Origin of the sequence: Actinomadura sp. NBRC 104425 (assembly GCF_030269545.1) — a bacterium.
GTDB classification, from domain to species: Bacteria; Actinomycetota; Actinomycetes; order Streptosporangiales; family Streptosporangiaceae; genus Spirillospora; species Spirillospora keratinilytica.
The window spans coordinates 1-57,671 of record NZ_BSTN01000025.1 but is presented as its reverse complement, the minus strand read 5'-3'; the positions used below and the strand labels follow the sequence as shown (position 1 = coordinate 57,671).

The following is a 57,671-nucleotide window of genomic DNA, read 5'->3' as shown; positions in this document are numbered from 1 at the left end:
TGGCCGCCCGGGCCTCGGCCAGCAGCTCCTGCGCGGCCTCGGGGTTCTGCTTCATCAGCTCCTCGGCCAGGCCGATGTTCATGCTGAGCGCCACCAGCCGGGCCTGCGCCCCGTCGTGCAGGTCGCGTTCGATGCGGCGCAGTTCGGCGGCCGAGGCGTCCACGGTCTGCGCGCGCGTCTCGGTGAGCCGACGCACCCGCTCCTGCAGGGCGCCGCGGGTGGGCGCGAGCAGCGACTGGACGAACAGCGCGTGCCCCTTGAGGATGTGCGGCCCCCACCGTAGCCCGGCCAGCGCGAGCGGAGCGCCGAGCAGGACGCATCCGGCGGCGCCGACGAAGCCCCAGTCGCTCAGCGGCCAGAACGGGCCCCACCCGTACCAGCCGAAGTGCCCCAGCCACGACGCCAGGGCGACGCCCTCCAGCCCGTAGACGACCATCGCCGCGGGCAGCAGGTTCAGCACCAGCCCGATGGGCGCGTTCAGCAGCGTCCACAAAAGGTCGCGCCACGTCGCGGGGTCGGCCAGCATGGCGAACAGCCGCCGCACCGGCCCGCCTTCGGGCAGAGCCCGGTACGGGCGGGCGACCGTCACGCCCGACCATTCGGCCGCCCACACCCGCTGCAGATCGGCGAACAGGCGCACGCCGTTGAGCGCCAGCGGGGCCAGGAGCAACCCCACCCCCACGGGGATCAACGCGATGGACACCACGCTCAGGACGAACAACGGGATGCCAGCCGCGGGCGACAAGACCGTCTGGACGAGCCCCCGCAGGCAGGACAGCAGCCCCCGTTGCGCTGTTTTCCAGAAGCGGTCGCCGGACGTCTGGTTCACCGCTTCCCCTCTCTATGTGACGCGACCCGCCCATTGTGTTCGGCCACCGGCGGCCGCGGCAGGGGCCTAACCCCACCTGCGGGCACCGGAAGGGGTAGGACAAACCCCACCATCCGCGCGCCGGGCGATCGACGTGCGGCCCCGCCGATCTGCGCGGCCCGCGCGAGTCGATCTGCGCGGCCCGCGCGAGTCGATCTGCGCGGCCCGCGCGAGTCGATCTGCGCGGCCCGCGCGACAAGCGGCCCGATTCCCAGGACAATGCACAGGCGAACCCAGCGGAGAAAGCGAATCCAAGAACGTGACAGCGTCCAACACGCAGACAGCGAACCCCGCCCAGGCGGCCGACGGCCGCGCCGTCCCCGGCGCCGTGCCGGTCGCCCAGCGCATCGCCGAGGAGCTCGGCGTGCGCGAAGGGCAGGTCCGCGTCGCCATCGAGCTGCTCGACGGCGGCGCCACCGTGCCGTTCATCGCCCGCTACCGCAAGGAGGCCACCGGCGCTCTCGACGACGGGCAGCTGCGCGCCCTGGAAGAGCGCCTGCGCTACCTGCGGGAGCTGGACGAGCGGCGCGCCGCGATCCTGGAGTCCGTCGAGTCGCAGGGCAAGCTCACCGACGAGCTGCGCGCGCAGATCATGGCCGCCGACTCCAAGGCGCGGCTGGAGGACATCTACCTGCCCTACAAGCCCAAGCGCCGCACCAAGGCGCAGATCGCCCGCGAGGCCGGCCTGGAGCCGCTGGCCGACCTGCTGCTCGGCGACCCGTCCAACGCCCCGCAGGAGGCGGCCGCCGGCTACGTCGACCCGGACAAGGGCGTCGCCGACACCGCCGCGGCGCTGGAGGGGGCCCGCGCGATCCTCGTCGAGCGGTTCGCCGAGGACGCCGACCTGATCGGCGAGCTGCGCGAGCGCATGTGGTCGCGCGGCCGCCTGGTGTCGAAGGTGCGCGAGGGCAAGGAGGAGAGCGGCGCCAAGTTCGCCGACTACTTCGACTTCGCCGAGCCGCTGGACGAGCTGCCCTCGCACCGCGTCCTGGCGCTGTTCCGCGGCGAGAAGGAGGAGGTCCTCGACCTCGACCTGGAGCCGGAGGAGCCCGCCGAGGAGCCGGCCGCCCGCAGCTCCTATGAAGCGGAGATCGCCCGGCGCTTCGGCATCGCCGACCAGGGCCGGCCCGCCGACCGCTGGCTGGGCGACGTGGTGCGCTGGGCCTGGCGCACCCGCATCCAGGTCCACCTGGGCATCGACCTGCGCACCCGGCTGCGCCAGCAGGCCGAGGACGAGGCGGTGCGGGTGTTCGCCGCCAACCTGCGCGACCTGCTGCTGGCCGCGCCCGCCGGCACCCGCGCCACCATGGGCCTGGACCCGGGCCTGCGCACCGGCGTGAAGGTCGCCGTCGTGGACGCCACCGGCAAGGTCGTCGCCACCGACACCATCTACCCGCACGAGCCGCGCCGCCGCTGGGACGAGTCGATCGAGACCCTGGCCCGGCTCGCCCGCGCGCACCGGGTCGAGCTGGTGGCGATCGGCAACGGCACCGCGTCCCGCGAGACCGACAAGCTCGCCGCCGACCTCATCGCCCGCCACCCCGACCTGAAGCTCACCAAGATCATGGTGTCGGAGGCGGGCGCGTCGGTGTACTCGGCGTCCGCCTACGCCGCGCGCGAGCTGCCCGACCTGGACGTGTCGCTGCGCGGCGCGGTGTCGATCGCCCGCCGGCTGCAGGACCCGCTGGCCGAGCTCGTCAAGATCGACCCCAAGTCGATCGGGGTCGGGCAGTACCAGCACGACGTGTCCGAGGTGAAGCTGTCGCGCTCGCTGGACGCCGTCGTCGAGGACTGCGTGAACGCCGTCGGCGTCGACGTCAACACCGCCTCGGTGCCGCTGCTGACCCGCGTGTCCGGCATCGGCGAGACGCTGGCGGAGAACATCGTCGCCCACCGCGACGCCCACGGGCCCTTCCGCACCCGCGCCGGGCTCAAGGAGGTGCCCCGGCTCGGCCCCAAGGCGTTCGAGCAGTGCGCGGGCTTCCTGCGCATCCCCGGCGGCGACGACCCGCTCGACGCGTCCAGCGTGCACCCGGAGGCCTACCCGGTGGTGCGCCGCATCCTCGACGCCGCCGGCACCGACATCAAGGGACTCATCGGCAACACCGCCCTGCTGCGCTCGCTCAAGCCCGAGAAGTTCGTCGACGACACCTTCGGCCTGCCGACCGTCACCGACATCCTCGCCGAGCTGGAGAAGCCCGGCCGCGACCCGCGTCCGGCGTTCCGCATGGCCGAGTTCAAGGAGGGCGTCGACACCCTCGACGACCTCAAGCCGGGCATGGTCCTGGAGGGCGTGGTCACCAACGTCGCGGCGTTCGGGGCGTTCGTCGACGTCGGCGTGCACCAGGACGGCCTCGTGCACATCTCCGCCATGTCCGACAGGTATGTGGAGGACCCGCGCGACGTCGTCAAGCCCGGCGACATCGTCCGCGTCAAGGTGCTGGACGTCGACCTGCAGCGCAAGCGGATCTCGCTGACCCTGCGCCTGGACGATGAGCTCCCCGGCCCCGGGGGCGGCGCGGGCGGCCGGCGCGGCGGCCAGGGGGACCGCCAGCGCCGCCAGGGCGGCCGCGGCAACGGCCAGGGGCGCGGCGGCCGCCGGGGCGGCCCCTCGGTCGGCGGCGGCGCCATGGCCGACGCGCTGCGCCGCGCCGGTCTCGACAAGGGGCTCCCCGGCATGGGAGGCCAAGGCAAAGGTCGCCGCTGACCGCCGTAAAAAGAACGCCCCGGTGCCGCGCGCGGTGCCGGGGCGTTCCCTAGCCCGAGTGCTCTTCTTCCGAGGGGCTCGGCCGGTCGGGGGCCTGCCCCGGGGGCTCGTCCGCGGAGGGGCCGCGCGCGGGCGGCGCCTCCTTGGGCGGCTGCTCCAGGTACGGCGCGGCGAGGTGGGCCTGGCCGAACGGGTCACGCGACAGCGGATCGCGCGACGGCGGGATCTGGCCGAACGGATCGCGCGCGGGCGGCTGCGGCTCCTCGTGCGCTGCGGCGGGCTCTGCGGCGGGATGGTGCCGGGGGAACTGCGCCACCGCGATCGCCGCCAGCGCCAGCGCCGCCAGCCGCATCGCCGAGTGACCCGTGTCCCGCGGCCACGGCTCCCCGTACAGCAGCGTGCCCATGAGCAGCAGGTAGGTCTTGGCGGCCACGGTCATCACCGTCGCCACGATCGACACCCGGCACCGCTGGAACGCCGCGACCATGATCCCGAAGCCGATCGCCGCCGCCACCACCGTCACATACGGGTACGGGGTCGCCAGCACCTGCGGGTCGGCGCCGCCCGCGTCGCTCCACCCCTTGATCGCCAGCTCGGCGGTGCCCACCGGGAACCCGGACGCCAGCCCGTAGGCGATGCCGGTCACCGGGCGCGCGTGCCGCCCGTCCGGCCGCACGTCCTCCAGCACCAGGATGACCACCGGCACCAGCAGCGGCGGGACGACGACCGCCGCCAGCCGCCACGGCGGCACGTCCGCCTCGCCGATCGGCGGGGCCTCGCGCATCGACAGCACCAGCAGCGCGACCGCGCCGCCGACCAGCAGCAGGCTCAGCCACTCGCGCGCGGTCAGCCGCTCGCCGAAGAACACCAGCGCGATGGCCAGCAGCGGAAGCAGCCCGGACATGAAGATCGGGATGGCCACGCCCAGCGCCAGCTCGCCCATGGCGATGATCTGCAGCACCAGCCCGCCCAGCGCCGGCACCAGCCCGGCCAGGAAGACCCAGTCGGTCAGCACCACCCACGCCATGCGCGGAATGCGGTTGCCGCGCAGGGGCTCAACCCGGGCAGCGGCCAGCCGGAACACGGCGAAGCTGACATAATAGAGCGCAGTCGCTCCAAAGGCCGCGGTTATCCCGTTCATCCCGCACGAGTATGGATGTTCGGGGTGCGCCATGTCACACCCCCCAGGTGATCGTCGACCGGTCCGGCCCTGCCGCGGGTATGCCATCCGGTATGCGACAAGTCGATGACCTCGGCGTACGCGCTCGGGGCGTCCGGCCGCCGAAAGTGGCCGTCCGATGTCGGCAGACGCCGCCGCGACCCCATAGACTTGGCGGCGCGAAGGCGCGGAGTCCTCTTCGGCGTGCCCGCGCCTGCCTGAGATACCGGCTGGCTGAGTACGCGTCGAACGCCGCGGCCGAGACAGCGCCCGATCAAGGAGACCAACCCCAGTGAAGACCGATGTCGAGGAGCTGACCCCGACCCGGGTCAAGCTCACCGTCGAGGTTCCGTTCGACGAGCTCAAGCCGAACCTCGACAAGGCGTACAAGGAGATCTCGCGCCAGGTGCGGATCAAGGGCTTCCGGCCCGGCAAGGTCCCCGCCCCGCTGATCGACAAGTACGTCGGCCGGGGCGCGGTCCTGCAGGAGGCGGTCAACGACGCGCTTCCGCAGCTGTACGGCCGCGCCGTCGAGGAGTCGGAGATCTTCGTTCTCGGCCAGCCCGACGTCGAGGTGACCGAGCTCGACGACGGCAAGCAGTTCGCCTTCACCGCCGAGGTCGACATCCGGCCCAAGTTCGAGGTGCCGGACTACGACGGCCTGGAGGTCGTGGTCGACGACGCGGTCGTCACCGACGAGCGCGTCGAGGAGACCATCGGCAACCTGCGCGAGCGGTTCGCCTCGCTGACCACCGTCGACCGCGCCGCCGAGGCGGGCGACTTCGCCGTCGTCGACCTCGTCGCCGAGATCGACGGCGAGCCCGTCGAGGACGCCTCCACCACCGGCCTGTCCTACGAGATCGGCAGCGGCTCGTCGGTGGAGGGCCTGGACGACGCCCTCACCGGCCTGAAGGCGGGCGAGAGCGCCACCTTCACCGCCCCGCTCAAGGGCGGCGAGCGCGCCGGCGAGGAGGCCGAGATCACGGCCACCGTGCAGAGCGTCAAGGTCAAGAACCTGCCCGACCTCGACGACGAGTTCGCCCAGCTCGCCAGCGAGTTCGACACGCTGGAGGAGCTGCGCGCCGACGTGCGCACCCGGCTGGAGCGGCAGCTGCGCGCCCAGCAGCTGTCCCAGGCCCGCGACCGCGCCCTGGAGGCCCTGCTCGAGAAGATCGACATCCCGCTGCCCGAGAAGGTGGTCGAGGAGGAGATCAACCGCCGCAACCAGCAGCTGGAGCAGCAGCTGCAGATGGCGGGCATGACCAAGGCCGACTACCTGGAGAGCGAGGAGAAGTCCGAGGAGGACTTCGACGCCGAGATCGCCGAGGCGGCCCGCCAGGCGGTCAAGGGCGGCTTCGTGCTCGACCAGCTCGCCGTGCAGGAGGAGCTGGGCGTCGAGAACGAGGAGCTCAGCGAGTACGTCGTCACGCAGGCCATGCAGATGGGCGTGCCGCCGCAGCAGCTCGCCCAGTACCTCACCGAGAACAACCAGCTGCCCGCGATCGTCGCCGAGGTGCTGCGCAACAAGGCCCTCAACCTGGTCGTCGAGCACGTCTCGCTCAAGGACGAGTCCGGCAACCAGCTCGACGTCGCGGCGATCCAGCGCGAACTGAGCGGCGAGACCGTCCAGGCCGAGTCCGAGGACGCGCAGGAGGACTCCGCGGCCGAGGAGCCCTCCGCCGAGACCGACAAGCCCGCCGAGTCCGACGAGCCAGCCGAGTCCGACGAGCCAGCCGAGTCCGACAAGAAGGACTCCTGACGGAGATGTGACGAGTCCGCCTGCCCGGCCCACCGGGCAGGCGGACTCGGCTGCGCGCCGCCGACCGCCCACAGCGGTCGCGGCGTCGCCTCACGCGCACCACGCGACCACCCGCACCAACGCCCGCCGACGCGCCACACGGGCGTCCCAGCCCCGGCCTGCCCAGACAGCGCCAGCCAACCGCGCTGCGCCTTCGAGAGCCTTGCGGGCGCGCCGCCCGCGGAGGACGCGTCGGCGAGGCGTACCCCGGCCGAAGGGGCTGGCCGAGGGCGTGCGGACGCTCAGCTGGACTTCGCATGCGCCGATTTAGACGTACCGCTGATGCTGCCCGCCCCGGCCCCCGGGATCACCCGACACCCGCCGGCCACCGCCCCTTTCAGGCCCTCACGTATGCCCTGCAGCGCCCCGCGTGCGCACCGATCGGGCCGGGACGGTGCTTTGGACGACGGCAATGGCGACCGGCCTTCGGCCCTGAGCGGGGTGAGGTACGCGCCGACGACGACGGTGGCGGCCGGCACGGCCAGGGCAACGGACGCGGCGCCGCGGCCGCAGCGCGTACACGTGCGTCCCGCCGCTCGGGCGGGCTGACCGGGGGTTGCGGCCACGCGGCGGATGCGTTGTGGCTTGTCAGAGCGCAACGGGGGAACCGGGAAGAGAGGGCCGCGCGCCCCGCGACATGCATGGGGTACCTGGCACCGGCAGAGCTACAGAGCGTGCCCGCAATGAGGTGGGGATGAAACATGCCTGTGCGTCCGGGCGCCGGGGGTACGCCCCCAGCGAAAAGGCAGCCCTCCCGGCGTGATCGGTCGCCGCCGCGCGTTAATGTCCAATCATCCGAACCGATAAAAGGACCGGAGGAACCCACCGGTGAGCATGCCTCCGACGAACGACCAGTCGCCGATCCAGTCGAGGGTCGCCGAAGCGCCCCTGCTGCCGCTCAGCGAGCAGCTGTTCCAGCGCCTGCTGCGGGAGCGCATCGTGGTCCTCGGCCAGCAGGTCGACGACGACATCGCCAACCGCATCTGCGCCGAGCTGCTGCTGCTGTCGGCCGAGGACGGGCGCCGCGACATCACCCTGTACATCAACTCGCCCGGCGGTTCGGTCACCGCGGGCATGGCGATCTACGACGTCATGCAGTACGTGCCGAACGACATCGTCACCGTCGCCATGGGCCTGGCCGCGTCGATGGGGCAGTTCCTGCTGTGCGCGGGCACCCGCGGCAAGCGCTACGCCCTGCCGCACGCGCGCATCATGATGCACCAGCCGTCCGGCGGCATCGGCGGTACCGCCTCGGACATCAAGATCCAGGCCGAGCAGATGCTCTACGTCAAGAAGACGCTGGCCGAGCGGATCGCCTCGCACACCGGCCAGACGGTCGAGCAGATCGAGAAGGACTCCGACCGCGACCGCTGGTTCACCGCCGAGGAGGCCCGCGACTACGGCTTCGTCGACCACGTGGTGCTCAGCGCCACCCAGGTGCCCTCCGAGGGCCCCGTCTCCTGACCACCCGCACGAAAAGCGGAGGCACTTTCGTGAGTGAGCTCATCCGGCCCGGCGCGTACGACCCGATCCAGGCGGGCCGTGCGCCGATGCCCGTGGACAACCGCTACATCATCCCCTCCTTCGTCGAGCGCACCACGTACGGGGTCAAGGAGATGAACCCGTACAACAAGCTCTTCGAGGAGCGGATCATCTTTCTCGGGGTGCAGATCGACGACGCGTCGGCCAACGACGTCATGGCCCAGCTGATCACCCTGGAGTCGATCGACCCGGACCGCGACATCAGCATCTACATCAACTCGCCCGGCGGCTCGTTCACGGCCATGACGGCGATCTACGACACGATGCAGTTCGTCAAGCCGGACATCCAGACGGTCTGCATCGGCCAGGCGGCCTCCGCCGCGGCGGTGCTGCTGGCGGCCGGCAGCCCGGGCAAGCGCGCCGCGCTGCCCAACTCCCGGATCTTCATCCACCAGCCGGCCACCGAGGGCACCTACGGCCAGGCCAGCGACATCGAGATCCAGGCCCGCGAGATCATGCGGATCCGCGAGCAGCTGGAGGAGATCCTGGCCCGGCACAGCGGCAAGAGCGTCGAAGAGGTCCGGCGGGACATCGAGCGGGACAAGATCCTTACCGCCGAGGAGGCCAAGGAGTACGGTCTGATCGACGACGTCTTCGTCAGCAGGAAGCGCAAGGCCGAGGTAGTGTCGTCCTGAGACGGCACCCGGACCTGGGAGACCCCCAGCCCGGTCGTCATTCTTCCGGGCGAGGGGCTTACCAAGTCCGTTGGAGACGGTAACGTCGAATCCAACGTCGAGAGCCTTCGGGACACGCAACCGAGCTGCGCCGCATCCTCCATGGGCGGGCGGCCCCACGAAAAGGAGACAGTTGGGTGGCACGCATCGGCGACGGTGGTGACCTGCTCAAGTGCTCGTTCTGCGGAAAGAGCCAAAAGCAGGTCAAGAAGCTCATCGCGGGTCCGGGCGTGTACATCTGCGACGAGTGCATCGATCTCTGCAACGAGATCATCGAGGAGGAGCTCGCCGAGACCTCCGACCTCAAGTGGGACAGCCTGCCCAAGCCGCGGGAGATCTACGAATTCTTGGACTCCTACGTCATCGGGCAGGAGGCGGCCAAGAAGGCGCTGTCGGTGGCCGTCTACAACCACTACAAGCGCATCCAGTCCGGCGACAGCGGGCGGGACGACGCGGTCGAGCTGGCCAAGTCGAACATCCTGCTGCTGGGGCCGACCGGGTCGGGCAAGACGCTGCTCGCGCAGACGCTCGCCAAGCTCCTGAACGTGCCGTTCGCGATCGCCGACGCGACGGCGCTGACGGAGGCCGGTTACGTCGGCGAGGACGTCGAGAACATCCTGCTCAAGCTGATCCAGGCGGCCGACTACGACGTCAAGAAGGCCGAGACCGGGATCATCTACATCGACGAGGTCGACAAGATCGCCCGCAAGAGCGAGAACCCGTCGATCACCCGCGACGTGTCCGGCGAGGGCGTCCAGCAGGCGCTGCTGAAGATCCTGGAGGGGACCACCGCGAGCGTCCCGCCGCAGGGCGGCCGCAAGCACCCGCACCAGGAGTTCATCCAGATCGACACCACCAACGTGCTGTTCATCTGCGGCGGCGCCTTCGCCGGGCTGGAGAAGATCGTCGAGTCCCGGGTGGGCAAGCAGGGCATGGGCTTCGGCGCGGTCATCCGCTCCAAGGACGACTTCGCCGAATCCAGCAACGTGCTGGCCGACGTGATGCCCGAGGATCTGCTGAAGTTCGGCATGATCCCCGAGTTCGTCGGCCGCCTCCCGATCATCACCAGCGTGCACAACCTGGACCGGGAGGCGCTGATCAACATCCTCACCGAGCCGAAGAACGCGCTGGTCAAGCAGTACCACCGGCTGTTCGAGCTGGACGGTGTGGACCTGGAGTTCACCTCCGACGCGCTGGAGGCCATCGCCGACCAGGCCATCCTGCGCGGCACCGGCGCCCGCGGCCTGCGCGCCATCATGGAGGAGGTCCTCCTGTCGGTGATGTACGAGGTCCCCAGCCGCCAGGACGTCGCCCGCGTCGTCATCACGCGCGAGGCCGTGCTGGAGCACGTCAACCCCACCCTCGTCCCGCGCGAACGCACCAAACGCGAACCCCGCGAAAAGTCCGCCTGAGAAGGGACGGGGCGGGTCCCCCGCTCGGTGACCCCCGCTCACCTCCGCCACGCCCCGCCCTCGGCGTCTCCCAGCGCGCCCCCGGACCTGGCTGCGTCCCGCGCAGAACGCCCACCACGTCGCCCCCCGCTCGGTGAGCCGCACTCACGGGGCTGGTCCTTGCGTTCACTGGGCAGTGCTCACCTTCCCCAGGCTTCGCCTTCGACGTCTTTCGGGGCCTCGGAGGCCTTCGGTTGCGTTGGGCCGTGGGATGCCTGTGGCGCGGTTCTTGCTTGCCGGGCAGCGTTCGTTTCCGCTGGTGGCTTGCGGAGGGCTCCGGTCGCCGCTGGTTGTGGGGTGCGTTGTGTTCGCGCGGTGTTGGGCGGTTTGTGGTGTACCCGGTCAGCGGGGGCCGGGGGGACGGGTGGGGTCGCCCAGGCCGGCTTCCCGGGCCAGGACGATGGCCTGGGCGCGGTCGGCGACGTGGAGCTTCAAAAAGATGTTCGAGACGTGGTTGCGGACGGTCTTCTGGCTGAGGAAGAGGGTGGCGGCGATCTCGGCGTTGCTGCGGCCCTGCGCGATCAGCTCGAGGACCTCGCGTTCGCGTTCGGTGAGCTGGGGGAAGGCGGCCTGGCGCGGGTCGGGCATCTCGGTGAAGTAGGCCAGCACCCGGCGGGCGATCTCGGGGCCGTAGATGGCCTCGCCGGCGGCGACCGCGCGGACGGCGCGGGCGATCTCCTCGGCGCCGGACTCCTTGAGCAGGTAGCCGCGGGCCCCGGCGCGCATGGCGGCGAACACCGAGTCGTCGTCGCGGAACATCGTCAGCACCAGCACGCCGATGCGGGGGCTGGTGCGGGTGATGGTGCGGGTGGCCTCGATGCCGTTGCCGCCGGGCATCTGCAGGTCCATCACGACGACGTCGGGCTGCAGTTCCGCGGCGAGCCGGACGGCCTTCGGGCCGCTCTCGGCCTCGCCGACCACCTCGACGCCGAGGGCCTGCAGCAGTCCGCGCAGGCCCTGCCGGTAGACGGGGTGGTCGTCGGTGATCAGGACCCGGATGGGCTCGCCGGTCCGCTCCGGCTCGGTCATGGTCGCGCTCCGCTCGCCTTCACTCGGGGCAAGCCCGATGGTAGTCCGGGACGGTCAGGGGCAACCGGGCCGAGACGATGGTGCCCGCGCCGGGCCGCGAGGTGATCAGGCAGGTGCCGCCGACCTCGGCGGCCCACTCGCGCATCGACTCCAGGCCGCCGCGGCGGCGGGGGCGGCGGCGGTCGTCGGCGGCGCCGCGGGCGGGGTCGGGGAGCCCCACGCCCGAGTCGGCGATCATGAGGTGCAGGGCGGCGTCCCGGTTCAGCAGCACCAGCACCGTGCCGGACCGGGAGTGGGCGCGGACGTTGGCCAGCGCCTCGCGCGCGATGCGGTACGCGGCGACCTCCACGGCCGCGGGCAGCTCCCCGGCGTCCTCGCCCAGGCCGCCGACGCGCACGTCGACGCGCTCGCAGCAGTCCGCCGCCATCGCCTCGATCGCCCCGGCCAGGCCCAGGTCGTCCAGGGCGGGCGGGCGCAGGCCGTGCGCCAGGTCGCGGATCTGCCCGACGGTGGTGGCCAGCCGGTCGCGCAGCTCCGACAGCAGCGGCGCGACCCGTTCGGGCTCGCCGGGGAGGGTGAGGCGGACGGCGTCCAGCGACATGGCCAGACTGGCGAGGGTGGGGCCGAGCCCGTCGTGCAGGTCGTGCCGCAGGCGGCGCCGCTCCTCCTCGCGGGCGGCCAGGATCCGCTGCCGCGAGTGCTGCAGGTCGTCGGTGAGCCGGTGCAGGCGGGGGATGCTCGCCAGGTGCGCGACGACCGCGCCGGCGGCGAACGCCGCGGCCAGACCGGCGACGCGCCCCACTACCGCCGCCATCGCACCTCCTGCCGTCGTGCCCGTCGTCGCGGCGCCCGCGGACCGCGGAGGGAGTACCTCCGCGGCCAGCCTTTCCGGTCGGACGGCCCGGCGTCAGGTGACCGGTGTCCCGTCCTCGGCGGGATTCCGGGGTCAGTTCTCGACGTCCTTGCGCAGGCGGCGCATCTGGTCGGCGACGACGCTGTAGGTGTAGGTGCGGGTGCTGCCCAGCGAGCCGCTCGTCTGCGGGGCGGGGGCGATCAGTCCGAAGGTCTTCTCCGTCATCCACACGCAGGTGGCCGTCTGGTACGACAGGCTGCTGCCGAGGACGCTGGCGCGGATGGACGCGCAGGCCGCCTCGCCGTCGCCGCCCGGGTCGGCCAGCGGGATCGTGACGACCGACAGACTGCTGCTGCTGGTGTTGTCCATGCTGCGCCGGAACTCGCTGTACAGCTGGTCGGGGTCGAAGTCGCCGGTGCCCCCGACGAACAGGTAGCGGTCGGAGCCCGAGCTGTAGACGGCGGTCTTGACGTCGTCGATGTCCGAGCCGCCCAGGTTGCGCAGCGTCGACTGCTGGCTGCTGAGCTGGGTGCCCAGCTCGCGTTCGGCGGAGTAGTCCCGGGTCAGCCCGCCCGCCGTCGCCGGGGTGTCGATGGAGCTGGGCCCGCCGCCGACCACCACGACGGCCACCACCAGCACGGCGACCACCGCCGCGGCCAGCACGGCGAGCAGGCCGATGATCAGCGGGGCGGACGAGGAGCGGCGCGGCGGCGGGGGGACGTAGCCGCCGCCCGGGCCGTACGGCCCCGGCGGGTAGCCCGGCGGTTGCGGACCGTGGCCGTAGGGGACGCCGCCGCCCGGAGGACCGCCGGGCGCAGAAGGGGGGTTCCAACCGCTCATCTCACTCCTCAGGGGGTCGGACGGGCGCCGCGGACGGCGGCGTCCGGCCGTGGGGGGTCTGATAGTCGGGACGTGTGCCCGGGGCCGCGCGTTCTACCGTCTCGGGGCCCGTAGAATCTGGGCCCGTGACAACGCCCAGCACTGAGCGCGGCCAGACGGCCGCCCACGTCGATCTGCCCACCAAGTACCAACCGGCTGACGTCGAGGGCAGGCTGTACGAGCGCTGGGTATCGGCAGGGTACTTCGCCGCCGATCCGGCGCGGAACCCCGGCGGACCGGCCTATTCGATCGTCATCCCGCCGCCCAACGTGACCGGCTCGCTGCACATGGGCCACGCGCTGGACCACTCGATCCAGGACGCACTCGTGCGGCGCCGCCGCATGCAGGGGTACGAGGCGGTGTGGGTGCCCGGTATGGACCACGCCGGGATCGCCACCCAGAACGTGGTGGAGCGGGAACTGGCCAAGGAGGGCAAGTCCCGCCACGACCTGGGCCGCGAGGCGTTCGTCGAGCGGGTCTGGGCCTGGAAGGCCGAGTCCGGCGGGCGCATCCTCGGCCAGATGCGCCGCCTGGGCGACAGCGTCGACTGGAGCCGCGAGGCGTTCACCATGGACGAGCGCCGCGCCCGCGCCGTCCGCACGATCTTCAAGCGGCTGTTCGACGACGGCCTGATCTACCGGGCCGAGCGCATCATCAACTGGTGCCCGCGCTGCCTGACCGCCCTGTCGGACATCGAGGTCGAGCACGCCGACCGCGAGGGCGAGCTGGTGTCGATCCGGTACGGGTCGGGCGACGACGAGATCGTCGTGGCGACCACCCGGGCCGAGACGATGCTCGGCGACACCGCCGTGGCCGTGCACCCCGACGACCCGCGCTACAAGCACATGGTGGGCCGGGAGGTCGAGCTGCCGCTGACCGGCCGGCGCATCCCGGTGGTGGCCGACGAGCACGTCGACCCCGAGTTCGGCACCGGCGCGGTGAAGGTCACCCCGGCGCACGACCCCAACGACTTCGAGATCGGGCGGCGGCACGACCTGCCCTCGCTGACGATCATGGACGAGCGCGGTGTGATCACCGCGCACGGGCCGTTCGAGGGCCTGGACCGGTTCGAGGCGCGTCCCGCGGTGGTCGCCGCGCTGCGCCAGCAGGGCCGGATCGTCAAGGAGGTCCGCCCCTACGCGCACTCGGTCGGGCACTGCCAGCGCTGCTCCACGGTCGTGGAGCCGCGGGTGTCGCTGCAGTGGTTCGTCAAGGTCGCGCCGCTGGCCAAGGCCGCGGGCGACGCCGTCCGCGACGGCCGCGTGCAAATCCACCCGCCGGAGTTGGCGGCCCGCTACTTCGAGTGGGTCGACAACATGCACGACTGGTGCATCAGCCGCCAGCTGTGGTGGGGGCACCGCATCCCGGTCTGGTACGGCCCGGACGGCCAGACGGTGTGCCCCGGCCCGGACGAGGAGCCGCCCGCCGGGTGGACTCAGGACACCGACGTCCTCGACACCTGGTTCTCCTCGGCGCTGTGGCCGTTCTCCACGTTCGGCTGGCCGGACGACACGCCCGACCTGCGGCGCTTCTACCCGACGTCGGTGCTGGTCACCGGCTACGACATCCTGTTCTTCTGGGTGGCCCGGATGATGATGTTCGGGCTGTACGCGATGGACGGGGTCGAGCCGTTCAAGGTGATCGCGCTGCACGGCATGGTGCGCGACCAGCACGGCAAGAAGATGTCCAAGTCGTTCGGCAACGTGGTCGACCCGCTGGACTGGATCGACCGCTACGGCGCCGACGCCACCCGGTTCACGCTGCTGCGCGGCGCCAACCCCGGCGGCGACGTGCCGGTGGCCGACGAGTGGGCGCAGGGCTCGCGCAACTTCTGCAACAAGCTGTGGAACGCGACCCGGTTCGCGCTGATGAACGGCGCGCACGTGCGCGGCGAGCTGCCGTCGGAGGGGCTGACGACCGTCGACCGCTGGGTCCTGTCGCGGCTCAACAAGGTGATCGCCGAAGTCGACGCGCACCTGGAGTCGTTCGAGTTCGCCAAGGCGTGCGAGACGCTCTACCACTTCGCGTGGGACGAGGTGTGCGACTGGTACGTCGAGCTGTCCAAGGTGCAGCTGGACGACCCCGCCGCCGCCGACACCACGCGCCGCGTCCTGGGCGAGGTGCTGGACCGCCTGCTGCGGCTGCTGCACCCGGTCATCCCGTTCGTCACCGAGGAGCTGTGGACGTCCCTGACGGGCGAGGAGACGCTGGTGCGGGCCGCCTGGCCGCAGGCGGATGCGGCCCGGCACGACGACGACGCCGAGGCGCTGGTGGCGTCGCTGCAGCGGCTGGTCACCGAGGTCCGGCGGTTCCGCGCCGACCAGGGCCTCAAGCCGGGGCAGCGGGTGGCCGCCGCCCTGGAGTGGGGCGGGTCGCCGCTGGCCGGCCACGAGAAGGGCGTGCGGATGCTGCTGCGCCTGGACGCGCCGGGCGAGGGCTTCTCGGCCACCGCGTCGCTGCCGGTGGAGGGCGTGACCGTCCGTCTGGACACCGCCGGGGCCATCGACGTGGCCGCCGAGCGCAAGCGCCTGGAGAAGGACCTGGCCAACGCCCGCAAGGAGGCCGAGCAGGCCCGGCGCAAGCTCGGCAACGAGTCGTTCGTGGCCAAGGCCCCGGAGGCCGTGGTCGCCAAGACCCGCGACCGGCTGAGCCAGGCCGAGGCCGACATCGCCCGTCTGGAGTCCCAGCTGGCCGCCCTGCCCGCGGCCTGATCGCGTCCTGCCGCGCCCCGCCGTCCGCGGCGGGGCGCGGCGTTGCCGTCAGGTGTGCGGAACGCGCGGCATGCCCGGCTTTGCGGCGTTACCATCCCGTGTGATCATTCCGGTGATCCGCGTGCTTCGGGGCTGGATGTAGATGTCGGGAGGCTCGTTGGCTGATTCGCCCCATCGCTCCGATGTGCCGGACGAGGCGGGTGACCGCGCGGTCCCCGCGTCCGCGCCTCCCGCCCCCGCGGCGTCCACTGCGCCCACCACGGCCGTCGACGTCGAGATGCCGTCTCTGGACGGCGGTGCGGCGGGCCAGGACGGGCCCCCGGCGGAGCTTCCCGCGCAGCCGTGGTGGATGCAGGCCCCCGCCGACCTGACCTCCGGGCCGCAGCGCATCCCCGACCTGGCCGGGACGCCCGGGGACGTCTCGACCGGCCCGCACGCCCTCCCCACGGCCAACGGGACGCTGACGTCCGGCGGCCACCCCGTGGTGACCTCCGGCGGGCACCCGGTGGTCACGTCGGGCGGGCACCCGGTGGTCACGTCGGGCGGGCACCCGGTGGTGACGTCGGGCGGGCACCCGGTGGTGACGTCCGGAGCGCACCCGGTGGTGTCCACGGGTCCGCAGCGCGCCGTCGGCGCCGCGCAGGCCCGGTCCGTGCAGATCGCATCCGGGCAGACCCCGTCCGGGCAGGCGTCCGGCGAACCTGCGGTGAAGCGGCGCACCACCCGCCGCATCGTCGTGATCATGGCGTTGGCCGCATCCGTCGGGCTGGTCGCGGCGCTGGCCGTGGGCGCGCCGGCGCTGCGGCAGGGCGGCTCCGGCGACGGCGGCACGAAGGCGGCCCGGCACCGCATCACGGCGGCGGCGGTCGCGGGCGGCCTGCAGCGCACCCCCGGCATGCCCGCCGCCACCGCCGCCTACCCGTTCATCGCGTCGGCGGTGCGGGCGGGCGGCGCCGAACGGGCCGGCAACGTGGCCGCCGTGTACGCCGACCTGCCGCAGCGCTCCCAGAACGTGGTGTTCCTGGGCGGCACCGGCAAGATCGGCGACCCGGCCGCGTTCCTGCGCCGGGCGCGCCCCAGCACGGTGCTGACCGCGCGCAACGTCAAGCCGGGCAAGGGCGGCGGCCGCGGCGTGTGCGGGACCTTCGCCGTCCTGTCCGACGTGCACGTCTACTGCTCGTGGGCGACGGAGACCTCGTTCGGGTTCGTGGCGTCCAACCTGCCCACCGTGGGCGACGACACCGCCGCCATGGCCGATCTGATGCGCCGCATGCGCGCCGACCTGGAGAAGTGACCTAGACGGTGAACAGCCGGCCGGTGTCGGCGTCCACCAGGTCCAGCACGAGCCCGACGAAGTAGACGGTGCCGAGGGCGACCACGCGCCGTCCCAGCCCGGCGACGCCCTCGCGGGTCAGGTCGGCCGCGTCGATCACCGACCAGTGCGGCGGCAGCGGACGGGTGAAGCGCAGATGCCCGTACGGCAGCCGCACGAACGTGACGGGCAGCGCCCCCAGCGCCGCCACGGCGCCGTCCAGGTCCTTGTGGTCGGGCAGGCACACCAAGGCGTGGTCGACGGCGCCCCAGCGGGCGTGCGCGGCGTCCAGCGCCGCGGCGACACCGGTCGCGTCGATCGCCGAGTCCGCCAGGACCTGCGTCGCCGTACCCGGCAGCCGGTGCCACGACAGGCGGCCCGGCAGCCGCACCGACTCCAGCACGGACCGCAGCCGCGCCGCCCCCGGCCCCGCCGCCCCGCACGCCCGCAGCAGCCGCAGCCCGGCGGTGACGCCCACCGCGGCGCTGACGCGGCCCAGCCCCGGCGGCAGCGCCCCCGCGGGCACCTCGCCGCCGTCGCCGGTCACGTACTCGACCGCGGCGGCGCCGCCGGTGCGGTCGGCGACCACGCCGGCCAGCGTCGCGGCGACCGCCTGCTCCTGCGGCGCCGACACCACCGCCCGCGTGCCCCGGGCCGCCACCCCCGCCTTCTCCGCGGCGATCGCCTCGACGGTGCCGCCGAGCACGCCCAGATGCTCACCGAAGATCGGCGTGACGGCGACGACGTCCGGGGCGAACAGCGACACCTCGTCCGACCGGCCGCCCATGCCCGCCTCCAGCACCAGCGCGTCGGCGCCGACACCGGCCCCGTGCGCGGCCCCCGCGACGGTGAACAGCCCCGCGGGCGACAGGTAGCCGGCCCCGGAAGGCGGCAACCGGCGCAGCGCGTCCTCGATCCGGCGGCCCAGCGCGCGCAGGCCGTCCTCCCCGATGGCGCGGCCGTCCACCCGGATCCGGTCGGTGTTGCCGCGCAGTCCGGGGCTGGTCACCGTGCAGACCCGCCACCCGGCCGCGGCCAGGCAGGCGGACGCGTACGTGGCCGCCGTGCCCTTGCCCTTGGACCCCACCACCGTCAGCACCGGGATCCGCAGGCCGCCCAGGCCCAGCAGGCCGGCGACGCGGCGCGCCCGGCCCAGGTCGCGCGTCTGGCCGCGCCGCCGGGCGTGCCACTCGCGGAAGAACACCTCGTCGGCGTCCATCGCACCCCCCGATCACACCCCGGCCATCCATGCTCGCAGGCCGGGAGTCCGGGCGGATGCGCGGGCGGGCGGCGATAGGCTGCAAAGGTCGGTCGACGCAGCATGGAGCATCGTGAACCAGGTGGAAGAGCCGTCGGACTACCCCGCAGCCGTCCGGGAGATCATGAGCCGCGGGGTCGAGTGGGAGATCGAACCGTCTCTCGACCGCATCCGCGACCTGGTGGACGTGCTGGGCGAGCCGCAGCGCGCCTACCCGGTGATCCACATCACCGGCACCAACGGCAAGTCCAGCACCGCGCGGATGGTCGAGACGCTGCTGCGCGAACGCGGCCTGCGCACCGGCCTGTACACCAGCCCGGAGCTGACCGCGCTGCACGAACGGATCGCCGTGGACGGCGAGCCGATCGGCGAGCGCCGCTTCGTCGAGGTGCTGCGCGACATCCTGCCCTACGTGCGCCTGGTGGACGACAAGCACGGCGTGCGGGTGTCGTTCTTCGAGGTGCTGACCGCGATGGCGTACGCGGCGTTCGCCGACGCGCCGGTCGACGTGGCGGTGGTCGAGGTCGGCATGGGCGGCGCATGGGACGCCACCAACGTCGCCGACGGGGACGTCGCCGTCGTCACCCCCGTCGCGCTCGACCACACCCGCCACCTCGGCGACACCATCGAGAAGATCGCCGCGGAGAAGGCGGGGATCATCAAGCCGGGCGCGGTGGCGGTGCTGGCGCAGCAGCCGCTGCCCGCCGCCGAGGTGCTGCTGCGCCGGGTGGCCGAGACCGGCGCGGTGGCCGCCCGCGAGGGCATCGAGTTCGGCGTGCTGCACCGGGACGTGGCGGTCGGCGGCCAGCAGCTCACCCTGCGCGGCCTGCACGGCACCTACGACGAGATCTTCCTGCCGCTGTTCGGCCACCACCAGGCGGCGAACGCGGCCGTCGCGCTGGCCGCCGTCGAGGCGTTCGCGTCCGGCGCGCCCACCCGCGCCCAGCCGAGCCTGGAGGCGGCCACCCGCATCGCCGCAGGCGACGACTACGCCGGCGGCGAGGAGGGGCAGCTCGACCCGGCGCTGGTGCGCAGCGGGTTCGCCAAGGCCACCTCGCCCGGCCGCCTGGAGGTGGCGCGCACCGGCCCGACCGTGCTGCTGGACGCGGCGCACAACCCGGCGGGCATGGCCGCGACGGTGGAGGCGATCCACGAGTCGTTCGGGTTCAGCCGCCTGGTCGGGCTCGTCGCCGTGGCCGCCGACAAGGACGTGGCCGGCGTGCTGGACCAGCTGGAGCCGGTGCTGGCCGAGGTGGTCGTCACCCGCAACTCCTCGCCGCGCTCCATGGACCCCGGCGAGCTGGCGGAGCTGGCCGAGGGCGTGTTCGGCGCCGAGCGGGTGCACCTGGTGCCGCGCATGGACGACGCCATCGACCGCGCCATCGGCCTGGCCGAGGAGACGGGCGAGTACGCGGGCGCCGGCGTGCTGATCACCGGATCGGTGGTCACCGTCGGCGACGCCCGCACCCTGCTGCGCGTCGGCGCTCCGTCGGCGGAGTGAGGGCGGGCGACCTGAGGGCGGGGACGACCGGGTGATGAGCGGAGCGAGGCGATGAGACGGCTGCTGGCGACGGTGCTGGTCTGCGAGGCGATCGTGATCGCGTTGGCGATCCCGGTGGCCGTCGCGGTGCTGGGCGTGGACGGGGCCACGGCCGGGGGCGTGTGCGGCGGGCTGGCCATGCTGTGCGTGGTGCTGGCCGGGCTGCTGCGGTTCGGCTGGGCGGTGCCCGCGGGCGGCGTGCTGCAGGTCCTCATCATCGCCACCGGATTCATGGTGCCGACCATGTTCTTCCTCGGCGCGCTGTTCGGCGCGTTGTGGGTCACCGCCATTTGGCTCGGACGCAAGGCGGAGAACGCCGGGGCGCGTTAAATTCGGAGACGACGGCACATCAATCATCCGCCGAATTCCCGCCATTTCGACTTAACGCCCAATTCAGGCGCCCGGCCGCGGGGAAAGGCGTCGGCGGACGACCATCTCCCAAAGGAGCAAGGCCGTGTCCTCCGAACCCTCACGCGAACCCTCACGCGAACCGGCGCGCGGAGCCGCACGCGGCCGCTCCGCCGACCCGACCCGGACCGTGGAGTTCGGCGTGCCCGCACCCGTCCCCAACGGCGCCGCGCCCGCCCGGCAGCCGCCGCCCGCCCACCGGCGCGAACGCGAGCGCGACCACGAGCGCGAACGCGGGCCCGGCCGGGCCCGGACGGCGGCCGTGATCGCGGTGACCGTCACCGCGCTGCCCGCCGTGGCGCTCACGCTGCCGGGCTGCGGCCCCGGCGCCCTCGACGCCGCACGCGACGAGCTGCGGCTGGACGACGCCGCGGCCGCCGACCTGGTGCGCGCCGCCGGCGCCGCACTGCCGGCCCTGCTGGTCGCCGTGCCGCCGGCCGCCGTGGCCGTCCGCCGCCTGCCCGCGCGGCACGTGCTGGCGGCCGGGCTGCTGTGCCTGCTGGGCGGGCTGGTCGCCGCCCGGTACGCCGGCTCGGTCCCGCTCATCGCCGCGGCCCGGGCTGCGCAGGGCCTCGGCGCGGGCATCGCGTTGCCCGCCACCCTCGCGCTGACACTGGAACCGGCGCTGGAACGCCGCCGCGCCCTGCCGGTCGCGCTGTGGGCGGGCACGCTGGCGGGGGCGCTGCTGGCCGCGATGCCGATGACGCTGCACGCCGCGCCGCGCCCCGACCCCGCCACCGGCGCCGTCGACTGGCGCCTGGCGCTCGCCCCGTACCCGCAGGTCGCCGCCATGGCGCTGGGCGCCGCGCTGCTGTGCCTCCTGCTGCTGCGCGGCACCCCGCCGGCGCACGCGCCGCCCGCCGCCCGCGGCGCGGCGCGCAGCGCCGAGCGCGCGCAGCTGCTGCTGGCCGCCGTCCCCGCCGCCGCGCTCGCCTTCCTGGCGGTGGTCGCCACCTACGGGTGGTCGCCGGGGGCGCGCCTGGTCGTCGCGGGCGTCGGCGTGGTGACGCTCCTCGGACTCGCCCTGACCGGCGGCCGCGACGACGGCCCCGCCGACGCGCGCACGACGCCCGCCGCCCGGGCCTTTCCGCTCGTCATGGCCGCCGCGGGGCTGCTGGCGTACCCGGTGACCGGCCCGCTGGCCGGGCTGGTGCAGACCGCGGCGGGGGAGGGCGGCGGGGTGTCGCCGCTGCCGTTCGCGGCCGCCGCCTGCGCCGCCGTGGCCGGGGCGCTCGCCACCGCCCGCGTACCGCCGGAGGGCACGCGGGCGCCGGTCCTCGGCGGCTTCGGGCTGGTGGCGGCCGCCGTCCTGCTCATCCTCGCCGCGGACGGCCCGGCGGGCCGCTGGACGCTCACCGCGTGCCTGGTCCCGCTGGGCGCGGGCCTGGGCGGGGCGCTGGCCGCGTCCCTGCGCGGAATCGGCGCCGGCGCGGCGCTGTACGGGCTGTCGCTGTGCCCGCCCGCGATCCTCACCGGACAGCTCATCGTGCTGTCGCTGCAGGCGGGGCAGTGGCAGCGGACGCTGCCGGACACCGCGGCGCAGCAGTTGGCCGCGCTCGCCGCCGGCTACCGCCTCTGGCTCGTCACCGCGGGCGTCCTCACCGCCGCCCTGGCCGTCGCCGCGGGCCGCAGGATGCCGTCCGGACCGGGGAGCCGGGCGGTTCCAGGCGGCGGGGAGCGGTAAGCTTCGCGCGAGAGGCAGTGGTGTGCAGGCCCTCCAGGGCCCGGCCCCCTTCGCCGCGGGCGCCCGCGATCGGCGCGTCCCGACCTCCAATCCGTACGCATGAGGAGTGAACCACCCGTGTCCGAGCGCACTCTTGTCCTGGTCAAGCCCGACGGCGTCCGCCGCGGCGTCGTCGGCGAGGTCATCTCGCGCATCGAGCGCAAGGGCCTGAAGATCGTGGCGCTGGAACTGCGCACGCTGTCGCGGGAGACCGCCGAGGCGCACTACGAGGAGCACGCCGAGAAGCCGTTCTTCGGCGAGCTGGTGGAGTTCATCACCGGCGGGCCGCTGGTGGCGATGGTGGTCGAGGGCCCGCGCGCCGTCGAGGCCTTCCGCGCCCTGGCCGGCGCCACCGACCCGGTGAACGCCGCGCCCGGCACCATCCGCGGCGACTTCGGGCTGGAGATCGGCGCCAACATCGTGCACGGCTCCGACTCGACCTACTCCGCCGAGCGGGAGATCAAGCTGTTCTTCCCCGACCTGGGCTGAGCACTCCGGGAAGGGCGATCGGGACGACGCCGACACACGCGGGCCGGATCATCCGGCCCGCGTGCGCTTTAACGACAACTGCCTGCTCGACGCCGGTTTTTTGATCGACTCGCGGCGCCGGGGTGCCTGCCTGGCCCCGCTTCGTCGCGTTACGATGGGGACGCCGCTCTAGACGCCCGCCGACATCGAAGGGCTCCCTTTCTTCATGGGTAACAAGCTGTCGTTTCTCGGCCGTGACATGGCGGTCGACCTCGGAACCGCCAATACGCTGGTTTACGTGCGCGGGCGCGGCATCGTTCTGAACGAACCGTCCGTCGTCGCGATCAACACCAATACCGGCAAGATCGTCGCGGTGGGCATCGAGGCGAAACGGATGATCGGCCGCACCCCGGGCAACATCGTCGCGGTACGCCCGCTGAAGGACGGCGTGATCGCCGACTTCGACGTGACCGAGCGGATGCTGCGCTACTTCATCCAGAAGGTGCACAAGCGCCGGCACTTCGCCAAGCCGCGCATCGTGGTGGCGGTGCCGAGCGGCATCACCGGGGTGGAGCAGCGCGCCGTGAAGGAGGCCGGGTACCAGGCCGGCGCCCGCCGGGTCTACATCATCGAGGAGCCGATGGCCGCGGCCATCGGCGCGGGCCTGCCGGTGTACGAGCCGACCGGCAACATGGTGGTCGACATCGGCGGCGGCACCACCGAGGTGGCGATCATCTCGCTGGGCGGCATCGTGACCAGCCAGTCGGTCCGCGTCGGCGGCGACGAGCTGGACCAGGCGATCATCTCCTTCTCCAAGAAGGAGTACTCGCTGATGCTCGGCGAGCGCACCGCCGAGGAGATCAAGATGGCGATAGGGTCGGCGCACCCGGGCGGCGAGGACGAGCCGCACGCCGAGATCCGCGGCCGCGACCTGGTCAGCGGGCTGCCCAAGACCGTGGTGATCTCCGCCGAGGAGGTGCGGCGGGCCATCGAGGAGCCGGTCAACGCCATCGTCGACGCGGTCAAGACCACCCTGGACAAGTGCCCGCCCGAGCTGTCGGGCGACATCATGGACCGCGGCATCGCCCTCACCGGCGGCGGCGCCCTGCTCAAACAGCTCGACGAGCGGCTGCGCGAGGAGACCGGGATGCCCATCCACCTGGTGGACAACCCGCTCGACTCGGTGGTCCTGGGCACCGGCAAGTGCGTGGAGGACTTCGAGTCGCTGCGCCAGGTGCTGGTCCCCGAACCGCGTCACTGAGCCGCGTCACTGAGCCGGGCGCGCGAGTTCTCTCCTTGCGGGGGACGGCCCCCACGCCCCCGCGAGACGGAAAACGGGAGGTCGGTGGGTGAAGGACACCCGGCGGACCCGTTGGGTCCTCGGCGTGCTGCTCGCGGTGGCGCTGACCATCATCACGGTGGACTACCGCGGCGGGCAGCACTCCCCGCTGGCGGGTCTGCGCGGCCTGGGCGCGGCCGTGTTCGGCCCGGTCGAGCGGGCCTCGGCGGCGGTGGTGCGGCCGGTCGGCAACACCGTCGACGCGATCACCGACGCGCCCGGCGAACGCCGCCGCGCCGACCGGCTGGAGCGGGAGAACCAGCGGCTGCGCGAGCAGCTGCGCGCCGGCCGCATCGACGCCTCCCGCTACGAGCAGCTGCACCGGCTGCTGGGCTCGGCGGGCATCGGCGGCTACAAGATCGTGGCGGCGCAGGTGATCTCGGCCGGGCAGGGCTTCGAGGAGACCGTCACCATCGACGTCGGCAGCCGCAGCGGCGTGCGCCGCGACATGACGGTGATGAACGCCGACGGCCTGGTCGGGCGGGTCACCCGGGTCGGCCCGGCGACCGCCACCGTGCTGCTGGCCACCGATGTGGCGTCCTCGGTCGGCGCCCGCCTGGAGGACTCCCGCGAGATCGGGATCGTCCAGGGGCGCGGCCGCCGCGGCCTCAGCGCGGGCAACGACGCGCCGCTGAAGTTCCAGATGCTCAACGCCAACGCCCCGCTGCGGCCGGGACAGCGGCTGGTGACGCTCGGGTCGCAGGGTGAGCGGCCCTACGTGCCGGGCGTGCCGATCGGCACGGTCGAACGCATCGAAAAGCCCGAGGGCGGCCTCACCCGCACCGCCTACCTGCGGCCGTTCGTGCGGTTCAGCAGCCTGGACGTGGTCGCGGTGGTGGTCGCGCCGCCCAAGAGCGACCCGCGCGACGCGGTGCTGCCGCCCAAGCCGACGCCCACGCCGACACCGACGCCCACGCCGTCCGCGTCGTCCACCGCGACGCCGTTCGCCACGGGCGTCCCCGGCCGCACGCCGTCGTCCCCGCTCACCTCGCCCGGCGCCACGCCGCTGGAGAGCGCAACCACCGGCGGACGCGGCGACCGCAAGCCGTCCACGGGCACGCCCACCACACCGGACTCGGAGGGCTGACGTGCTGCGCGCGCCCATGACCAACCCGCCCGAACCGTCCACGGCCGGACGCGGCCTGACCGCCGCCCTGGTGATCGCGGTGGCGCTGATCCTGCAGGTGTCGGTGGCCAACCGGCTGCCGCTGCCCGGTGACGTCACACCGGACCTGGTGCTGCTGGCGGTGGTGGCGCTGGCCCTGGTCAACGGCTCGCTGACCGGCGTGGTCACCGGGTTCTGCGCCGGGCTGGCCGCCGACATCATCCCGCCCGCCGACCACACCCTCGGCCGCTACGCCCTGGTGTACTGCCTGATCGGCTACGTGTGCGGAATGGCCGCCGCGGAGCTGGACCGGCAGACGTTCGTGCCGTTCATGGCGGTGGCCGTCGGCGCGCTGGCCGGGACGGTGCTGTACGCGCTGACCGGCATGCTGCTGGCCGACCCGCGCGCCGCCTGGGACGTGGTGTCGCGGATGGTGCCGCTGCAGGTGCTCTACGACGTGCTGGCCAGCCCCTTCGTGGTGTGGGCGGTGCTGCGGGTGACGCGCCGCTACGACCGGGGCGACAAGGCCCGCGACCGGTACGCGGTGCCCACGGCCCGCTACCGCGCGATGTCCGGGCGGAGCGGCGGGCTGTGAACGCGCGCACGCACTTCCGGCTGGTGGTCCTGTACGTGCTGGTCGGCGCCCTGCTGCTGGTGCTGATGGGCCGCCTGTGGACGATGCAGGTGCTCGACGGCGAGCACTACCGGCAGGTCGCCGCGCAGAACCGCACCCGCGACATCGTGGTGCCCGCCATCCGCGGCATGATCCTGGACGACAAGGGCCGTCCGCTGGTGCGCAACCGCACCGCCCTGGTGGTGTCGGTGGACCGCACCACGCTGATGCGGCAGAAGGACCGCGGCGAGGCCGTGCTCAAGCGCCTGGCCGGGGTGCTCGGCATCGGCTACGACGAGCTGCAAAAGCGCATCCGGCTGTGCGCGCCCGGCATCAAGCGCCCGTGCTGGCCGGGCTCGCCGTTCCAGCCGATCCCCGTCGACGACCGCGTCGACCCCAAGCGCGCGCTGCAGATCATGGAGCGGCAGGAGGAGTTCCCCGGTGTGACGGCGCAGTTCCAGGCCGTCCGCGAGTACCCCGAGCCCGAGGGCGCCAACGCCGCGCAGACGCTCGGCTACCTGCAGCCCATCACCCAGGAGGAGCTCGACAAGCGCAAGGGCATCCGGGTCACCGGCTACAGCGGCGTCGACCTGGTCGGCCGGGACGGGCTGGAGGCCGCCTACGACGCCGACCTGCGCGGCAGCCCCGGGGTGCGGCGGGTGCTGGTCGACAGCCAGGGCCGCGTCACCGGCACCGCGTCCGAGCAGGCCGCCGAGCCCGGCGGCCACCTGGTCACCAGCATCGACGCCAAGGTGCAGGGCGCGGCCGAGCGGGCGCTGCGCAACGCGATGAAGAGTGCCCGTTCGCAGGGCCACCCCGCCGACGCGGCGGCCGCCGTGGTGCTGGACGTGCAGACCGGCAAGGTGGTGGCGCTGGCCAGCCTGCCCACCTACGACCCGTCGGTGTGGACCGGCGGCATCTCCCAGGAGAAGTACGACGCGCTGCTCGGCAAGAAGCAGGGCGAGCCGCTGATCTCCCGCGCCACCCAGGGCCAGTTCGCGCCGGGCTCCACCTTCAAGATCTCCTCGACGGCCGCGGCGGTGGCCGACGGCTACCCGCTCAACGGCATCTACCCCTGCCCCGGCTCCTACAACGTGGGCAGCCGCGCCTTCCGCAACTTCGAGGGTCAGGCGCACGGCGACATGGACCTGCACAGGGCGCTGGTGGTGTCCTGCGACACGATCTTCTACAAGTTCGCCTACGAGGAGTGGCTGCGCGACGGCGGCACCAAACCGCGCGCCAACCCCAAGGACCCGATGGTGGCGATGGCCCGCAAGTGGGGCTTCGGCAGCCGCACCGGCATCGACCTGCCCGGCGAGAGCACCGGCCGCATCCCCGACCGGGGGTGGAAGCGCCGCTACTGGGAGGCCACCCGCGACGCCGACTGCAAGGCCGCCAAGCAGGGCTACCCGAACCTGGAGCGCACCGACCCCGGGCGCGCCGCGTACCTGAAGGCGATCGCCGCCGAGAACTGCACCGAGGGCTACGTGTGGCGGGCCGGTGACGCCGCGAACTTCTCCGTCGGGCAGGGCGACGTGCTGGTGACGCCGCTGCAGCTGGCCCGCGCGTACGCCGCGGTGGCCAACGGCGGGCGGCTGGTCACGCCGCATCTGGGCGTGGCCGTGGTCCGCTCGGACGGTTCGGTGGTGCGCCGCATCCCGACGCCGCCGGCCAAGAAGCTGGACGTCGACACCAAGGTGCTGGACTACATGCGCAAGGCGCTCGCCGACGTCACCAAGGAGGGCACCGCGGCCGGCGCGTTCAGCGGCTTCGACCTCAAGAAGCTGCCCGTGGCGGGCAAGACCGGCACCGCCGAGGTCTACGGCAAGGACGACACCTCCTGGTTCGCCTCGTTCGCCCCGGCGGACAAGCCGAGGTTCGCGGTGGTGGCGATGATCTCGCAGGGCGGCACCGGCGCCTCGGCCGCCGCGCCCGCCGTCCGCGAGATCTACGAGGCGATCTACGGGCTGGGCAAGGACGGCAAGCCCGCGCTGGACAACGGCGAGCTGCCCAAGGACCTGCCCAAGCCCCCGGCCGGATCGGGCGGGGTGATCGGCGCCGGCACCGACACGACGACGGAAGAGTCCTCGAACGCGTCGCCCAGCGCGTCCCCGGGCGGCGCGCCGAACACCGTGCTGACCCAAGGGCCGGGCATGCCGCCCAGCACCGCGCCGCGCCAGGAGTCCGACGCCCCGACGAGGACGACGCGGTGATCGGCGGCGGGCTGGGCTCCGGCGGCGCCGGGGCGGGCGTGGGCGCGGTCGACGGCTACGGCGACCGGACCGTGTGGCGGCGCCGCCTGGCGGGCATGCGCCGCCTGGACTGGACGCTGGTGCTGGCCGCGCTGGCGCTGTCGGTGGTGGGCACCCTGCTGGTGCGCTCGGCCACGGTGCCGCTGCTGACCGAGCAGGGCAAGGACCCCGAGACCTTCGTCCAGCGGCACCTGCTGAACCTGGTCATCGGGTTCGTGCTGGGCGCCGTGGTGGCGCTGCTGGACTACCGGCTGCTGCGCGCCTACGCGCCGATCCTGTACGGGCTGGCCTGCGCGGGACTGGTGGCGGTGCTCACCCCGCTCGGCGAGACGATCAACGGGTCGCACTCGTGGATCGTGCTCGGCGGCGGATTCCAGGTGCAGCCGTCGGAGTTCGCCAAGGTCGGGCTGGTGGTGCTGCTGGCGATGCTGCTCGGCGAGCCGCGCGACGGCGAGGTCGGCCCGAGCAACAAGGACATCCTGTGGGCGCTGGCGCTGGCCGGGCTGCCCGCGGCGCTGGTCATGGGCCAGCCCGACCTGGGCACGACGCTGGTGTTCGGCGCGGTGGTGCTGGGCATGCTGGCGATCAGCGGGGTGCGCAAGCGCTGGCTGGCCGGGCTGGTCGGCGGCGGCGTGCTGGCCGGGTTCCTGGTGTTCTTCTTCGGGCTGCTCAAGCCGTACCAGATCGCCCGGTTCACCGCGTTCCTCGACCCCTCGCACGACCCGCGCGGCGCCGGCTACAACGCCCAGCAGGCCAAGATCGCCGTGGGGTCGGGCGGCGTGTTCGGCAAGGGCCTGTTCAACGGCGAGCAGACCGGCGGCCACTTCGTCCCCGAGCAGCAGACCGACTTCATCTTCACCGTCGCCGGCGAGGAGCTCGGCTTCATCGGGGCGGCCGCGATCGTGCTGCTGCTCGGCGTGGTGCTGTGGCGGGGCCTGCGCATCGCCACCCAGGCCGCCGACCTGTTCGGCACGCTGGTGGCCAGCGGCGTGGTGTGCTGGCTGGCGTTCCAGATGTTCGAGAACATCGGCATGACGCTGGGCATCATGCCGATCACGGGGCTGCCGCTGCCGTTCGTGTCCTACGGCGGCTCGGCGACGTTCGCCAACATGATCGCCCTCGGTCTGCTGCAGGCCGTCCATCTGAGACGCAACCCCTTCGACTGACCGGGTTCGCTCGATGGGGGCGCGGGCCCGCCGGCGCCTGCGGCTCGACGGAACCGCACCCGGTCGTGGGCGCCGGTAGGCTGAAAAGCCCTGAGCGAGCATTGCATCCGCGTCCACATCATCGGAGGCACCGTCATGCCGGTCGAGTCGATCTTCCCGCGCCTGGAGCCGCTGCTCCCGCGCGTGCAGAAGCCGATTCAGTACGTCGGCGGCGAGCTGAACTCCCAGGTCAAGGACTGGGACGACGCCGAGGTGCGCTGGGCGCTGATGTATCCGGACGCCTACGAGGTGGGGCTGCCCAACCAGGGCGTGCAGATCCTCTACGAGATCCTCAACGAACGCGAGGGCGTGCTGGCCGAGCGCACCTACTCGGTCTGGCCGGACCTGGAGAAGCTGATGCGCGAGCACGGCGTCCCGCAGTTCACCGTCGACGCGCACCGCCCGGTCGGCGCGTTCGACCTGCTGGGCGTGAGCTTCGCGACCGAGCTGGGCTACACCAACCTGCTCACCGCGCTCGACCTGGCGGGCATCCCGCTGTCCGCGGCCGACCGCGGCGACGAGCACCCGATCGTGATCGCCGGCGGACACGCCGCGTTCAACCCCGAGCCGATCGCCGAGTTCCTGGACGCGGCGGTGCTCGGCGACGGCGAGGAGATCGTGCTGGCGATCACCGAGGTGGTCCGGGAGTGGAAGGCCGAGGGCCGCCCCGGCGGCCGCGACGAGCTGCTGCTGCGGCTGGCCTCCTCCGGCGGGGTGTACGTGCCGAAGTTCTACGACGTGACCTACCTGCCGGACGGCCGCATCCAGCGGGTGGCGCCCAACCGGCCGGGCGTGCCGTGGCGGATCACCAAGCACACCGTCATGGACCTGGACGACTGGCCGTACCCGCGCAAGCCGCTGGTCCCGCTGGCCGAGACCGTCCACGAGCGCTACAGCGTGGAGATCTTCCGGGGCTGCACCCGCGGCTGCCGCTTCTGCCAGGCCGGGATGATCACCCGTCCGGTGCGCGAGCGGTCGATCACCACCATCGGCGACATGGTGGAGACCGGCCTGCGCGAAAGCGGCTTCCCCGAGGTGGGGCTGCTCAGCCTGTCCAGCGCCGACCACAGCGAGATCGGCGACATCGCCAAGGGGCTGGCCGACCGGTACGAGGGCACCAACACCTCGCTGTCGCTGCCGTCCACCCGGGTGGACGCCTTCAACATCACGCTGGCCAACGAGCTGTCGCGCAACGGCCGCCGGTCCGGGCTGACGTTCGCGCCCGAGGGCGGCTCCGAGCGGATGCGCAAGGTGATCAACAAGATGGTCACCGAGGAGGACCTGATCCGCACCGTGACCACCGCCTACGAGAACGGCTGGCGGCAGGTCAAGCTGTACTTCATGTGCGGGCTGCCCACCGAGGAGGACGAGGACGTCCTGGCCATCGCCGACATGGCCCGCCGGGTGATCCAGGCCGGCCGGGAGGCCACCGGCCGCCGCGACATCCGCTGCACCGTGTCCATCGGCGGGTTCGTGCCCAAGCCGCACACCCCGTTCCAGTGGGCCGCGCAGTGCGACCACGAGACCGTCGACCGGCGGCTGCGCGCCCTGCGCGACACGCTGCGCCAGGACAAGGAGTACGGCCGCGCCATCGGCCTGCGCTACCACGAGGGCAAGCCGTCGATCATCGAGGGCCTGCTGTCGCGCGGCGACCGCCGGGTCGGCGCGATCATCCGCGCGGTGTGGGAGGACGGCGGCCGCTTCGACGGCTGGAGCGAGCACTTCTCCTACGACCGCTGGGTGGCCTGCGCCGACAAGGTGCTGGCCGACGAGCCGGTCGACCTGGACTGGTACACCACCCGCGAGCGCGACGAGGTCGAGGTGCTGCCCTGGGACCACCTGGACGCCGGTCTCGACCGCGAGTGGCTCTGGCAGGACTGGCAGGACGCCCTCGACGAGACCGAGGTGGAGGACTGCCGCTGGACGCCCTGCTACGACTGCGGCGTCTGCCCGACCATGGGCACCGAGATCCAGATCGGCCCCACCGGCCGCAAACTCCTTCCCCTTTCGGTCGTCTGACCCGACCCCGGCCGCCTGTGCCGGCGTGTCCGATGGCGCGGGCGCAGGCGGCCGGGGCCGGTCCCGCCCGCCGTTCACCAGGGGCGGAGCACGGCCTGTCCTGGCCGATGCGAAGGTGTCCAGGGCCGGGCGTGGGCGAAAGGGGGGCCGGGGGCCCGTACTCTATAGGGAGACGTTTTCGACTCGATGCGAGTAGGAAGGACTGGAGCCCTGGCACCCCAGCCGGAGGGTCCCGCGCCGGCCCCCGTGATCCAGCGCCTGCGCGTTCGGTACGCCAAGCGCGGCAGGATGCGGTTCACCAGCCACCGCGACATCTCCCGGGCCGTGGAACGCGCCGTGCGGCGCGCCGGGATCCCTGTCGCGTTCAGCGCGGGATTCACCCCGCACCCGAAGATCTCGTACGCGGGTGCGGCGGCGACCGGGGTCGCCAGCGAGGCCGAATACCTCGAACTCGGGCTGACCGAGACCCGCGACCCTGCGCGGGTCCGCGACGATCTCGACGCCGCCCTGCCCGCCGGCCTGGACGTCCTCGACGTGGTGGAGGCCCGGCCGCCGGCCCGCACGGGAGAGGCGCAGGCCGCACGGCCCGCGGCGCTGGCCGACCGGCTGGAGGCGTCGCTGTGGCAGGTGCGGCTGGACGGCGTGGACGCCGAGGCCGCCGCGAAGGCCGTCGACGCCTTCGTCGCCGCCGACCGGATCGAGGTGGAACGCCTCACCAAGAAGGGACGGCGCCGGTTCGACGTGCGCGCCGCCGTGTCCGCCTGTGAGCTGGACCGGCGCGCCTCGGCGGCGGCGGATGCCCCTTGTGCGATACTTCGAATGGTTGTTCGGCATACCACACCCGCCGTACGACCCGACGACATCCTCGCCGGACTGGGTCAGGTCGCCGACCTCGCGCCGCCGTCGCCGCCGCTGGTGACCAGGCTGGCGCAGGGCCCCGTGGACGCAGCCACCGGTGAGCTTGCGGATCCGCTGGATCCCGACCGGGAGACTGTGGCCCCGTCCGGCGACGACGCCGCGGCGGGCCATGGCCCTGCGCGCCCGCAGAGCGCGGAGCCCGCGAGCGCGGATGCCGTCAGCGCCCGCCCGTAAGGGCCGAAGCCGTGCCGGACGCACGGAACCGGTCTTCAGGGGAACGGCGAGCGCGCCCCCGACGACTTCGTCGTCGCTGCCGGACCTGCGGTCCGGACGCGACGGCGCCGACTGACTGACGGAGAGAGCTCCCGTGCGGCGCACCGCACCGCACCGCCCCCGGGGCGGAGCGCGTGGTCGCGCCCGGGAGCCTGACGGGAGTTGCCCGCATGTTGGAGAACGAGGCCGATCCGGCCACTGCCGAAGGCACAGATAACTCGACCGTTTCTACGGACCCCGCCGCGAGCGCCACGCGCCGCCCGCGCCGCCGGGTCGCCAGCCGCCCCGCCGGCCCGCCCCCCGAGGTGGACGACGCCCCCGCCGTGATCACGGTGTCGCCCAAGGCGTCCGGCACCGCGGCACGCGACGCCGAGGAGCCCCCGAACGCGGCCGCCCGGGCCGCGGCGCCCGCCGCACCGCCCGCCGAGACCTCCGGTGAGACCCCCGGTGACGCGACCGGAGCGGAGTCCGCCGGGATCGCACAGACTACCCAGCCGGCGGCCGAACCGAGCGCGGAATCGGCCGACGAGGCGAGCATTGAGACGAGCATCGCACCGGCCGCCGGGACGGGCACTGAAACGAGCACCGAGACGGGCGCTGAGACGAGCGCCGAATCGGCCGGGCAGCCGGCCGCCGAGGAGCCCGCGCCCCGCAGGAGGGCCACGCGGTCGCGCGCCAAGACCGCCGGCGAGGAGGCGGCCCCGCGCCGTACCCGCCGCCGCGCCACGGCCGCCGCGCCCCCGCCCGAACCTGAGCCGGAGCCGCAGCCCGAACCCGCACCGGAGACCGGGGCCGAGACCGGGGCCGAGACCGGGGCCGAGGTGGGGCAGGCCGCGCAGGCCCCGGCCGTGCCGGTGGTCCCGCAGGTGCCCCCGGTGCCGGTCGTGCAGCAGCCCGAGGCGGGCGCCGAGACCCAGTCCGCCTCCGAGCCCGCCCCCGCGTTCGGCGTCCCCTCGGTGACCTTCCAGCCGCCCATGGTCGTCTTCCAGCCGCCGCAGCCGGTGGCCCCCGCCCCCGCGCCCGCCGAGTCGGCCGGCGACGCCGGCGCCCCGCACGACGAGGACGCCGGGCCGTCCGACCGCGACGAGGACGACGACTCCGACCGTCCCTCGCGGCGGCGCCGCCGCCGGGGCGGCCGCGGCCGCGGCCGCGGCAAGGACGCCGCCGAGGACGACACCACCGCCGAGGACGGCGCCGAGGCCCCCGAGCAGCCAAGGGACGCGGGCGAGGAGTCCGGCGGCGCCAAGGAGGCCAAGGACGCCAAGGCCCCCGCCGCCGAGCAGGGCGAGGCCGAGAAGGCCGAGGACGGCGGCGCCGAGCCCGCCGCGTCCACCGGCACCAGCCGCCGCAGGCGGCGCCGCCGTCGCCGCTCCGGGTCCGCCGACGGCGAGCCCGCGGTGTCGCCCGACGACCCGCCCAACACCGTGGTGCACGTGCGCGACTCGCGGCCCGCCGCCGAGGCCCGCGCGGCCGTCGAGGACGAGGTGCAGGCGGTGCGCGGCTCGACCCGGCTGGAGGCCAAGAAGCAGCGCCGCCGCGAGGGCCGCGAGCAGGGCCGCCGCCGCCCGCCGGTCATCACCGAGGCCGAGTTCCTGGCCCGCCGCGAGTCGGTGGAGCGGGTCATGGTGATCCGCCAGGAGGGCGAGCGCACCCAGATCGCCATCCTCGAGGACAACGTCCTGGTCGAGCACTACGTCAACCGCGCCACGCACCAGTCGTACGTGGGCAACGTCTACCTCGGCAAGGTGCAGAACGTGCTGCCGTCGATGGAGGCGGCGTTCGTCGACATCGGCAAGGGCCGCAACGCGGTGCTGTACGCCGGCGAGGTCAACTGGGACGTGGCGGGCCTGGAGGGCCAGCCGCGCCGCATCGAGTCGGCGCTCAAGTCCGGCCAGTCGGTGCTCGTGCAGGTCACCAAGGACCCGGTGGGCCACAAGGGCGCCCGGCTGACCAGCCAGATCTCGCTGCCCGGCCGCTACCTGGTGTATGTGCCGGACGGCTCGATGACCGGCATCAGCCGCAAGCTCCCCGACAAGGAGCGCAGCCGCCTCAAGCAGATCCTCAAGAAGATCATGCCGGACAACGCCGGGGTGATCGTCCGCACCGCCGCCGAGGGCGCCACCGAGGAGGAGCTGGCGCGCGACGTGTCGCGGCTGGCCGCCCAGTGGGAGAACATCCAGAAGCAGGTCAAGACGGCCACGGCGCCGTCGCTGCTGTACGGGGAGCCGGATCTGACCATCCGGGTCGTCCGCGACATCTTCAACGAGGACTTCAGCAAGCTGGTGGTGTCCGGCGACGAGGCGTGGCAGACCGTCTCGGAGTACGTGCAGTACGTGGCGCCGCACCTGGCCGACCGGCTGGAGCGCTGGAACGGCGGCCCGGACGTGTCGTCGGTGTTCCGCATCGACGAGCAGATCGCCAAGGCGCTGGACCGCAAGGTGTGGCTGCCCAGCGGCGGTTCGCTGGTCATCGACCGCACCGAGGCGATGACCGTGATCGACGTCAACACCGGCAAGTTCACCGGCCAGGGCGGCAATCTGGAGGAGACGGTCACCCGCAACAACCTGGAGGCGGCCGAGGAGATCGTGCGCCAGCTGCGGCTGCGCGACATCGGCGGCATCGTGGTGATCGACTTCATCGACATGGTGCTGGAGAGCAACCGCGACCTGGTGCTGCGCCGCCTGGTGGAGTGCCTGTCGCGGGACCGTACCAAGCACCAGGTCGCCGAGGTGACGTCGCTGGGCCTGGTGCAGATGACCCGCAAGCGGGTCGGGCAGGGCCTGCTGGAGGCGTTCTCGGAGCCCTGCGAGTGCTGCAACGGCCGCGGCATCCACGTCCAGCTCACCCCCGTGGAGCCCAAGTCGGACAAGTCGGGCTCAGGTGGTGGCCGCCGCCGCAAGCGCAAGGGCGAGGTCGAGCGGGCCGTCGAGGAGAAGCTTGCGCAGCACGAGTCCGCCAAGGCCGAGGCGGCCAAGGCGGAAGCGGCCAAGGGCGAGGCGGCCAAGGCGGACGTCGAGGACAAGCCCGCTGAGGACAGGCCCGCCGAGGAGCCGGCGGCCGCGCCGGTCGCCGAGCCCGCCGAGCGGCCCGCCCGGCGGCGCCGCTCCAGCCGGAGCAAGAGCGCGGCGGCCAAGGCCGAGGCGGATGCCGCGCCTGAGGCCGCGTCAGAGGCCGCGCCGGAAGCGAAGGCCGCGCCCGGTGAGCAGCAGCCTGCGGAGGCGGCGGTGGAGACCGTCGGCGCCGCGGCCGAGAACGCCGAGGCCGGCGAGGCCGGCGAGGCCGGCGAGGCCGTCCAGGGCGTGCTGGACGCCGTGCAGCCCGCCGCCGACGGCGAGCAGGCCGCGGCGGCCGAGGACGGCGAGGAGGCGCCCACCGGAGTCAACGGGCGGCGCCGCCGCACCCGCCGGACCCGGGCGAAGGCCGAGGTCGGCGCGGGCGACGCCGGGGAGGCCGACGGCGAGTAGCGGGACGGGCCGGATGCCCGGACCGGACCGGCGTGGTTCGCGCTCCGGTCCGGGCATCCGGTACCCTTGGACTTCGGCGCGTGCGAGCGCGTCGTTCGGCTTCGCACCCCGAACCCGAGGGGTCGGGACGTGCGTCCCCCGCTCGTCCGGCGGGGTCCAAGCACAGAGCACCGGGTCCATGCCCCGGTGTGCCGCCTCCGGTTCCGGCCGGGGGTAGGCCCTCATCCGAGGGCTGGTGGAAGACCACGTGTGGGACCGGTTCATTCCGGAAGCGCGCGCTAACGAAGGGTTTCCGCGGTGTACGCGATTGTCCGCGCAGGCGGCAGGCAGGAGAAGGTGGCCACGGGCGACGTGCTCACCGTCGACAAGCTGGCCGGCGAGGTCGGCTCGACGGTCACGTTCCCGGCCGTGCTGGTGGTCGACGGCGACAACGTCGTCAGCTCCAAGGCCGATCTGGCCAACTACGAGGTGACCGCCGAGATTCTCGGCGCGGTCAAGGGCCCCAAGATCAACATCATGCACTACCGGAGCAAGACCGGGTACAAGCGGCGGATGGGGCACCGCCAGCCGTACACCCAGGTCAAGATCACCGGTATCAAGGCCGGGAAGTAAGGAGCGGTCACATGGCACACAAGAAGGGCGCGTCGTCCAGCCGCAACGGTCGCGACTCGACCTCCAAGCGCCTGGGTGTCAAGCGCTTCGGCGGCCAGGTGGTGAACGCCGGCGAGATCCTGGTCCGCCAGCGCGGCACCCACTTCCACCCCGGGCCCGGCGTCGGGCGCGGCGGTGACGACACGCTGTTCGCGCTCGTCGCGGGCACCGTGCAGTTCCGGCGCTACCGCGGCCGCAAAGCGGTGAGCGTCGTCCCGTCGGCGGAGTAGTCCGCCGCACAGCGACGTTGGTGAAAGGGGCGGACCGAACGCGGTCCGCCCCTTCCTTTCGTTACCGGGGATCTTCCGCACCGGGCACGCCGTCCCCGGGCACCCGTCCAGCCGCAGCCGTCCCAGCCGTAGGAGAGACACCATGGCCGCAGCCCCCCAGCAGGGCGCGCAGTTCGTCGACCGTGTGGTGCTGCATGTCGTCGCGGGGCACGGCGGCCACGGCTGCGCCTCGATCCACCGGGAGAAGTTCAAGCCGCTCGGCGGCCCCGACGGCGGCAACGGCGGCCGCGGCGGCAACGTGATACTGCGCGTGGACAGCGGCACCGCCAGCCTGCTGGAGTACCACCGCCGCCCCTACCGCAAGGCGCCCAACGGGCGGCCCGGGCAGGGCGGGCACCGCACCGGCGCCAACGGCGACGACGTGGAGCTGAGCGTGCCGGACGGCACGGTCGTCAAGGACCGCGACGGCAACGTGCTGGCCGACCTGGTGGGGGAGGGCACCCGCTTCGTCGTCGCGCGGGGCGGGCACGGCGGCCTCGGCAACGCCGCGCTGGCCTCGGCCAAGCGCAAGGCGCCCGGATTCGCGCTGCTCGGCGAGCCCGGCGAGGAGCGCGAGGTGGTGCTCGAGCTCAAGAGCGTCGCGGACGTGGCGCTGGTCGGATTCCCCAGCGCGGGCAAGTCGTCGCTGATCGCCGCGATGTCCGCGGCCCGCCCCAAGATCGCCGACTATCCGTTCACCACGCTGGTGCCGAACCTGGGCGTGGTCGAGGCGGGCGACACCACGTTCACCGTCGCGGACGTGCCCGGGCTGATCGAGGGCGCCAGCGAGGGCCGCGGCCTGGGCCATGCGTTCCTGCGGCACATCGAGCGCTGCTCCACCCTGGCGCACGTGCTGGACTGCGCGACGCCCGAGCCGGGCCGCGACCCGGTCAGCGACTTCGAGGTGATCGAACGGGAGCTGGCCGCCTACGACCGGGAGCTGGGCGACACCCCGCTGGCGGACCGGCCCCGCCTGGTCGTGCTGAACAAGGTGGACGTGCCGGACGCCCGCGACCTGGCCGAACTGGTGCGGCCCGAGTTCGAAAAGCGCGGCCTGAAGGTGTTCGAGGTGTCGGCGGCCAGCCGCGAGGGGCTGCGCGAGCTGACGTTCGCGCTGGCGGAGATGGTGAAGGCGTACCGGGCGGCGCTGCCCCCGGCCGAACCGACCCGCCTGGTGATCCGGCCGCGCCCGGTCGGCGGCGCCGACTTCGAGATCAAGGACATGGGCGGCAACACCTACCTGATCACCGGGGAGAAGCCGGTGCGCTGGCTGCGCCAGACCGACTTCACCAACGACGAGGCGGTGGGCTACCTGGCCGACCGGCTGGCCCGGCTGGGCGTGGAGGAGGCGCTGGCCGAGGCGGGCGCGGCCGCGGGCGCCACCGTGCTGATCGGCACCCCGGAGGACTCGGTCGTCTTCGACTGGGAGCCGGACGTGCCCGCCGGCGGCGGCCCCGGGCACGGCCCGCGCGGCACCGACAGCCGCCTCGACGGCCGCTGAACCGCACGGCTGAACCGCAGACCTGAACCGCAGACCTGAACCGCAGACCTGGACGACGAGACCCCATCGGCAAGGGAGAGCATGAGCAGCGAGCGCAGCGCCGTGATGACGGCCGGCGACCAGCTCGCGCGGGCGCGTGAGGCGTTCGCCGGGGCCCGGCGGATCGTGGTGAAGGCGGGGTCGTCCTCGCTGACCACCCCGCTCGGCACCATCGACGCCGACCGGGTGGACGCGCTGGTCGACGTGCTGGCCGCCCGGCGCGCCGCGGGCGGGGAGATCGTGTTCGTCTCGTCCGGCGCGATCGCCGCCGGCCTCGGCCCGCTCGGCCTGGCGCGCCGCCCGTCCGACCTGGCGCTGCAGCAGGCCGCGGCCAGCGTCGGCCAGGGCCTGCTGATCGCCCGCTACACCTCCTCGTTCGCCCGGTACGGGCTGACGGTCGGGCAGGTGCTGCTGACCCCCACCGACATGATCCGCCGGGCCCAGCACCGCAACGCCCAGCGCACCCTGGACCAGCTGCTCGCCCTGGGCATCGTGCCGATCGTCAACGAGAACGACACGGTGGCCACCGACGAGATCCGGTTCGGCGACAACGACCGGCTGGCCGCGCTGGTCGCGCACCTGACCCGCGCGGACGCCCTGCTGCTGCTGTCGGACGTGGACGCCCTCTACACCGGCGACCCGCGCCGCCCCGGCGCCCGCCGCGTCGAGCAGGTCCGCGAACCCGCCGACCTGGAGGGCATCCGCCTCGGCGGGCCGAACCAGGCGCGCAAGGTCGGCACCGGCGGCATGATCACCAAGATCGAGGCGGCGCGGATCGCGGGCGTGCCGGTGGTGCTGACCAACGCCGCGTCCGCCGCGCACGCCCTGGCCGGAGAGCCCGTCGGGACGTTCTTCCACCCGTCCCGGGAGAGCCGCATGTCCACCCGGCACCTGTGGCTGGCGCACGCCACCACCGGGCAGGGCCGCATCATCCTCGACGCGGGCGCGGTCGAGGCCGTCGTCAAGCGCCGCAAGTCGCTGCTGCCCGCCGGGGTGACCGGCGTGCAGGGCGACTTCGCCGCGGGCGACCCGGTGGACCTGTGCGGCGTGGACGGCCGCGTGGTGGCGCGCGGGCTGGTGAACTACGACGCGGGGGAGATCCCCGACCTCATGGGCCGCTCCACCCGGTGGCTGGCCCGCGAGCTGGGCCCCGAATACCAACGCGAGATCATCCACCGCGACGATCTCGTGATCCTGGACGTGTGACGAACCTGGACAGTGAGGAGCCGGTGATGGGTGAGCAGGACCGGGAGCGCGAGGAGTTCCTGCGCGTGGCGCGGCTGGCCAAGGACGCCACGGCGACGCTGGCGCCGCTGCCGCGCGCGGCCAAGGACGCGGCCCTGCACGCGATCGCCGACGGGCTGACCGCCGCCGCGCCCGAAATCGTCAAGGCCAACGCCGGCGACGTGGCGCGGGCCCGGGAGGCGGGCACCTCCGAGTACATGATCGACCGGCTGAGCCTGTCGGCCGAGCGGATCGCCGCGATCGCCGAGGCGGTCCGCAAGGTCGCCGCGCTGCCCGACCCGGTCGGCGCGACCGTGCGCGGGAACGTCCTGCCCAACGGGCTGGAGCTGCGGCAGATCCGGGTGCCGCTGGGCGTGGTCGGCATCATCTACGAGGGCCGCCCCAACGTCACCGTGGACGCCGCCGCGCTGTGCCTCAAGAGCGGCAACGCGGTGATGCTGCGCGGCTCGTCGTCGGCGGTCGAGTCCAACACGGTGCTGGTGCGGGTGATGCAGGACGCGCTGGCCGGCACGGCGGTGCCGCCGGAGGCGGTCCAGCTCGTGCCCGGCACCAGCCGCGAGTCGGTCCGGCACCTGATGCGGGCGCGCGGTCTGGTGGACGTGCTGATCCCGCGCGGCGGCGCGTCCCTGATCAACTCGGTGGTGGAGGAGTCGACCGTCCCGGTGATCGAGACGGGGGTCGGCAACTGCGCGGTGTACGTGGACGCCTGGGCCGACCTCGACATGGCCGTGGAGATCGCCGTCAACGCCAAGACGCAGCGGCCGTCGGTGTGCAACGCCGCCGAGACGCTGCTGGTGCACGCGGGCATCGCCGAGGCGTTCCTGCCGCGGGTGCTGGACGCGCTGCGCGCCAAGGGCGTGACCGTGCACGGCGACGAGCGGGTCCGCGACTGCGCGGCCCGCCACGGCCACGACGACGTCGTCCCGGCCACCGAGGACGACTGGTACGCCGAGTACCTGTCGCTGGACCTCGCCGTCCGCGTCGTCGACTCCCTGGACGAGGCGGTCGCGCACATCCGCAAGTACGGCTCCGGGCACACCGAGGCGATCGTCACCGGCTCCCAGCAGCAGGCCCGCCGGTTCGTGGCGACGGTCGACTCGGCCGCGGTCATGGTCAACGCCTCCACCCGCTTCACCGACGGGGAGGAGTTCGGCTTCGGCGCCGAGATCGGCATCTCGACCCAGAAGCTGCACGCCCGCGGCCCCATGGGGCTGCCGGAGCTGACCTCCACCAAGTACGTGGTGGTCGGCGAGGGCCACCTGAAGGGGCAGACCCCGCCCGCCTCCTGAGGCCGCCGCTCGGCGCCCCGTCCGGCGCGCGGCGTCCCGCCGACGCTGCGCGCCCACCCCGGTCATGCCGGCCGGCCCGAACCCCGCGGGCCGGCCTCCGCCGCCACGTCAGCCCCGCGTACGTGCCCCCGGCAGCGGCGCGCCCACCGCGTCCAGCGGCCGCCGCCCGGAATCGATCAGTGCGTGCGTGACCGCCGCGGCGTCCGGGACGCCCGCGAGCGGCGCGTCCCGGACGAAGCGGTTCTTCTTCGGCGCGTCGAGCAGCACGCCGCCGCTCCTGGCGCGTCGCCGCGGGCCGCGGTGGCGCGGGTCGGTCAGGAACCGCCGCCGGCCCGGCGGGTGACGCGCTCGAACAGGCCGCCGGCCGCGGACGCGGCGCCTTCGGCGATGTCGCGGACCTTGCCGATGAACGGGTCGGCGCTCTGCGACCACGACTCGCGGTAGGCGTTGGCCGCGTTGCGGATCTCCTCGGAGATCGAGGCGCTGCCGTCGTCCTCGCGGCGCGGGTAGTCGCCGCCCAGGATCCGCTCGTACTCGCCGCTCGCCGCCCACCGGTCGATCTCGGCGAACCGGATGACCGGGTAGGGGTGGGTGAGGTTCAGCAGGTTCAAAAACTTCAGGAACCCGTCGCGGATGTCGCCGGCGGCGTCGTACTCGCGGGCCTGCGCCAGGAACGCCTCGGTGTTCATCTCCGCCAGGCGGGTGCCGCCGGCCATCTTCATCATCGTGCGCTTGACCGCGTCGAGGTCCTGCCCGGCCAGCAGCCCCGCCCGGTCGGCCGACAGCTCGGCCTTGCGGAACCACTCCTGCAGGCCCATGACGATCGCCGCGATGCCGATGTTGCCCAGCGGCAGCCACGCCAGCCGCGCGCCCAGCCGGGTCAGGATGACCATCATGGTCTGGTAGACCGCGTGGCCGGACAGGATGTGCCCGACCTCGTGCCCGATGACGAACCGCAGCTCCTCGTCGTCGTGCAGGTCCAGCAGCCCGGTGTTGACCACGATGAACGGGTGGTCGGACCCGATCGCCGTGGCGTTGGGCTCCGGCGACTGCTTGACGTAGACCTCGGGAACCTCCGGCAGGTCCAGGATGTAGGCGGCGTCGCGCGCCATGTCGTGCAGGTGGCGGAACTGGTTGTCGCCCGCCCGCACCGCCCCGCCGAGGAACTCCAGGCGGAGCGCCCGCTCATTGATCAGCCCCGACAGCCGCCGCAGAACGACGTCGAACCCGGTCAGCGAGCGCAGCGCCACCAGCGCCGAACGGTCCGCCGGGTGTTCGTAGGCACGAGAACTGATCCCCGGAAAGCGTGTGCGCGCTCGGTCCGGTGTCTTCGTCGTCATATCCGGCATGGTACGTCCGACGAACGCCGCCGCCCCGAGGTTCCCTCGCAGACCGCCGGTCGGCCGCGTCCGGCAGTGGCCGCGAACCTTTCCGGCGTGTCCGGCGTCCGCCCGCCCGGAGCCGCGTCCGGACCCGGCCGGGCAGAACGCGATCACGCTTCGGGGGTTGCGCGCCGGACGGGCTGCGGTTGGAATGCGGATCACAGGCGGCGCGGCGCGAGGAGGCGCGATGTTCGATCCGAAGGCCGAAGCCATGTCCCCGGACGAGCGGGCCGCGCTGCAGCAACACCGCCTGCAGGGCCTGATCGATCGGCTCCTGGCGGCCGACGGCGTGCAGGGCCGGCGGCTCCGCGAGGCCGGGGTCGAACGCGGCGCCGACGTCGCCCTCGCCGACCTGCCGCGGCTGCCCCGCACCACCAAACAGGATCTGTGGGACGCCTACCCGTTCGGCATGGTGACCGTGCCCCGCGACCAGATCGCGGCCGTGCACGGGTCCAGCGGCACCCGCGGACGGCCCACCCTCGTCTCCTACACGCGCGCCGACCTGGACCTGTGGGCGGCGATGTGCGCCCGGGCGCTGGCGTGCGCGGGCGCCGGACCCGGCAGCCTGGTCCACAACGCCTACGGATACGGCCTGTTCACCGGAGGCATCGGCATCCACCAGGGCGCGGTCGCGCTCGGCGCCGCCGTGGTGCCCATGTCGGGCGGGATGACCGAGCGGCAGATCCGCATGATCGCCGACCTGCGTCCCGACATCCTGACCTGCACGCCCGCCTACGCGCTGCGGCTCGGCGAGGCGGCCGCCGAGGTCGGCGCGGACCTGTCCTCGCTGCGCGCCGGGGTGTTCGGCGCCGAGCCGTGGTCGGAGGAGATGCGCACCGCCATCGAGGCCGTCCTACCGGTCAAGGCCCTGGACATCTACGGGCTGTCGGAGGTCATCGGGCCCGGCGTGGCCGCCGAATGCCTGGAGCAGAACGGCCTGCACGTCAACGAGGACCACTTCATCGTCGAGACGATCGACCCGCAGACCGGCGAACCGTGCGCCGAGGGGCAGCCCGGCGAACTGGTGTTCACCACCCCCACCAAGCAGGCGCTTCCGCTGCTGCGCTACCGCACCGGCGACATCGCCTCCCTCACCGGCGGCCCGTGCGGCTGCGGCCGGACGCTGGTGCGGATGAGCAAGGTCACCGGCCGCGTCGACGACATGCTGGTGATCCGCGGTGTCAACGTCTACCCCAGCGAGGTGGAACGGGTGCTGCTGGCGTCCGGCCTGGTCGGCCCGCACTACCAGCTCGTCGTCGACCGCCGCGAACCCGGCACCCGGCTGATCGTGGCGTGCGAGCCGCACGCGGGCGAGGCGGCGTCCGCCGAGCTGGCCCGGCTGCTGCGCGCCGAGATCGGCCTGACCGCCGAGGTGCGCGCCCTGCCCGCGGGCGCCGTCCCGCGCGTGGAGATCGGCAAGGCGGTACGGGTCGTCACATGGGACTCCGGCGAACCCCCCATCCCGGGCCTCGACCGGCCACTGACGGCCACCTGACCGACCCCCGGGGGATTCGATCATCCCCATCGCTGGCTATTCTCGTCGCCATGACGCAAAAGCGGCGACTGGGGATCATGGGCGGCACGTTCGACCCCATCCACCACGGCCACCTGGTGGCCGCCAGCGAGGTCGCCCACGTGTTCTCGCTCGACGAGGTGGTGTTCGTACCCACCGGCCGCTCCGCGCACAAGGAGGGGCGCCTCATCACCCCCGCCGAGGACCGCTACCTCATGGCCGTGATCGCCACCGCGTCCAACCCCCGCTTCTCGGTCAGCCGGATCGACATCGACCGCCCCGGCCCCACCTACACCGTCGACACCCTGCGGGACATGCGCCGCCTGCACGGCCCCGACACCGAACTGTTCTTCATCACCGGAGCCGACGCCCTCAGCAAGATGCTCACCTGGCACAACGCCGAGGAACTGTTCGAGCTGGCGCACTTCATCGGCTGCACCCGCCCCGGGCACAAGCTGGCCGACCCGGGGCTGCCCAACGGCCGGGTCAGCCTCATGGAGGTGCCCGCCCTGGCGATCTCCTCCACCGAATGCCGGGACCGGGTCCGCGCCGGCGAGCCGATCTGGTACCTGGTGCCGGACGGGATCGTCCAGTACATCAACAAGCGCGCCCTGTACCACGACCAGGCCGCCTGACCCGGCCGCCACCGCCCTGACCTGCCCGGACATCACCCGATATTGGTTTCCCCGCGACGCGGCCCGGGCCATACCCTGGAAAGGGACCGCCCGGTGCCGGAGGACCTGGCCGCACCGGGACACGACAACGACTGGGGCCCGTTCCCACCGTCCGTGAGAGGCTGTACCCGGGAACCGTCCCCGACAGGGAGGATCGCGAGCGCATCGTGACCGCATCCGACAGGGCCGTGCAGCTGGTCCGGGTCGCCGCTGAGGCGGCGAGCGACAAGCTGGCCGACGACATCCTTGCCTACGACGTCAGCGAGCAGCTGGTCATCACCGACGCCTTCGTGCTGTGCTCGGCGCCCAACGACCGGCAGGTCCGCGCCATCGTCGACGAGATCGAAAAGCGCCTGCGCGAGGACGCCGACGCCAAGCCCGTCCGCCGCGAGGGCGAACGCGAGGGCCGCTGGGTGCTGCTCGACTACATCGACGTCATCGTGCACATCCAGCACGAGGAGGACCGCGTCTACTACAGCCTGGAACGGCTGTGGAAGGACTGCCCCCTCATCGAACTGCCCGAGAGCATCAACGCCCACGCCGCCCAGCGCCCCCGCGCCGTGGGGAGCCCGCGTGACTGAACCCCGCAGGACCCCCGGCAAACGCACCCTCGTCCTCTGGCGCCACGGCCAGACCCGCTGGAACGTCGAGAACCGCTTCCAGGGCCGCACCGACATCCCCCTCGACGAGACCGGCGTCCGGCAGGCCGAACGCGCGGCCAGGCTGCTGGCGGCGCTGCGCCCCACCGCCATCCTGGCCTCGCCCCTGCAACGCGCCGCCCGCACCGCCGAGGCCCTGGCCGCCCTCACCGGCCTGCCCGTCCGGCACGACCCCGATCTGGTCGAACGCCACGGCGGCGCCTGGGAGGGCCTCACCGGCCAAGAGATCAGAGAACGCTACCCGGCCGAACGCGCCGCCTGGCAGCCCCCCGGCGGCGAGACCGCCGCCCAGGTCGGCAAGCGCGTCAGCGCCGCCCTCGACCGCGCCGTGGACGACCTGCCCCCCGACGGGCTGCTCGTCGTCGCCTCCCACGGCGCCGCCATCCGCCTCGGCATATGCCAGATGCTCGGCCTTCCGGAAGAGGTATGGGACGGCATCGGCGGCCTGTCCAACTGCTGCTGGTCCGTCCTCGCCGAACGGCGCAACGGCGGCTGGCGCCTGGCCGAGCACAACGCCGGAACCCTCCCCGAACCCGTCCTCAGCGACGACCGCACCGACAACGGCACCTGAATCGATTCGAGTCCACCGCCTCTGTTCCTATACACTGGCGGAGCGCTGCGGGATGCAAGTCCACGCAGTGGCGGGGCTATGGCGCAGTTGGTAGCGCGCCTCCATGGCATGGAGGAGGTCTGGGGTTCGAATCCCCATAGCTCCACTCGGAAGTGGGAGAGGGGCCCGCATAAAGCGCGGGCCCCTCTCCCTCGTCGTTTCTCCCGGGGGCGACCCCCGGCCCCCCGAGTGCGGCTCGCGTAGAACGCTCGCCGCGGCCCACCGTTCGGGTGTGCGTTTTTGGGGCTTCGCCCCTTGCCCCCATCCTCATGGCTGTTTGTGAGTTGCGTGCGGGTTGGTGAGGGGCTGGTGAGCTTCGCTCGCCTTGTGGTTGAGGCTTCGCCCTTTGCCCCCGTCGTTGGCGAAGAGCTGCCAGGCGTGATGTAGGAACGCGTCGGCGTCCGATGTGGCGCGCGCGGCCTGTCGCGGTGGTCGGCCTTTGTCCAGGGCGCAGCGGGCGGCCCGGGTTTGGGCAGCGGGGCGTTGCGGTGGGGCACGGGGGCTGCTCTGGGACGGCGGGGGGATATATGTGGCGCGAGTGGTGTCCCGAGTGCACTAAGCTTTTCGTTGGTCGGTCGGACCGACGTCTGGGGCTATGGCGCAGTTGGTAGCGCGCCTCCATGGCATGGAGGAGGTCTGGGGTTCGAATCCCCATAGCTCCACCCGTAGCGGAACGCCCTCGCCTCGGTTGAGGCGGGGGCGTTCGCGTGTCCGGGGGCTGGGTCGGCCGCGCCGAGCCTGCACGTGTGCGGACGGCACGGCCGGGTCGAGCCGACAGGGCGCCCACCGAACACGGGCAACTCGATGTGGCTGTGCGTCGCCGCCCGCCCCCTGGAGTCCGTCGGCGCCTCCGACGACCGGCCGCACTGACACCGAGACGACGCCGCGCCCAACCGCAGCGCGAACCCGAACCCGCTGCGTCGCAGTTGCCCGCACTCCGGAAGCGGTGGTTGGCCGTCGCGGTCGATGGTGAAGTCGAGCTTCTGGCCGCGGCGCCGAAGGATCCGGTCGGTGTCGCGGCGCGGCCTGTCGGGGCCGGCGCCGGGCCGGTTCTTCCGGCGCACCGCGTCATCAGGCGTAATCGATGAGCCCGTCCGCCGGTGTGTAGACGGCTTCGAGCGTCTGGAGATCGTCGCTCAGGAACGCCCGCCACCGCCCCTCGTCCACGACGGCGTGAAAGATGTCCCGTGCGATCTCCATCTGACGACCGTAGTTCTTGTCCAGGTCGCGGACCTCGAACCAGTAGGGATGCGCCTCGTAGGACGGGAAGTCATCGTCGTCCTCGGGGTCATCTGTGAAGATGTGCCGGCTCAGGTTCACCGCCACGGCCCCACCGCGCATCACCAACAGGAGCGTCCCGTCACCGTCCGGAACGAAGGACCCTTCCAGAACCCGCTCGCCGAGCGCCACCAGGTCATCCAAGGTGACGTCCGCCCCTCCGACGAACACGAACGCATGTCGTGACATGGCCTCATTGTCCCTGCGAACCCACGACGCGACTCAGCTGGTCGGCTCGCCTGGTGGCGAGGGCAGCGGGCGTTCGGCGTCTGCCGGGGGCGCCGGTGCGGGAGTGTGCGCGGGCGGAGCGTGAGATCTGTCTGCCGGGGGGCAATGAGGTCCTGAGCAGGGGAGACGCGGCGGTCCGGGGTGAGTGGGCGGAACCGAGCGGTTCGCGTGATGCAGATCACGCAAGTTGGCAGTCAGTGAAGTTTTGCAGGTTGTGCAAGTTCGTCGTACGGTTGGGGCATGACGGTGGAAATGGGCCTGCGCGAGCGCAAGAAGGCCGCGACCCGGGAGGCGTTGATCCGGGCGGCGGTGCGGCTGGTGCTGGCGCGGGGCGTGGAGGGTGTCACGGTCGAGGCGATCGCCGACGAGGCGGGGGTCTCGCCGCGGACGTTCCACAACTATTTCCCCGGCAAGGAGGAGGCGATCGTTGGGCCGATGGTGGACGGGGTGCGGGAGCTGATCGACGCGGTGCGGGCCCGGCCGGCCGACGAGCCGGTCTGGGAGTCGCTGCGGCATGCCGTCGTGGAGCTGCTGCAGTCCGTCGGCCACCTGGAGGAGACCATCCCGCTGCTGCGCGTCATCAAGGACGAACCCGCGCTGCTCGCCTGGCACATGCGCGGCTTCGCGGAGCTGCAGGAGGAGCTCTGCGCAACCATCGCCGAACGCACCGGAACCGACGCGAAGCGCGACCCGTACCCCCGTCTCATGGCGGGGACCGTCGGCCTGGCGATCCGCGTCGTGCTGGACCTGTGGACGGAAGGAAGGACCGACACGGACATCACCGAGTTGTTCGAGGACGCCTTCGCCCGGCTGCGCGCCGGGCTTCCGACCCCCTGAGCCCTGCGGCGCCGGCCCCGCCGTCAGGTCGGCCGCCGTACCCCCGCCGACGGCAATCCCACCCTCTCCCCGCTCGCGTCTGACGGGCCCCAGCCCTCCGTCAGGCGATTCCGCCACCCGCCCGTAGGTGGTGCGCTGCCGTCGCAGGGGACACGCCCTCCGGCAGCTGATCGTGACCGATTAGTCATCGATTGGGATTCGCATGGCCACGTTCCTGTATAGGCTCGCCCGGTTCTCATACCGGCGGCGAAGGCTCGTCGCCCTGCTCTGGGTGGGGCTGCTGGTGCTGTTCGGCGTCGGCGCCGCCACGCTGAGCGGACCGACCACCAGCGACTTCTCCATGCCCGGCACCGAGTCGCAGCGCACGATCGACATCCTGAAAAAGCGCATGCCGCAGGTGTCGGCGGACGCGGCGACCGCGCGCGTGGTGTTCGCCGCCCCCGAGGGCGGCACGCTGACCGGCGGCGCGAACCGGGCCGCCGTCCAGCAGGTGATCGCCAAGCTGAAGACCGCCCCGCAGGTGGCGAACGTCGTCGACCCGTACCAGGCCAAAGCCGTCTCCCCGGACGGCAAGATCGCCTACGCCCAGGTCACCTACCGGGTGACGGCCATCGACGTCACCGAGGAGGCGCGCGACGCGCTCATAAAGGCCGCCGAGCCGGGACGCGCCGCCGGGCTGACCGTCGAGATGGGCGGCCCCGCCACCGAGGGCATGCCCGAGCAGAGCGCCACCGAGGTCATCGGACTGATCGTCGCCGCCGTGGTGCTGGTGATCACGTTCGGGTCGCTGATCGCGGCCGGGCTGCCGCTGCTCAACGCGATCCTCGGCGTCGGCATCGCCATGGCGGGCATCACCGCCGCGACCGGCCTGGTCGACATGAGCTCCACCACGCCCACGCTCGCCCTGATGCTGGGCCTGGCCGTGGCGATCGACTACGCCCTGTTCATCGTGTCCCGCTACCGGCACGAGCTGCGGGAGGGACGCGACGGCGAGGAGGCCGCCGGGCGCGCCGTGGGCACCGCGGGCTCGGCGGTGGTGTTCGCCGGCCTGACGGTCATCATCGCGCTGGTCGGGCTGGCCGTGGTGAACATCCCGATCCTCACCGAGATGGGGATCGCCGCCGGGTTCGCCGTCGCGGTGGCCGTGCTCATCGCGCTGAGCCTGCTGCCCGCGCTGCTCGGCTTCGCCGGGAACCGCGTGCTGGGCGGCCGCATCCCCGGCCTGCGCGGCGGCGACGGCGCCAAGGCGCCGATGGGCGAGCGGTGGGCCCGGTTCATCGTCCGGCGCCCCCTGCCGGTGCTGCTGCTCGCCATCGTCGGCATGGGTGTGGTGGCCGCGCCGGCGCTGGACCTGCGGCTCGGCCTGCCCGGTGACGAGATCAAGCCGTCGCACACCACCCAGCGCAAGGCCTACGACCTGCTCAGCAAGGGTTTCGGACCCGGCTTCAACGGGCCGCTCATGGTCGTGGTGGACGGACGCAACGCCCAGGCCGCCGCGCAGCGGTTCGCCGGCCGCATCAGGGGCCTCGGCGACGTGGCGGCGGTGACGCCCCCGACCGCCAACCCCGCCGGTGACACCGCCGTGCTGACCGTGGTGCCCAAGAGCGGGCCGAGCGACAAGGCGACCGAGGACCTCGTCGCGCGCATCCGCGACCTGCCGTCCATCGGCGGCGCCGACGCCCTGGTCACCGGATCGACCGCCATGGCCATCGACGTGTCGGCCAAGCTGTCGGACGCGCTGCTGCCCTACCTGGCGGTCGTCGTCGGGCTGGCGTTCATCCTGCTGATGCTGGTGTTCCGGTCGATCGTGGTGCCGCTGAAGGCCACCCTGGGGTTCCTGCTGTCGGTCGCGGCGACGTTCGGCGCCGTGGTGGCGGTGTTCCAGTGGGGCTGGCTGGCCGACCTGCTGGGCGTCGACCAGACCGGCCCGATCATCAGCATCATGCCGATCTTCCTGATCGGGGTGGTGTTCGGGCTGGCCATGGACTACCAGGTGTTCCTGGTCACCCGGATGCGCGAGGAGTTCGTGCACGGCGCCGCACCCAAGGAGGCGGTGGTCATCGGGTTCCGGCACGGCGCCCGGGTCGTCACCGCCGCCGCGATCATCATGATCGCGGTGTTCGCCGGGTTCATCACGGCCGAGGAATCCATGATCAAGATGATGGGCTTCGCGCTGGCGGCCGGGGTGGCCTTCGACGCCTTCGTGGTCCGGATGATGATCGTCCCGGCGGTGATGGCGCTGCTCGGACGCGCCGCCTGGTGGCTGCCCTCCTGGCTGGACCGCATCCTGCCGGACGTCGACGTCGAAGGCGAGAAGCTGCGGCTGCTGCTGGGCGACGGGACCGCCGACGCGCCGGACCGGCGCGAGCCGCAGCCCGCCGGCCGCGGCTGACCAGGCAGGCGCCGACCCGGGGGCGCGCGCCCCCGGTCGCCGCGGCGCCGATCCAGACGTCGCCTGGGCGTTCACCCGCCGCCCGAACGCCCAGGCGACCACCCGTCTACGAGAACCCGGCCGGTCAGGCGGCGATGGTGTAGCGCAGCACCGCCCCCACGCCGAGGCCCGCGTACGGGTCGTCCGGCGGCACGATGAACAGCTCGGCGTCAGAGCACGCGGCGGCGCGGATCAGCGCGGCGTCGGCACGTTCCTGCACGGGCTCCTCGACGCCCGCGTCGCACAGTTCCCCGGCGGTCATCGCCACCTCCCCGGGCTCGCGCCCCACCCACAGCCGGGAGGGGGAGTCGGGGTCGTCCTCCAGCAGCAGGCTCTCCACCTGGCCGAGGCGCAGCGCCCGCACGGTGGAGGGCAGGCCCGCCACGGCGCGCTGACCGTTGGCCAGCTCCCGTTCGAACCGCTCGGCGACCGCGCCGATCCGCTCGGCCCGCTTGATCTCCAGAATGCGGGCGATCTCGGCGTCCAGCCCGGCCCCGTCGGCGCCGTCGGCGCGCGAACCGCGGTCGGTCTCGACGGTGCGGTCGCGCAGCCCCTCGGAGATCTCCTCCAGCAGCGCGCCGCGCGCCTGGACGTCCCCGGCGACCACCACGGCCTCGGCGCCGCACCGCCGGGCGGCCTGGTCGACCTCCCGTCCCACCTTCCTGGCGTTGGCCTTCCACACCATCTCGGCCGCGCGCTGGAACCGCGACTGGTTCCAGTCGCTCGCCTTGGTCTTGCGGATCGGATACTCCTCGTCGCCATCGACCTCGAACACGCGGCGCCCGCCGTCCGCGGTCACACAGCAGATCTCCGCGCCGCGGCGGTCCACGAGCACCCGCACGTACGGCAGCGGCTCCCCGCGCGCCGCCAGATAGGGCAGGACGTGCGGCAGCGGCGACACCCGGGCCGGCACGGCGGGCGGCGGACCGGGCAGCCGGTCGGAGTGCACCACCTCGCCGTCCGCCGCGAACAGCACCAGCCCGGCGGAACGGCGCTCGCGCAGTTCCGCCAGCACGGCCTCCTCGACGGCGCCCAGCGTGCCGCGGGGCGCCCCCTGCTCCTCCAGGTCCGCGCGCAGCGCCCGCCACCGCAGCTCGGCGGCCTTGGGCGCGTCCTCGGCGGTACGGGTCAGATCCACGTACACGGACGCATACGGTCCCGGCCGACGGTACAGCGGTTTGAGGAAAGTGAGATCCATGGACCCGCCGTACCCGCGACGACCAAGTCAAACGCGAAAAAGGGCCCAGCACGGGGCAACACGGCGGGCCGCCTGCAAGGCGCGCCGCCGCCAGTCCCTCACCCGCGCACCGAGACGAATCATGTACGCCCCTTGGGGTAACGCTCGGGGAATCGAAAGGGGGACGTCATGACCGAGAACGACCCGGGCGGAGACCCGGAACGGCGATACACCTCAGGTCCCGAGGACCAGGGCATCCCCGACCTGCAGGACGGCACCCCCGGACAGCAGCGCGCCCAGGACCCGCAGGAGGCCCCCCTCCCCGGCGACAGCCCCATGGCGCTGGACGAGTACGGGACGACCGAAGAGGAGATGCACGAGGGCGAACCCCTCGACATACGGCTGGCCCGCGAGGAGCCCGACGTCACCGAATTCCCCGACGAGCCCTACCGGCCCGCCGGGCGCCTCGTGGAAGAGGACGAGGGCGCCCACACCGACACCGAGAAGGACGCCGTGGCCCGCGACGTCGGCGACGACGGCGGCGGCTACAGCGCCGAGGAACGCGCCATGCGCATCGAAGACGAGTGACCACGAGCGCGACGGCGCGTACCGTCGCGCGGTCCCCCGGGTGCTGTCACACGCCCCCCGCCGCGCACCGTAGGCAACACCGGCACGGTTCGCGGTTCGCGGCGCATGACAGCACAATTTCAGAAACCGGTTCGTCCGAGGACAATGGCGACCGGAAGGGGGACCGCGTGCGCATCGGCATTCTCGGCCCGCTCGACGTGCGGGACGACGCCACGGGGCAGGCCGTGACGCTGAACGGCCCCCGGTTGCGCGCCCTGCTGGTCCGCCTGGCCGTGAACCCCGGACGCTGGGTACCGGTCGAACGGCTCCTGGACGACCTGTGGGACGGGGCCCCTCCCAACGGAGGCGCGGGCGCGCTCCAGGCGCTGGTGTCCCGGCTGCGCGCCGTCGTCGGACGCGACCTCGTCGAGCACGGACCGCCCGGTTACCGGCTGACCGTCGCCCCGGGCGACGTCGACGCCGTCGAGTTCGAACGCCGCGTCGCCGCCGCACGCGCCCACACCGACCCGGCCGCACGCGCCGCGGCACTGCGACAAGCCCTGGAGCTGTGGCGCGGCCCGGCGCTCGCCGACGTCGTCGACGCCGACTTCGCCGCCGCGCCCATCGCCCGCCTGGAGGGCCTGCGCCTGGCGGCGATCGAAGACCGGATCGAGGCCGACCTGGCCGTCGGCGACCCGGCCGCCCTCGTCCCCGAACTCCAGGCGCTCACCGTCGCGCACCCGCTGCGCGAACGCCTGCGCGGGCAGCTGATGCGCGCGCTGTACGCCGCGGGACGGCAGGCCGACGCCCTCACCGTTTACGAGGAGACGCGGCGGGTCCTCGCCGACCGGCTCGGCATCGACCCGTCACCGGAACTGGCGGAACTGCACCTGGCCATCCTGCGCCGCGATCCCGCCCTCGCCGAACCCGAAACCGCGGAACGCTCCGAAACCGCGGACCGGCCCGCGGGCGGCTCCCCGGCGCAGACGACCGCGGCGCCGCACCCGCGCCGCACCAACCTGCCCGCCCAGCTCACCAGCTTCGTCGGACGCGAAGCGGAGTCGCGGCGGGTCGGCGAGCTGCTGCGCGAATCGCGACTGGTCACGCTGACCGGCCCCGGCGGTGCGGGCAAGACCCGCCTGGCCTGCGAGGCCGCGGCCCCGCTGGTCGACACCGCGGCCGACGGGGTCTGGTTCGTCCCGCTGGCCTCGGTGAGCGACGCCGCCGACGTGGCACCCGCCGTGCTCGCCGCCCTCGGCCTGACCGACCCCGTCCGGCCCAGCCCCGAGACGCGGTCCGCCGCACGCCCCCTGGACCGGCTCGCCGACGCCCTGACGACCTGGGACACCATCCTGATCCTGGACAACTGCGAACACCTCGTCGACGCGGTGGCCGCCCTGGCGGACCGCGTCCTGGCCGCCGCCCCCCGGACGCGGATCCTCGCCACCAGCCGCGAGCCGCTCGGCATCACCGGCGAGTCGCTGTGCCCCGTGCCGTCCCTGCCGCTGCCGCCGCCCGACGCCGACGCGAAGGAGGCCATGCGGCACGCCTCCGTCCGCCTCCTCGCCGACCGGGCCGCCGCCGTCCGTCCCGGCTTCACCGTCGACGACACCACCGCCGCACCCGTCGTCGCGATCTGCCGCGCCCTCGACGGCATCCCGCTGGCGATCGAACTGGCCGCCGCCCGCATGCGCGCCCTGACCTCCGCCCAGGTCGCCGACCGCCTCGGCGACCGGTTCCGGCTGCTGACCGCCGGCAACCGCGCCGCCCTGCCCCGCCACCGCACCCTGCGCGCCGTCGTCGACTGGAGCTGGGACCTGCTGGACCGCGACGAGCGCGCCGTCCTGCGCCGCCTGTCGGTGTTCGCCGGCGGTGCCGCCCCCGACGCCGCCGTCCGCGTGTGCACGGCGGGCGGCCCGGACGGCCCCGACGCCGACGACGTGCTCGACACCATCGCTTCGCTCGTGGAGAAGTCGCTGGTCATCGCGGACGGCGCCGCAAAGGTCCGCTACCGGCTGCTGGAGACCGTCCGCGTGTACGCCGCCGAACGCCTCGCCGAGTCCGGCGAGGCCGACCGCGTCCGCGACGCGCACGCCGCCTACTTCATGGAACTGGCCGAACGCGCCGAACCCGAACTGCGCGGCCACGACCAGCTGACCTGGATCGCCCGCCTCGTCGCCGAGCACGACAACTGCACCGCCGCGCTGCGCCACATCGTCGACACCCGCGACGTGCGCACCGGACTGCGGCTGGTGGCCGCGATGACCTGGTTCTGGTTCATCCGCGACATGGAGATGGAGGTCGGCGGCTGGCCGCTTGCGATCTGCGACATGGTCGGCGACGCCGTCCCGCCCGACCTGCGGGAAGAGTACGCCATCTGCATGTTCCTCGCCGTCACGGCGAACGAGATGAAGGACGGGCCCGGCTTCACACAGGAGGCCATGCGCAACATCGTCGAGCGGCTCCTCCCGCTCGTGCCGCCCAACACCCGCCACCCCCTGCTCAGCCTGGCCGAACCCCTCTCCCACCTCGTCGCGGGACGGTTCGACCTCGCCGCCGAGGCCCTCGCCGAGATCGAACGCCACCCCCAACCCTGGGCCCGCGCCATGGGACTGGTCGTGCGCGGCGAACTGGGCCTGTACTCCGGGGAGATCGACGCCGCCTTCGCCGACATCACCGCCGGATACCGCGGCTTCCGCGACCTCGGCGACCGCCTGGGCATGCAGATCGGACTCGGCGGCCTGATCCAGGTCGCCCTCGCCCGCGGGCAGGCCGAAACCGCCCTGCGGCTCGTTGAGGAGGCCCTCGGCTACACCATTCAGGGAGTGAACCCCGACCAGGGCGCCTCCTTCCGCGTGCACCTGGGCCGCATCCGCGCGCAGATAGGGGACGTCCAAGGCGGCCGAGAAGAGATCGAGCGGGCCATCCGCACCCTGGAGAGGATCGGCGAACACGCCGACGCGGCGGGCGGCTACCTGACCCTGTGCGAACTGAGCAGAAGCACCGGGGACACTGCCACCGCCCGCAGGATGCTGGACGCGGCCTACGCACTGGTCGAACCGCGCATGGTCCGCGCGGACTTCGTCCAGGTGGCAGCCCTGACGCTCAGCAAACTCGGCTGCCTGGCCGCCCAGGAGGGAGACCTGTCGGCCGCGGCGCACTGGCACGGACGCGCCATGGACGTGGCACGCGACGCCGTCTGGCTGAGCAACCAGTCGATCGCGACCCTCGTCGAAGGCCTGGCCGCCCTCGCCTCCGCCCGGGGCGACCACCGGCGCGCCGCCGAACTGCTCGGCACTGCGCGCACCCTGCACGGCTACCACGACCAGGCGAGCTTCGACGTCCGCCGAACCGAGGCCGCCGCCACCGCCGCCCTCGGCGAGACCGAGTACGCGTCCGCAAACGACAAGGGCCGCCGCGTCACCCGTGAAGCCGCCCTCACCCTGACCCCCGACCCCTGAACCGACCGCGAAAAGACCGGGCCTCGCCGCACGCACACGGCGAGGCCCCGCTGTCTACGACACAGACCGGGAGGCGGCCGGTCACACGCGACGCGAGTACACGCCTATCGCCAGGGGGCACGTCACCACGACGATCCCGGCCGCCCACGCCAGCGTGTACCACACCGAGTTCCCGACCGAGCCGCCCAGCATCAGCGCGCGCAGGGCGTCCGCCAGATGCGTCACCGGGTTCACCTTTGCCCATGCCTGCAGCCACCCCGGCATCGTGGAGGTGTCGGCGATGAGCACACTGCTGCCGAACGTCAACGGCATGACGAAGATGAACACCATTCCCTGCACGGTCTCGGGCGACGGGGCGAACAGCCCCACCAGCACCGAGATCCAGCACACCGCCAGGTAGAACACGTACGCCAGTCCGAACGCCGCGAGCACCGACAGCGGATCGTTGCCGAACCGGAACCCCAGCAGCGTCCCGGTCAGCACCAGCATCACCATCATGATGCAAAAGCGCACCGTCTCCCCGAGCACGGCCCCCGTCAACGGCGCGGACCGGGAGATCGGCAGACTGCGGAACCGGTCGAACACGCCCTTCTTGATGTCCTCGTTCAGCGCGATGCCCAGCCCCATCATGGCGAACATCGTCATCTGCGCCACCAGCCCCGGCAGCAGCTGCTGCAGGTAGGAGTGCGTGTCACCGGCCACCGCACCGCCGAACACGTACAGGAACAGCAGCAGGAACACCACCGGCAGCAGCGTCGAGTCCAGCAGCTTGTCCGGCGAATGTCGCAACTGGGCCACATTGCGCCAGGCCAGCGTGAGCGAGTGCCGCAGCGTCCGGCGCGCGCTGATCCTCCGGGGCGGCTCCGTGCGCACGCCCCCGGAAACCGTCGTCATCGCGGTCATGCCACGCTCCCTTCCGTGATGCGCTCGACGTCGTCGCCGGCGACGTGACCGGTCAGGGTGAGGAACACCTCGTCCAGGCTCGGCATCCGCAGCGCCAGCTCCGCCACCGCGATCTGCGCCTCGTCCAGCCGCCGGACCAGGGCCGGCAGCACATCCGGATCCGCGACGGGTGCGGTGACCAGCCCCGTCGTCTCGTCGGCCGTGGGCTCGTCACCGACCAGCGCACCGACGATCGCGGCCAGCTGCCCCACCCGGTGCCGCGCCGCCGCCCGCACCGTCAGCGTCTGCCGCCCGATGCGCGTCTTCAGCTCGGCGGACGTGCCCTCGGCGATCACCCGCCCGTGGTCGAACACCGCGATCCGGTCCGCCAACTCGTCGGCCTCCTCCAGGTACTGCGTGGTGAGCAGCACGGTCGCGCCGTCGTTCACCAGGGAGCGGACGGTGTCCCACACCTCGTTGCGGGCCCGCGGGTCCAGCCCCGTCGTGGGCTCGTCCAGGTAGATCACCTGGGGCCGGTTGACCAGGCTCGCCGCCAGGTCCAGACGGCGCCGCATGCCGCCCGAGTACGTCTTGACCGCCCGTCCGGCGGCCTCCTCGAGCCGGAACCCGGCGAGCAGCTCCCGCGCCCGGGCCCGCGCCTCGGCCCGTCCGAAGTCCAGCAGCCGGCTGATCATCACCAGGTTCTCCATCCCGGTCAGCTCCTCGTCCAGCGAGGCGTACTGGCCGGTCAGCCCGATCGACGCGCGCACCTGCGCCGCGTCCCTCACCACGTCGAAACCGCACACCTCGGCGCGTCCCGCATCCGGCTTGAGCAGGGTTGCCAGCACCCGAACCGCAGTGGTCTTGCCCGCCCCGTTCGGGCCGAGCACCCCGAGCACGGTGCCCCTGCGCGCCGCCAGATCGACGCCGTCCAGGGCCTGCGTCTCCCCGAATCTCTTGCGCAGCCCCTCGGCGCGTATCACGTACGAGTCCTGTGCCATGTCCCGCCTTCCGGTCGGTCATCGTCGTTCGTCCGTTGGCGGAACCACCCTCGACCGGGCCGCTGACACGGCACCGACACGGCGCCGGCCCACGCTTACACGGCACTGACGCGCGCCGGACGCCGCCGACGGCCCGACCCGGTGAATGGGCGGTGACCAGGGGGTTTGCGGCGGGGGTCGGCAGGCCGGACGACTTGATTTGACGGGGGTCGCGGCACTGCCTAATCTTCTTGCTGCCCCGAGGGGATGCGGGACGCCGGACAGCACGGCGGACGGCCCCGGGGAACCTCTTCCCAGCGGGAAAACGATTCGGAGTCTGGTTCGGGTCGTTGTAGTCTGGGAGGACCAGTCTGGACGGGATGCGGGACATCGCGTGTGCGGTGGCCGGCCCGCGGGACTCCTCCGTAAGTGATCTTTTGGGCGATCTTGGTCGTCCGGGTGGTCGGTGTGCGGAGGCCGGGCTGGGTCT

44 protein-coding genes and 2 tRNA genes (1 of these 46 running past the window's edge) are annotated in these 57,671 nt (G+C 73.1%); 34 read left to right on the top strand and 12 right to left on the bottom strand.

All coding sequences use genetic code 11. The features are described 5' to 3' along the window. Nucleotides 1-829 carry the 5' portion of a sensor histidine kinase gene (locus QSK22_RS27175; RefSeq protein WP_285497239.1) on the bottom strand. Its footprint begins 455 nt before the window's first position, so the window shows 829 of its 1,284 coding nt (coding positions 1-829); its start codon is at nucleotides 827-829; its stop codon lies beyond the left edge, outside the window. 367 nt (nucleotides 830-1,196) lie between these two features. On the opposite strand from QSK22_RS27175, the gene QSK22_RS27170 reads away from it, so the two are divergent. After that, nucleotides 1,197-3,575, top strand: a complete 2,379-nt coding sequence (locus tag QSK22_RS27170) for a Tex family protein (protein ID WP_285497272.1) — start codon at nucleotides 1,197-1,199, stop codon at nucleotides 3,573-3,575. A 49-nt stretch (nucleotides 3,576-3,624) separates the two neighbouring features. On the opposite strand, the gene QSK22_RS27165 is transcribed toward QSK22_RS27170, so the two are convergent. Then, nucleotides 3,625-4,716: a DMT family transporter gene (locus QSK22_RS27165; RefSeq protein WP_285497238.1), complete on the bottom strand. Its 1,092-nt coding sequence runs from the start codon at nucleotides 4,714-4,716 to the stop codon at nucleotides 3,625-3,627. A 310-nt stretch (nucleotides 4,717-5,026) separates the two neighbouring features. Here QSK22_RS27165 and tig point away from each other — a divergent pair, with 310 nt between their 5' ends. The 4 genes from tig to clpX all read left to right on the top strand — a co-directional run bounded on the left by tig (nucleotide 5,027) and on the right by clpX (nucleotide 10,160). Then, complete coding sequence (gene tig / locus QSK22_RS27160) at nucleotides 5,027-6,493, top strand: trigger factor (protein ID WP_285497237.1); 1,467 nt, start codon at nucleotides 5,027-5,029, stop codon at nucleotides 6,491-6,493. An 873-nt stretch (nucleotides 6,494-7,366) separates the two neighbouring features. After that, the gene (locus QSK22_RS27155) at nucleotides 7,367-7,996 is read left to right on the top strand and encodes a ClpP family protease (protein ID WP_285497270.1); all 630 of its coding nucleotides are present in this window, start codon (nucleotides 7,367-7,369) and stop codon (nucleotides 7,994-7,996) included. 86 nt (nucleotides 7,997-8,082) lie between these two features. Next, nucleotides 8,083-8,709 (top strand): ATP-dependent Clp protease proteolytic subunit, encoded by a 627-nt coding sequence (locus QSK22_RS27150; RefSeq protein ID WP_285497269.1) that lies wholly within the window; start codon nucleotides 8,083-8,085, stop codon nucleotides 8,707-8,709. 176 nt (nucleotides 8,710-8,885) lie between these two features. Next, on the top strand, nucleotides 8,886-10,160 hold the full coding sequence (clpX, locus tag QSK22_RS27145) for an ATP-dependent Clp protease ATP-binding subunit ClpX (RefSeq protein WP_285497236.1): 1,275 nt from the start codon (nucleotides 8,886-8,888) through the stop codon (nucleotides 10,158-10,160). A gap of 381 nt (nucleotides 10,161-10,541) precedes the next feature. Here the strand turns inward: clpX and QSK22_RS27140 are convergent, their stop codons facing one another. The 3 genes from QSK22_RS27140 to QSK22_RS27130 form a co-directional block, all read right to left on the bottom strand. After that, a complete protein-coding gene (locus QSK22_RS27140; protein WP_285497235.1) occupies nucleotides 10,542-11,228 on the bottom strand; it encodes a response regulator transcription factor in 687 nt (228 codons plus the stop codon). Between the two features lie 19 nt (nucleotides 11,229-11,247). Continuing rightward, nucleotides 11,248-12,042, bottom strand: a complete 795-nt coding sequence (locus QSK22_RS27135) for a sensor histidine kinase (RefSeq protein ID WP_285497234.1) — start codon at nucleotides 12,040-12,042, stop codon at nucleotides 11,248-11,250. Nucleotides 12,043-12,174: 132 nt separating this feature from the next. Further along, nucleotides 12,175-12,921 (bottom strand): hypothetical protein, encoded by a 747-nt coding sequence (locus QSK22_RS27130; RefSeq protein ID WP_285497233.1) that lies wholly within the window; start codon nucleotides 12,919-12,921, stop codon nucleotides 12,175-12,177. A 125-nt stretch (nucleotides 12,922-13,046) separates the two neighbouring features. Here QSK22_RS27130 and QSK22_RS27125 point away from each other — a divergent pair, with 125 nt between their 5' ends. Both QSK22_RS27125 and QSK22_RS27120 read left to right on the top strand, forming a co-directional pair. After that, nucleotides 13,047-15,671: a valine--tRNA ligase gene (locus tag QSK22_RS27125; protein ID WP_285497232.1), complete on the top strand. Its 2,625-nt coding sequence runs from the start codon at nucleotides 13,047-13,049 to the stop codon at nucleotides 15,669-15,671. A 157-nt stretch (nucleotides 15,672-15,828) separates the two neighbouring features. Continuing rightward, complete coding sequence (locus tag QSK22_RS27120; protein WP_285497231.1) at nucleotides 15,829-16,965, top strand: hypothetical protein; 1,137 nt, start codon at nucleotides 15,829-15,831, stop codon at nucleotides 16,963-16,965. A gap of 1 nt (nucleotide 16,966) precedes the next feature. Here QSK22_RS27120 and QSK22_RS27115 read toward each other — a convergent pair whose 3' ends face one another. Beyond that, a complete protein-coding gene (locus QSK22_RS27115) occupies nucleotides 16,967-18,202 on the bottom strand; it encodes a folylpolyglutamate synthase/dihydrofolate synthase family protein (RefSeq protein WP_285497230.1) in 1,236 nt (411 codons plus the stop codon). Nucleotides 18,203-18,365: 163 nt separating this feature from the next. On the opposite strand from QSK22_RS27115, the gene QSK22_RS27110 reads away from it, so the two are divergent. The 17 genes from QSK22_RS27110 to QSK22_RS27030 all read left to right on the top strand — a co-directional run bounded on the left by QSK22_RS27110 (nucleotide 18,366) and on the right by QSK22_RS27030 (nucleotide 40,502). After that, entirely contained in the window at nucleotides 18,366-19,742 is a 1,377-nt protein-coding gene (locus QSK22_RS27110) for a bifunctional folylpolyglutamate synthase/dihydrofolate synthase (RefSeq protein ID WP_285497268.1), read from the top strand. A gap of 51 nt (nucleotides 19,743-19,793) precedes the next feature. Then, nucleotides 19,794-20,111: a DUF4233 domain-containing protein gene (locus QSK22_RS27105; RefSeq protein ID WP_285497229.1), complete on the top strand. Its 318-nt coding sequence runs from the start codon at nucleotides 19,794-19,796 to the stop codon at nucleotides 20,109-20,111. Nucleotides 20,112-20,235: 124 nt separating this feature from the next. After that, entirely contained in the window at nucleotides 20,236-21,873 is a 1,638-nt protein-coding gene (locus tag QSK22_RS27100) for a hypothetical protein (RefSeq protein ID WP_285497228.1), read from the top strand. Nucleotides 21,874-21,990: 117 nt separating this feature from the next. After that, nucleotides 21,991-22,401, top strand: coding sequence for a nucleoside-diphosphate kinase (gene ndk, locus QSK22_RS27095; protein ID WP_285497227.1), 411 nt, complete (start codon nucleotides 21,991-21,993; stop codon nucleotides 22,399-22,401). A gap of 205 nt (nucleotides 22,402-22,606) precedes the next feature. Further along, nucleotides 22,607-23,641, top strand: a complete 1,035-nt coding sequence (locus QSK22_RS27090; RefSeq protein ID WP_285497226.1) for a rod shape-determining protein — start codon at nucleotides 22,607-22,609, stop codon at nucleotides 23,639-23,641. 88 nt (nucleotides 23,642-23,729) lie between these two features. After that, entirely contained in the window at nucleotides 23,730-24,806 is a 1,077-nt protein-coding gene (mreC, locus tag QSK22_RS27085) for a rod shape-determining protein MreC (protein WP_285497225.1), read from the top strand. Between the two features lies 1 nt (nucleotide 24,807). Further along, a complete protein-coding gene (gene mreD / locus QSK22_RS27080; protein WP_285497224.1) occupies nucleotides 24,808-25,419 on the top strand; it encodes a rod shape-determining protein MreD in 612 nt (203 codons plus the stop codon). After that, on the top strand, nucleotides 25,416-27,650 hold the full coding sequence (mrdA, locus tag QSK22_RS27075; RefSeq protein ID WP_285497222.1) for a penicillin-binding protein 2: 2,235 nt from the start codon (nucleotides 25,416-25,418) through the stop codon (nucleotides 27,648-27,650). The genes mreD and mrdA overlap by 4 nt, the downstream gene beginning before the upstream one ends. Nucleotides 27,651-27,745: 95 nt before the next feature. After that, nucleotides 27,746-28,855, top strand: a complete 1,110-nt coding sequence (gene rodA, locus QSK22_RS27070; protein ID WP_502872375.1) for a rod shape-determining protein RodA — start codon at nucleotides 27,746-27,748, stop codon at nucleotides 28,853-28,855. A gap of 135 nt (nucleotides 28,856-28,990) precedes the next feature. Beyond that, a complete protein-coding gene (locus tag QSK22_RS27065; protein WP_285497220.1) occupies nucleotides 28,991-30,913 on the top strand; it encodes a TIGR03960 family B12-binding radical SAM protein in 1,923 nt (640 codons plus the stop codon). Between the two features lie 288 nt (nucleotides 30,914-31,201). After that, nucleotides 31,202-32,005, top strand: a complete 804-nt coding sequence (locus QSK22_RS27060; RefSeq protein WP_502872373.1) for a TIGR03936 family radical SAM-associated protein — start codon at nucleotides 31,202-31,204, stop codon at nucleotides 32,003-32,005. A gap of 209 nt (nucleotides 32,006-32,214) precedes the next feature. Continuing rightward, nucleotides 32,215-35,508 (top strand): Rne/Rng family ribonuclease, encoded by a 3,294-nt coding sequence (locus QSK22_RS27055; protein WP_285497218.1) that lies wholly within the window; start codon nucleotides 32,215-32,217, stop codon nucleotides 35,506-35,508. Between the two features lie 297 nt (nucleotides 35,509-35,805). Next, nucleotides 35,806-36,120: a 50S ribosomal protein L21 gene (gene rplU / locus QSK22_RS27050; RefSeq protein ID WP_285497217.1), complete on the top strand. Its 315-nt coding sequence runs from the start codon at nucleotides 35,806-35,808 to the stop codon at nucleotides 36,118-36,120. An 11-nt stretch (nucleotides 36,121-36,131) separates the two neighbouring features. Next, the gene (gene rpmA / locus QSK22_RS27045) at nucleotides 36,132-36,389 is read left to right on the top strand and encodes a 50S ribosomal protein L27 (RefSeq protein ID WP_285497216.1); all 258 of its coding nucleotides are present in this window, start codon (nucleotides 36,132-36,134) and stop codon (nucleotides 36,387-36,389) included. 142 nt (nucleotides 36,390-36,531) lie between these two features. Next, nucleotides 36,532-37,929, top strand: coding sequence for a GTPase ObgE (gene obgE, locus QSK22_RS27040; RefSeq protein ID WP_285497215.1), 1,398 nt, complete (start codon nucleotides 36,532-36,534; stop codon nucleotides 37,927-37,929). 105 nt (nucleotides 37,930-38,034) lie between these two features. Beyond that, entirely contained in the window at nucleotides 38,035-39,174 is a 1,140-nt protein-coding gene (proB, locus tag QSK22_RS27035; protein ID WP_285497267.1) for a glutamate 5-kinase, read from the top strand. Between the two features lie 26 nt (nucleotides 39,175-39,200). After that, on the top strand, nucleotides 39,201-40,502 hold the full coding sequence (locus QSK22_RS27030; protein ID WP_285497214.1) for a glutamate-5-semialdehyde dehydrogenase: 1,302 nt from the start codon (nucleotides 39,201-39,203) through the stop codon (nucleotides 40,500-40,502). Between the two features lie 108 nt (nucleotides 40,503-40,610). Here QSK22_RS27030 and QSK22_RS27025 read toward each other — a convergent pair whose 3' ends face one another. After that, a complete protein-coding gene (locus QSK22_RS27025) occupies nucleotides 40,611-40,769 on the bottom strand; it encodes a hypothetical protein (protein ID WP_285497213.1) in 159 nt (52 codons plus the stop codon). A 47-nt stretch (nucleotides 40,770-40,816) separates the two neighbouring features. After that, nucleotides 40,817-41,842 (bottom strand): M48 family metallopeptidase, encoded by a 1,026-nt coding sequence (locus QSK22_RS27020; RefSeq protein ID WP_285497212.1) that lies wholly within the window; start codon nucleotides 41,840-41,842, stop codon nucleotides 40,817-40,819. 229 nt (nucleotides 41,843-42,071) lie between these two features. Between QSK22_RS27020 and QSK22_RS27015 the strand changes: the two genes are divergently transcribed. The 6 genes from QSK22_RS27015 to QSK22_RS26990 all read left to right on the top strand — a co-directional run bounded on the left by QSK22_RS27015 (nucleotide 42,072) and on the right by QSK22_RS26990 (nucleotide 46,002). Next, nucleotides 42,072-43,379, top strand: coding sequence for a phenylacetate--CoA ligase family protein (locus QSK22_RS27015; protein WP_285497211.1), 1,308 nt, complete (start codon nucleotides 42,072-42,074; stop codon nucleotides 43,377-43,379). Nucleotides 43,380-43,429: 50 nt separating this feature from the next. Next, entirely contained in the window at nucleotides 43,430-44,032 is a 603-nt protein-coding gene (gene nadD, locus QSK22_RS27010; protein WP_285497210.1) for a nicotinate-nucleotide adenylyltransferase, read from the top strand. Between the two features lie 206 nt (nucleotides 44,033-44,238). Then, entirely contained in the window at nucleotides 44,239-44,652 is a 414-nt protein-coding gene (gene rsfS, locus QSK22_RS27005; RefSeq protein ID WP_285497209.1) for a ribosome silencing factor, read from the top strand. Next, nucleotides 44,645-45,301, top strand: a complete 657-nt coding sequence (locus QSK22_RS27000) for a histidine phosphatase family protein (RefSeq protein WP_285497208.1) — start codon at nucleotides 44,645-44,647, stop codon at nucleotides 45,299-45,301. Before rsfS ends, QSK22_RS27000 begins: the two co-directional genes overlap by 8 nt. Before the next feature lie 72 nt (nucleotides 45,302-45,373). Then, a tRNA-Ala gene (locus QSK22_RS26995) sits at nucleotides 45,374-45,446 on the top strand. Between the two features lie 483 nt (nucleotides 45,447-45,929). Beyond that, nucleotides 45,930-46,002 (top strand) — tRNA-Ala (locus QSK22_RS26990). A gap of 409 nt (nucleotides 46,003-46,411) precedes the next feature. Here the strand turns inward: QSK22_RS26990 and QSK22_RS26985 are convergent. Next, nucleotides 46,412-46,807, bottom strand: coding sequence for a hypothetical protein (locus QSK22_RS26985; protein ID WP_285497207.1), 396 nt, complete (start codon nucleotides 46,805-46,807; stop codon nucleotides 46,412-46,414). A gap of 279 nt (nucleotides 46,808-47,086) precedes the next feature. Between QSK22_RS26985 and QSK22_RS26980 the strand changes: the two genes are divergently transcribed. Beyond that, nucleotides 47,087-47,683 carry an acyl-CoA-like ligand-binding transcription factor gene (locus QSK22_RS26980; protein ID WP_285497206.1) on the top strand — a complete coding sequence of 199 codons (597 nt, stop codon included), beginning with the start codon at nucleotides 47,087-47,089 and terminating at the stop codon, nucleotides 47,681-47,683. 202 nt (nucleotides 47,684-47,885) lie between these two features. After that, complete coding sequence (locus tag QSK22_RS26975; protein ID WP_285497205.1) at nucleotides 47,886-50,075, top strand: MMPL family transporter; 2,190 nt, start codon at nucleotides 47,886-47,888, stop codon at nucleotides 50,073-50,075. Between the two features lie 124 nt (nucleotides 50,076-50,199). On the opposite strand, the gene QSK22_RS26970 is transcribed toward QSK22_RS26975, so the two are convergent. Continuing rightward, on the bottom strand, nucleotides 50,200-51,258 hold the full coding sequence (locus tag QSK22_RS26970; protein WP_285497204.1) for a baeRF2 domain-containing protein: 1,059 nt from the start codon (nucleotides 51,256-51,258) through the stop codon (nucleotides 50,200-50,202). Nucleotides 51,259-51,480: 222 nt separating this feature from the next. On the opposite strand from QSK22_RS26970, the gene QSK22_RS26965 reads away from it, so the two are divergent. Both QSK22_RS26965 and QSK22_RS26960 read left to right on the top strand, forming a co-directional pair. Continuing rightward, the gene (locus tag QSK22_RS26965) at nucleotides 51,481-51,879 is read left to right on the top strand and encodes a DUF5709 domain-containing protein (protein ID WP_285497203.1); all 399 of its coding nucleotides are present in this window, start codon (nucleotides 51,481-51,483) and stop codon (nucleotides 51,877-51,879) included. Between the two features lie 167 nt (nucleotides 51,880-52,046). Continuing rightward, entirely contained in the window at nucleotides 52,047-55,319 is a 3,273-nt protein-coding gene (locus QSK22_RS26960) for an AfsR/SARP family transcriptional regulator (protein WP_285497202.1), read from the top strand. 81 nt (nucleotides 55,320-55,400) lie between these two features. Here the strand turns inward: QSK22_RS26960 and QSK22_RS26955 are convergent, their stop codons facing one another. Next, the gene (locus tag QSK22_RS26955; protein WP_285497201.1) at nucleotides 55,401-56,222 is read right to left on the bottom strand and encodes an ABC transporter permease; all 822 of its coding nucleotides are present in this window, start codon (nucleotides 56,220-56,222) and stop codon (nucleotides 55,401-55,403) included. Then, complete coding sequence (locus QSK22_RS26950; RefSeq protein ID WP_285497200.1) at nucleotides 56,219-57,202, bottom strand: ATP-binding cassette domain-containing protein; 984 nt, start codon at nucleotides 57,200-57,202, stop codon at nucleotides 56,219-56,221. Before QSK22_RS26950 ends, QSK22_RS26955 begins: the two co-directional genes overlap by 4 nt. Nucleotides 57,203-57,671 lie beyond the last annotated feature (469 nt).

Coding starts and splice junctions, on each gene's coding strand:
- QSK22_RS26985 (WP_285497207.1), bottom strand. CDS start 46,807: ATGTCACGACATGCGTTCGTGTTCGTCGGAGGGGCGGACGTCACCTTG.
- QSK22_RS26955 (WP_285497201.1), bottom strand. CDS start 56,222: ATGACCGCGATGACGACGGTTTCCGGGGGCGTGCGCACGGAGCCGCCC.
- QSK22_RS27130 (WP_285497233.1), bottom strand. CDS start 12,921: ATGAGCGGTTGGAACCCCCCTTCTGCGCCCGGCGGTCCTCCGGGCGGC.
- proB (WP_285497267.1), top strand. CDS start 38,035: ATGACGGCCGGCGACCAGCTCGCGCGGGCGCGTGAGGCGTTCGCCGGG.
- obgE (WP_285497215.1), top strand. CDS start 36,532: ATGGCCGCAGCCCCCCAGCAGGGCGCGCAGTTCGTCGACCGTGTGGTG.
- rodA (WP_502872375.1), top strand. CDS start 27,746: ATGCGCCGCCTGGACTGGACGCTGGTGCTGGCCGCGCTGGCGCTGTCG.
- QSK22_RS27135 (WP_285497234.1), bottom strand. CDS start 12,042: ATGGCGGCGGTAGTGGGGCGCGTCGCCGGTCTGGCCGCGGCGTTCGCC.
- QSK22_RS26980 (WP_285497206.1), top strand. CDS start 47,087: ATGACGGTGGAAATGGGCCTGCGCGAGCGCAAGAAGGCCGCGACCCGG.
- QSK22_RS27155 (WP_285497270.1), top strand. CDS start 7,367: ATGCCTCCGACGAACGACCAGTCGCCGATCCAGTCGAGGGTCGCCGAA.
- QSK22_RS27150 (WP_285497269.1), top strand. CDS start 8,083: ATGCCCGTGGACAACCGCTACATCATCCCCTCCTTCGTCGAGCGCACC.
- QSK22_RS27060 (WP_502872373.1), top strand. CDS start 31,202: ATGCGGTTCACCAGCCACCGCGACATCTCCCGGGCCGTGGAACGCGCC.
- QSK22_RS26975 (WP_285497205.1), top strand. CDS start 47,886: ATGGCCACGTTCCTGTATAGGCTCGCCCGGTTCTCATACCGGCGGCGA.
- QSK22_RS27055 (WP_285497218.1), top strand. CDS start 32,215: ATGTTGGAGAACGAGGCCGATCCGGCCACTGCCGAAGGCACAGATAAC.
- QSK22_RS27105 (WP_285497229.1), top strand. CDS start 19,794: ATGAGACGGCTGCTGGCGACGGTGCTGGTCTGCGAGGCGATCGTGATC.
- QSK22_RS27020 (WP_285497212.1), bottom strand. CDS start 41,842: ATGACGACGAAGACACCGGACCGAGCGCGCACACGCTTTCCGGGGATC.
- QSK22_RS27065 (WP_285497220.1), top strand. CDS start 28,991: ATGCCGGTCGAGTCGATCTTCCCGCGCCTGGAGCCGCTGCTCCCGCGC.
- QSK22_RS27165 (WP_285497238.1), bottom strand. CDS start 4,716: ATGAACGGGATAACCGCGGCCTTTGGAGCGACTGCGCTCTATTATGTC.
- QSK22_RS27015 (WP_285497211.1), top strand. CDS start 42,072: ATGTTCGATCCGAAGGCCGAAGCCATGTCCCCGGACGAGCGGGCCGCG.
- QSK22_RS26950 (WP_285497200.1), bottom strand. CDS start 57,202: ATGGCACAGGACTCGTACGTGATACGCGCCGAGGGGCTGCGCAAGAGA.
- QSK22_RS27030 (WP_285497214.1), top strand. CDS start 39,201: ATGGGTGAGCAGGACCGGGAGCGCGAGGAGTTCCTGCGCGTGGCGCGG.
- nadD (WP_285497210.1), top strand. CDS start 43,430: ATGACGCAAAAGCGGCGACTGGGGATCATGGGCGGCACGTTCGACCCC.
- QSK22_RS27090 (WP_285497226.1), top strand. CDS start 22,607: ATGGGTAACAAGCTGTCGTTTCTCGGCCGTGACATGGCGGTCGACCTC.
- QSK22_RS27115 (WP_285497230.1), bottom strand. CDS start 18,202: ATGGACGCCGACGAGGTGTTCTTCCGCGAGTGGCACGCCCGGCGGCGC.
- QSK22_RS27140 (WP_285497235.1), bottom strand. CDS start 11,228: ATGACCGAGCCGGAGCGGACCGGCGAGCCCATCCGGGTCCTGATCACC.
- QSK22_RS27110 (WP_285497268.1), top strand. CDS start 18,366: ATGAGCCGCGGGGTCGAGTGGGAGATCGAACCGTCTCTCGACCGCATC.
- rpmA (WP_285497216.1), top strand. CDS start 36,132: ATGGCACACAAGAAGGGCGCGTCGTCCAGCCGCAACGGTCGCGACTCG.
- QSK22_RS26965 (WP_285497203.1), top strand. CDS start 51,481: ATGACCGAGAACGACCCGGGCGGAGACCCGGAACGGCGATACACCTCA.